We start from the raw sequence: 46,896 nt of genomic DNA, 5'->3' as shown, positions 1-46,896 counted from the left end.
CGGCGTTCGTGATCGGACAGCTCCAGAGGCAACGGCTTCGGACCAGGCATCACCCCACCCTACAACCGCAAGCGAACTAACGACTCAGGACACTACAGCCTCAATGAGGACAACTTCTGCGTGGAGATCGCGCAGTTCCCGGTTGAACGCACCGGTGTCCGCGACTCCAAAGTTCCCTCCGGTCCTGTGCTGCTCATGCCGACCACGCAGTGGACCGCGTTCGTCCAGCACCTCAAGAGCGTCTGACGACGGCGGTCTCAAGCACACAGCCCCACCCTTCTCTCCTACCGCCCCTGGCCCGTCCGCCGCTGTCCTTCGGCCGGTGGAACCGCCACATGCGGAGGCTGCACCGCGGGATGACGAAACGGCGCGCGGGATGGACGACGGGCCCGTTCGAGGTCCTCGGCTTCACGTCCTGCTGGCGTGAGCTGGGAGCGTCGCTTCTGCTCGTCACCAATTTGCTGGACCTGTCCGCGCAGCTGCACGGCGCGTGCGCTCGCGCGGGCCGCTTGGTCGCGTGCGTAGTGCTGATCCTCCTCGATGGCGCGGCGTGCCCGGTCGATCTTCTCGGGCGGTGCTCCTTCCTGGACCAGCCGCTGGACGACGTCGAAGGGCCCGACCGCCGGCGCTGGGGGAGCGCCCGCCAGGCGGCGAGCGGCCTCCTGCGCGCGGGCGAGGCGGGCGGCGCGTTGTGTGATGTCCTGCTCGGTCAGCAGTCGCAGAGGCAGCGGCGTCTCCAGCGTCAGAGGCGCCACATGCTGCGGTTCCGGGGCTGCGGCGCTCACTACAGCGACGCCCTGGGTTCCTTGGCCGCAGCCGCGGCCGGTACGGCCACGCTGGGCGCCGGTGCCATCTGCTGCGGCACGGCCGCCTGCGTGACGCCCGGCGGCAGAGTAACGGCAAGGCGGCCGCCGTGGACGGCGGCGAGGTCAGCCAGGGTCTTCAACGCGGCGATGTCGGCCGGGGCGAAGCGGCCCTGCTGCTCCAGGGCTTTCATGACGACCGCGTTGGCTCCATGCGGTCAGGATCTGCGCATGCGCCTGCTCAGCGGTGTCAGTGGCGTGGACGCGGCCGCCGTCGGCGAGCATCCGCAGGGCCTGCTCGCGAGCCCCGTCGCGCCAGACTTCCAGGGCAAGGGGCTCGGCGGCGTCCTTCTGGCGGCGGTTGGTGTGCAGGACGGTGCCGCGGACCAGCCGGTGGATCTCCTCGAATCCGCCGCCAGGCCCGGTCGCCTGCAGCTGCTGCGGGTCGCCGACACCGATGACCTTCGTGCCCGTGGCGGCCGCGACGGTCAACAGGCGTGCCAGGGAACGGTCGTCGGTCATGACCGCTTCGTCGAGGACCAGGACGTCGACGCCGCGCAGCCCGGCGCCGCTCTCAATGCGCTGCAGCCAGGACGCCACGGTGCCCACGGGGATGCCGGAGCCCTCGAACAGGTTCTGCGCGGCCACGGCGGACAGCGAGGCGCCCGCGTAGGTCATGCCGACGGCGTCCCAGCCGGTGCGACAGGCCTCCATGAGCGAGGTCTTGCCCGACCCGGCGACGCCGACAACGGCGTCCACGCCGTGACCGGCGGTCAGTAGCCGGTCGCCGTAGCGATCGGCCTGGGACCATCCCCGCGGGTGCGGGGAGCAGCCCGGGAACCTGCTGCCCGATCGATTCGAACAGGGACCATCCCCGCGGGTGCGGGGAGCAGGCCGCCCGGATCTCCGCCTTGAGGATCCGGGAGGGACCATCCCCGCGGGTGCGGGGAGCAGAGTTGGGGCACTCATGTCCGGGCATGATGCGAGGGACCATCCCCGCGGGTGCGGGGAGCAGCTGGTGTACGCGTCCCCGGCATCACGGGGACCGGGACCATCCCCGCGGGTGCGGGGAGCAGAGACTGCTGTAAAGAAGGCTTCCCCTAACGGCTCGGTCCGCGATTGATGGTGGGCGTAACTCCGTCTCGGGGACAGCTGATCTGGGGTGTTGCGACGACCGTTGATCGGTCCGGGGTGTGTTGTGATGTGCGGTGCTCGGGGATATTCGCTGGTCGCTGCTTGCTGGTGGTGTTCATACTGCCGCAATGGATCCGGTGACTCTTGAGACCGACCGTCTGGTACTTCGGGCCTTCACATCTGCCGACGTGGATGCGGTGTACGAAGCCTGCCAGGACGAGGACATTCAGTTCTATACGCCGGTGCCGGTGCCGTACCGGCGTGCGGACGCGGAGAAGCGCATCGGCGAGGAACTGCCCGCGGGCTGGGCCACGGACAAGAGCTACACTCTCGGCGCCTTCCGTAGGGATAGTGGCGCCCTTGTCGGCTCGTACTGCCTGTTCATCATCAGTTCGGGCGTCTACGAACTCGGTTACTGGGCGGTCAAGGAACAGCGCGGACGCGGGTACTCGGTGGAGGCCGCTGGGGCCCTGTGCGACTGGGGCTGGGCCACCCTCGACGTCCACCGCATCGAGTGGTGGGCCATGGCCGGGAACACCGGCTCGCGTGCCGTCGCCGAGAAACTCGGCTTCACCGTCGAAGGGACACTGCGCAATCGCGGCATCGCCAACGATGGCAAACCGCACGACTGGTGGGTGGGCGGACTGCTGAGGCCCTGATGCTCGGGCCGGTGCTTCGCCGGCTGCGTTTGCTCTTCTGCAGGGAAGTTCCCAGCTCGGACAGTTCCCGCAGAAGAGCCACACCCATTGATCACCGGCGGGCAGCCGTGACGTGGCAGTGGCCGCACGGGCTCTTCGAGTGTGACCAAGAAGTGGGCCCGTGCGGCCTTGACCCATCCTGCCTTCTGCGGCGTCTCGCGTGCACATCTCGGCGATTTGATCGAAGAGTTGGCCGATCTGTGGCTCGCCCGGTGCGAGTCGGAGCTCCGTGAGCGGCGTGGTGCCGGGCGGCAGCGGGAGGCCGGTGCCGGCCCGAAGCACGACCTGGTCTTCACCGACCGCCTGCTCGTCACCCTGGTCCACCTACGCACCGGGCTCCCGCACGCCGCGCTCGCCGAGCTGTACGGCATCGCCCGCTCCACGATCTCCCGCGCCATCGGGGAGATCCGCCCGTTGCTGGCCGTGCGTGGCTTCGCAGTCCCCGACCACTCCGGCGTGCGACTTCGGACCCTGGCGGACGTGTTCGCTTACGCCGAGGCCGCGGGGATCCGGTTGCGGATCGATGGCGCCGAGACCCAGGTTCGCCGCCCGAAGGCAGGCAGGCCCGGACGGCGGGCCTTCGTCTCCGGCAAGAAGAAGCAGAACACCATCAAGACCACCACCATCAGCGACGGCCAGGGCCGTCTGCTGTGGTCGGGAGCGGACCGCCCGGGCCGCATGCACGACCAGACCGCGATGCGCACCGAGGGTATCGCCGAGCAGTTCCGGCTCAACCCGAAGGTGACGGCCGAGGTCGACGAGGGCTACCGGGGGCTGGCCAACGAGTTCCCCGACCAGATCAGTGCCCCTCCGAAGAAGCCGAAGGGCGACGCGCCGCTCGGCGAGCAGTACGCCTGGCGGGAGATGCGCCGACGGCAGTCCTCGGAGCGGATCTGCGTCGAGCACACCAACGCCGAATTGCGTCAGTGGCGCCCTCTCCAGCGCTACACCGGCTCACGCGAGGACTACGCCGCGACCCACCAGGCGATCGCTTCATTGGTTTCGGACCGTGCGGCTCGCCGACCGACCCGCCGCAAGCCGAGCACCGAGCTCGTGCCCGCCCGGCAGGCCGCCTGCTGATCAACCACCAGCCGACCCGCCAGGCCGGCACGCCCAGACCTCAATCGCGGACCAAGTCGTAAGAGCGCTTCCGTCCGTTCGCCCTGCTGCACGAACACCGGACGGATGCGCCAGGGGGAGATGCCGCCGGCGAGGCCCGGTTCGACCCGGCAGGCTCGATCAGAGTGACCGCCCACGCGCTCCGAACGACTCAGCCGTACCTGGCCGGAGCAGCATCCGGGCGCCACACGTGGCAGAAGGGCATCGTCACAGCCACCGGACCTTCCGCGTCACCCGGGTCACGACCGTCGCGTAGCCGACGCCGACCACCAGGGAGGCGAACAGGGCGGTGAGGGGGAAGTCCTCCTGGAGGTAGGGGTAGACCTGGTAGTGCGTCAGGTAGAGGTACAGCGAGCTGCTCGCCAGAATGCCCGCGAGCGCGTTGATCGGGCCCAGGCTGGGCAGGGCCGGTACCCAGATCAGCAGCGCCAGCCCAACGAGCACGGTGGCCGTACGCAGGGGCTGGTCGTGGAAGAGGCCGGGCACGGTGAGCAGCAACACCCCCGTCAGCAGGGCCCGTTGCCGCACGCTGTCGGCCCGTGCGGCAGCCCACCCCAGCGTGAACAGCCAGAAGACCACACTGGGGCTCAGCTGGGGGCGGGCGGACGCCAGATCCAGCAGGTCGTAGCGGCCGACCAGGCCGACGGCCGTCAGCGCCAGCGGCACGCCGAACGTGTACCGCCGCTCCAGCCGGTCCAGCAGCGGTACGGCCATGAGGGCGGCGAGGACGACGAGGAAGTAGACCAGGGCCTCGACGAACCAGTACGCCCAGTCGAAGCGGTCGTTCCCCTGGGAGAACAGGCTGTTGAGGAGTACGGCGTTGGCCGGGTCGTAGAAGTCGGTCAGGAGCACCGCGCCGGTGATCCACACCATGCTCGGTACGGCGATTCGGGCGATGCTGCGCCACAGGCGCCGTACGCGCTCGCGACGTGCGGCGTCGGTCAGCTGGAAGCGGGCGAAGTTGTAGCCCGCGACGCAGAGGAGGATGTGGGCGAAGCCCTTGATGTCGTAGATCTTGATGTGCGAGCCCATGATGAGGACGATCCCGGCCGCGCGCAGGGCAATGCCGGTCTCCAGGGTGCGGCGGTTCGTCCAGTACTCCCGGGTCGTCCAGGACCGCAGCGTCTTCCGGCGACCCGTGGCCGGCGAGGCTCGCCGTGGCTCCGGTCCGTCCTGTCCGTCCGACCGCTCCGGCAAGGGTGCCGCAAGGGCCCGGAGTTCGCGGATCGTCTTCGTGTGCCAGCCGGTGGGCAGGTGGCCGAGCGCATCCTCCAGGTGCAGCGACATCTCGACGTAGCTCAGTGAGTCGCCGCCCAGGCTGACGAAGCTGCTGTCCTCGGTGACCTCGGCGTCGGCGTGGTCGAGGATCTCCGTGTAGAGACGGAGGAGATCCAGACCGGGGTCGGGTTCCGGCGCGGTCTCGGCCTCGGGGCGCGTCAGTTGCCGTACGGCCTCGTAGTCGGGTTTGCCCGTGGCCAGGCGGGGGAGTCGGTCGAGGATCTGGACCCGTACGGCGCGGGACGGGAGCCCGCACTCCTCGGCGACCAGCCGCCGGATCCGTGCTGCCTGCTGACCGTCGCTCCCGAGCGCGGCCACCGCGAGCGCCTCCCCGTCTCCCGCGCAGTACGCGGTGACGCCGTCGTCCGCCAGCAGGGACTCGACGCGCTGCGGGTCGATTCGCAGCCCGAGGATCTTCGCGAAGCGGCTGCGGCGTCCGACGATCTCGTACAGCCCGTCGGACGCGCGCCGGGCGAGGTCCCCGGTGTGCAGTTCATGCACGGTCCGGCCGAGGGCGAGATCGGCGGGGGTCTCGGCGTATCCGAGCATCACGTTCGGCCCCGAGTAGACCAGTTCACCGATGTCCGAGCCGGTGTCTGGACCGGAGCCCGGGCCGTGGTCGTCGAGCGGCTGCAGCCGGATGGAGCCGCCGGGTATCGGTACACCGACGGCCTCGGGTCGCTCGGCGGCGAGCTGTGGCGGGAGGTAGGCCATACGGGCCGTGGCCTCGGTCTGGCCGTACATGACGAACAGCTGCCATCCCGAACGATGCCCCAGCTCGGCGTAACGGGTCACGTGTTCGGGCGTGAGCCGGCCCCCGGCCTGCGTGACGCGGCGCAGGTGCGGCAGTTCCATCCGTTCGAAGCCGACCCGGTCGAGCAGGTCGAACGTGTACGGCACGCCCGCCAGCGAGGTGCCGCGGGCGGCGCGGAACTCGTCCCAGAAGGCCGTGTCGGACACCGACCGCGCGGTGAGCATCAGCGAGGCGCCGCGGAGCAGGTGGCTGTGGATGACGGACAGGCCGTAGCAGTAGTGCATGGGCAGCGTGGTGGCTGCCCGGTCTGTGTCGTCGATGCCGAGGTACGTGGCGATGGACTCCGCGTTGGCCTGAAGGTTCTCGTGGGAGAGCCGCACCAGCTTCGGCGAGCCGGTCGAGCCGGAGGTGCTCAGCAGTAGGGCGAGGTCCGGGTGGAGGGTGTGGGCGCTGTCGCGGTGCCGTTCGTCGAGGATCCATGTGCCGTCCGCGTCCGGGCGGGCCACGACGTCGGGGGCGTACGCCTCCGAGAGTGAGCGGATCGTGCTCTCGCTGTCGCCGGGGACGAGCAGGACGGGGTGACCGGCGGACAGGGCGGCCAGATGTGTGACGATCGCGTCGGCCCGATTGGCGCCGGCCAGCAGAACCAGTCGCCGTCCGGGCCCGAGGCGCTCGGCGGTGGTGGCCACCCGGTCGGCCAGCTCGCGGTACGTCAGCTCTCCTTCCGGCGTGATGAGCGCGACGCGGTCGCCGTACGCCGCGAGTTCGCGCGCGAACCGCACGCCGCAGGGCCGGGCTGCCGGCACCGGAGGCGAGCCCGGGGCGGCGGGCAGCCGGAGTGAGCCCGTCGCGTGGGGAGCGGGATCGGGGGAGGGGACGGACGAGGGAGCGGGGGACGGGGCCGGGAGGAACCCGGAGGGGTGAAGCACGGGTGTGCCCTTTCCGCGGGCAGCCTCCGCATCAGCACGGAGCCCTTGACGTTTAGGTTAGCTTTACCTTATTCATTGGATGGTCATAATCAAGCCACAGGACGATCACAGAGTCGCTTCGCCCGTCGCACCTGCGGCGGCGCCGGGGCGAGCCCTGCAGGAAGGCACACAACACATGCGACGCCCCTCGGTTCGCCGGACGATCGCGCTGGTCACAGCAGGTCTGCTGCTCCCTGCCCTCGCGGCGTGCGGCTCCGGCGACAAGGACAGCGGCGACCAGAGCGGCAGCTCCTCACTCGTCATCTACTCCGGCCGCAACGAGAAGTTGGTCAAGCCACTTCTGGACAAGTTGGAGAAGGCCGTCGGTGCCGAGGTCGAAGTGCGGTATGGCGACAGCGCTGAGCTCGCCGCGCAGATCCTGGAGGAGGGCGACCGCACCAAGGCCGGGCTGTTCTTCTCCCAGGACGCCGGCGCGCTGGGCGCCCTGTCCAAGGAGGGCGTGCTGCAGAAGCTGCCGTCGGCCACCCTCGACAAGGTCGACGACAAGTACCGGGGCTCCGGCAGTGACTGGGTCGGCCTCTCGGGACGCGTCCGCGTCATCGCGTACAACCCGGACGAGGTCGCCGAGGGTGACGTCCCGGACGGCGTGTTCGACGTGGTCGAGCCGGAGTGGAAGGGCAAGGTCGGCTACGCGCCCACCAACGCCTCCTTCCAGGCCTTCGTCACCGGCATGCGGGTCCTGGAGGGCGACGACGCGACCCGCGAGTGGCTCAAGGGCCTGAAGGCCAACGGCAAGACGTACGCCAACAACCTCGCCACCCTGGACGCCGTTGAATCCGGCGAGGTCTCCCTCGGCCTGGTCAACCACTACTACTGGTACGAGCGGGTCGCCGAAAAGGGCGAGGAAAAGGTCGGCGCCAAGCTCCACTTCCTGCCCGGCGGGGATCCGGGCGCGCTGATCAACGTCGCCGGCGCGGGCATTCTCAAGGACAGCGGGCAGAGCGAGACCGCCCAGAAGGCCGTCGACTTCCTGCTGTCGAAGGAGGCGCAGACCTACTTCGCCGACGAGACCAAGGAGTACCCGCTGGCCGCGGGCGTCACCACCGACGTGAAGGACCTGCCTCCGCTGGAGTCGCTCGAGTCCCCCGACATCGACCTGGGCAAGCTGGAGTCCCTCCAGGAGACGCTGGCCATGCTCCAGGACGTCGGACTGGTCTGACCCGCCGTGCGCACATCGCTGTCCACCTCGCGCCCGGCCGGAGCTTGCGCCCCGGGCGGGCGCGACCGCGGGGCGGACCGGGGCCCGTCGGCCCGCGCACCGCGCAAGCGCGGCAGGACCCGTACGCCACGAACCGCGCGTACGGCCGGCCGGAGGCCCCCTCTGGTCCTGCTCGTCCCTGCCTGCCTGGCCGCCCTCTTCGCCCTGCTGCCCATCGGCTACCTCGCCGTACGTGCCCTGGAACGCGGGCCGGCCTTCGCCTGGGACATCGTCTCCGACGAAGACACTCTGAACCTCCTCGGCCGCAGCCTCGGGCTGACATTCGTGGTCGTGGCGGCCAGCCTGGTGCTGGGCGTCTCGCTGGCCTGGCTGACCGTGCGCACCGCGCTGCCCGGAGCCCGCGCCTGGTCGGTGCTGGCCACGCTGCCGCTGGCGGTGCCCAGCTATGTCGCCGCGTTCGCCTGGCTGTCGGCCGCGCCGGGGCTTGCCGGGTTCGGTGGCGCCGCGCTGGCCCTGACGCTGGTCAGCTTCCCGTACGTCCATCTGCCGGTCGCCGCCGCACTGCGGGGCATCGACCCGGCACAGGAAGAGGCCGCACGCTCCCTCGGGCACGGACCGCTGCGGACGTTCGTCCGGGTCACCCTCCCGCAGCTGCGACCGGCGGCCGCGGGCGGGGCGCTGCTCGTCGCGCTGTACGTGCTCTCCGACTTCGGCGCGGTGTCCCTGATGCGGTACGACACCTTCACCCGCGCCATCCACACCTCCTACCGTGCCTCGTTCGACCGGACACCGGCCGCCGCGCTCAGCGTGGTGCTGGTCGTGATGACGATCGCGCTGGTCGCCGCGGAGGCCCGTACGCGAGGACGCGCCGGGCACGCCAGGACCGGCACGGGCACCGCCCGCCCGGCGATCCCGGTCGCCCTCGGCCGGTGGCGGCCGGTCGCCCTGCTGTGGTGCGGGGCGGTGGCGGCCGTCGCCGTCGTCTTCCCACTGGGCACCCTCGCGTACTGGCTGGCCGTCGGCAGCTCGGCCACCTGGGACCCGGACACGCTCGCGCAGACGGCCTGGACCACGTTCGGGGTCGCGGCGGCGGGCGCGGCTCTCACCACCCTCCTTGCCCTGCCGGTCGGGGTGATCGCCGCCCGGCACCGGGGGCGCGGCTCCCGCCTGTTGGAACAGGCGGCGTACGCGGGGCACGCGCTGCCCGGTATCACGGTCGCACTCGCCCTGGTGTTCTTCGCCGTGCGCTACGCGTACCCGCTGTACCAGCAACTCCCGCTGCTGATCTGCGCGTACGCCGTGCTGTTCCTGCCGGTCGCGGTGGCCGCCACCCGCGCGGCCGTGCTGCAGGCGCCGCCCGTCCTGGAGGAAGTGGCCCGGTCACTCGGGCGACGGCCGTGGCAGGTGCTGCGCGAGATCACCGTGCCGCTGGCCGCGCCCGGCGTGGCCGCCGGGGCCGCGCTCACCTTCGTGGTCTGCATGAAGGAACTCCCCGCGACCCTGCTGCTGCGCCCCACCGGCATGGACACGCTCGCCACCCGGCTGTGGACGGAGACCGGCGCCGGATCCTTCGCCGCCGCCGCCCCCTACGCCGCCACGCTGATCCTGCTGGCCGCAGTCCCCTCGTACCTCCTAGGCAGGCACAGGTCATGAACGAACTGCACGTCGAAGGGCTCACCAAGTCCTACGCGGCCGGGGAACCGATCCTGCGGGGTCTCGAACTCACCGTCCCCGCAGGCGCGTTGGCGGCCGTCCTCGGCCCCTCCGGCTGCGGCAAGACCACCATGCTGCGCATCGTCGCCGGATTCCTGCGCGCCGACGCGGGCACCGTGCGACTCGGAGACCGGCTCCTGACCGGGCCCGGCGTCCACCTGCCGCCGGAGCGGCGCCGGATCGGCATCGTCCCGCAGGAGGGCGCTCTCTTCCCCCACCTGAGCGTGGCCCGCAACGTCGCCTTCGGACTGACCGGCGTCGACCGGGCCGAACGGCGGCGCCGCGCCGAGGAGATGCTGGAGCTGGTCGGCCTCGCCGGATACGGCGGCCGTATGCCGCACGAGCTGTCCGGAGGCCAGCAACAGCGCATCGCCCTGGCCCGAGCGCTCGCGCCCCGCCCCCAACTCGTACTGCTCGACGAGCCGTTCAACGCTCTCGACAGCGCACTGCGGGCGGGAGTGCGATCGGACGTGCGGGCAGCGCTACGGGCGACGGGCGCCACGGCCGTGCTCGTCACCCACGACCAGCAGGAGGCCCTGTCCGCCGCCGACCTCGTCGCCGTCGTTCGGGACGGCCGAGTAGCACAGTGCGCCACCCCGCAGGACCTCTACCAGCACCCCGCCGACCCCTGGATCGCCGACTTCGTCGGCGACGCGGTCCTGCTCCCCGGCACCGTTTCCGACGACGGCACGGCACTGACCGCCCTGGGCGCCGTACCCCTCGCCGCCCCGCCCGACGGCCTGCGCGCCGGCACGGTCCTGCTCCGCCCGGAACAACTCCGCCTCACCGGCGCGGACTCCGACGGCTCGGTCCGGGGCACGGTGACCGACGTCTCGTACTACGGCCACGACGCCATGGTCATCGTGGCCGTCCCGGGCCACGACACCCCTGTCGGCATCCGTGTCGCGGGCGCGGTGTCCGTCGGCCCGGGGGAGGAGGCGGGCATCTGCGTGGTGGGGGAGGCGGGCTTCCACCCGTAGGGGGTGCAGACGCGGGGGTCGGCGGCGGGAGTGGTGAACGCCGACCAGGCGTCGGCAAAGACGGCGAGGGGCTCACGCTGCGTGCGAGCACCTCACCGAGCGGCCGCCCCAACCGCCTGGCCGGCCAGGCCGACGGCTGGTTGCGCAGGCGCCTCTCCGGAGGCGCGGCGGAACGGGGCGCTGCCGCTGCACCGTCCGGCGCGGCCGGAGCAGCGGGAAGGTTCAGCTGGGCGCGGACCCGCTGGGTGTGCGTTTCCGGAGTGCTTGTCCACCGAGCGGAGATGTCCGAGGAAGGACATCGCGTCTGGCGCCTCGGCCGCCTTTCGCCAGAACGGAAGCCCCGCTTCGAACTCCGCCACCAGCCGCGCCTTCGGCTGCTCGGCGCCGCCGGGCAGCTCCAAGGTCCAGCGCGGGCGTCCGCCGGAGACGCGCAAAAACCTACGAGACGGGCTCCCTGCGCCGGTATTGTCCGGATCAGGTGATGGGGGTCGTCTTCCGGTCTCTCGACCTTCAGACCTCTCAGCCCAACCGTCGACGTCGGCCCCGGCGGTACAAACCCATCCGCCAAAGTCGGCTACTCCGGTTGAACTCCCTCGCTCGCCCCGTAGGCCACTTCCCAGACTAGCCCTCTGCGCCCTGAGTGGAAAGGGGTGAATCGTCGGATTTGTCTCGGCGGCCGCCGGAGCCGATCTCGATCATCTGTTCGAGGGTGTCACTACGGGCAACACCGGGGGATCGAGATCGCCGGCCAGGACCGGGCGCCCTGCAGTCGGAGCCGGACTCGAACCGGCACGGGGCGCTCACCTGCGAGGTCAGGACCGGCCGGGCGTACGAGACGAAGCTCGTCCACGATGAGGGCGAGCGGTGGGCTCTGCTCGGCCTTGGAGTGACGACTCCATGAGCCTGTGGCGGCGGATGCGAGGAACGGCATGAGCACCACAGAGCTGTCCTGGTTCAAAAGCAGCGGCAGCTCCGGCGACCACTGCGTCGAGCGACCACCCCCGAGACGATCCACGTCCGGGAACGCCCGGAGCGGTCCTGCGGATCGAGGTGTCCGACCCGCGGGGCGAGCGGCGGCCGCCCGCCCCGGGCACCCTGGCCGCACCCGGCCCGGCAGACGACTCCGGGCGCGGTCTGCTCCTCGTCGAGGCGCCGGCAGACGGGTGGTGCGTACTCGACCGCGTGCGCGTGGGGAAGACGGTCCAGGCCGAATTCGACCTTTAAACCGGTGTCGGGGAGCCGGGTCGTCTCCCTAGACTCGGCTCGCGCGGTGCACACGGCATCGCAGCGCGTATCGACATGTGTCGACGAACGCGCATTGATGAAAGAGGGGAGCTCGATCATGTGTTGTCGCCATGCAGCCGTTGCTCCCCGGTCGCGCTTCGACGTGATCCTGGTGTCTTCGTCCACCCGGTGCCGGCTGCGCGGCCGCCACCGGAAGTCCGTGACGAACGCCTGAAGTCTCCTCCGCCTGCTTGCTTGCCTACCCGGCACCGCGGCCGACGTGTCGCCGCACCGCGTGCCGCGCCGGGGGCCTGCCGCAGGCGCACGACCGAGCTGCCTCGTCTGGGAATTGCGCTGCCCTGCCCACCAACACCCGAAAGGCCATGGGCCGTGCGTACCGACCTTCGACACCGTTCCGCCAGCCAGCTGACCCGCGTCCGAAACCTGGGCATCCTCGCCCACGTCGACGCGGGCAAGACCACCGTCACCGAACGGATGCTGTATCTCACCGGCGCCACCCACAAACGCGGCGAGGTCCATGACGGGACGACCGTCACCGACTTCGACTCCCAGGAGCGCGATCGTGGCATCACCATCTTCGCCGCTGCGGTGAGCTGTGCCTGGGACGGGCACCGGATCAATCTGATCGACACACCCGGCCACGTCGATTTCTCCGACGAGGTGGAGCGGTCACTGCGTGTGCTCGACGGTGCGATCGCCGTGTTCGACGCCGTCGCGGGAGTCGAATCGCAGAGCGAGGCGGTCTGGCGACAGGCCGACCGGCACGCGGTGCCCCGGATCGCGTTCGTCAACAAGCTGGACCGTGCCGGAGCGGACCTCGACTCGGCGGTCTCGTCGATCAGGGAACGTCTGCACACGGTTCCGCTGGTCGTCCAGCTGCCCATCGGGCAGGAGGACGAATTCACCGGAGTGGTGGATCTGCTGCGTATGCGTGCGCTGATCTGGCGGGCCGGCGGCGGCACGTACGAGGAAGGTCCGGTGCCGGAAGCCCTGCGCGAAGAGGCGGAACGACGCCGTCGTCTGCTGGAGGAGACGGTCGCCGAACTGCACCCGATCGCGCTGGAGGAGTTCTGCGAGCGTTCCGCCCTGTCCGCGCAGACCCTGACCGGAGCGCTGCGCGACCTGACTCACAGCGGACAGGGCGTCGTGGTGCTGTCCGGCTCCGCGTACCGCAACTGCGGGATCGAGCCGCTGCTCGAGGCGGTGGTGGCCTACCTGCCCTCGCCGCTGGACGTGCCGCCGGTACGCGGCACCCACGGCGGCGCGGAGCAGGAACGGGAAGCCGACGAGGCCGCGGCGTTCGTGGGGCTGGTGTTCAAGGTGAACTCCACCAGCACCGGGCGGCTGACGTATGTGCGCGTGTACGCGGGAACGATCGAGAAAGGAGATGCCGTGCTGGACGTGGGCGCCCGCCGCTCGGAACGGATCGGCCGCATCCTGCGGGTCCAGGCCGACCGGCATGCGGAGACGGACCGGGCCGTGGCCGGGGACATCGTCGCCGTGGTCGGGCTGAAGGCTGCCCGTTCCGGTGCGACGCTGTGTGCGCCGGCCGCACCGCTGCTGCTCGAACCACCCACGGCGGCGGACCCGGTCGTCTCCGTCGCGGTGGAGGCTCGCAGGCGTCTCGACACCGAACGGCTGGCGTCGGCGCTGGCCCGGCTGGTGGAGGAGGATCCTTCCCTCACGGTACGTACCGATCCCGAGACCGGTCAGACGGTGCTGTCCGGCATGGGCGAGCTGCACCTCGAGGTCGCGGTGGAGAAGATCCGCCGCGCCCAGGGGCTGGACGTCGGCGTCGGCCGGCCGCAGGTGGCGTACCGCGAGACCGTTGCCCGCGGCGTGTCCGGGCTGGTGTACCGGCACGTCAAACAGGACGGCGGCGCCGGTCAGTTCGCCCATGTCGTGCTCGACGTCGAGCCACTGGAGCCGGACGGGGAGGGCTTCGTGTTCCGGTCGACCGTCACCGGTGGGCGGGTGCCGCAGGAGTACATCCGCGCGGTGGAGGCCGGGTGCCGGGACGCCCTCGCCGAGGGCCCCCTCGGCGGCCACCCGGTGACCGGGCTGCGAGTGACCCTGGCCGACGGGGCCACGCACTCCAAGGACTCGTCGGAGATGGCGTTCAGGACGGCGGGCCGGTTCGGGCTCCGGGAGGCACTGCGTGCGGGCGTGATGGCTCTGCTCGAACCGGTGGTCGAGGTCACGGTCACCGTGCCGGACGACGCCGTCGGCGCGGTGCTCGGCGACCTGGCGGCGCGGCGCGGCCGGGTGTCGAGCCAGGCGGCGCGGTCCGGTACGGCGGTGGTCACCGCGACGGTGCCACTGGCCGAGCTGTTCGGCTACGCGTCCCGGCTGCGCAGCCGCACCCAGGGCCGTGGAACCTTCACGACCCGCACCGTCGGCTACGCGCCGGCATCGGTGTCGGGCGGGACGTCGGCGTAGAACCAGGGACGTCGGCGTGGAACCGGCGACGCCGGCGCAGAATCAGGGACGGCCCCGTCTACGGGGGGCGGGGTCGTCCCGTAGGCGACCGGCGCCTGCCGCCGCGAGCCGGATCAGCAGGTGGGCGCGCCCGGGAGCCGGCACAACGAGGTGGTGCGGGCGCTGTCGCCGGTCCACAGGTAGGTGACGGTCACCCAGCCGTTGTCGTCCAGGCCGACGTTGTAGAAGGTGCCGTCGGCGAGATCGATGCCCGCCGGGTTGAGGACCCTGCGGCCGAACTCGTCGCGTCCGCCGTTGTAGCCGTCCTCGTACGCGGCCTGCGCCTCCGGCCTGCCCCGGGGGAGGTCCTTGAAGGTTTGGCGTACGGAGGCGGGGTTCCAGTGGTCGTCGCGGGTGTTCCACGGTCCCACGTCCCACACCGGCGCCGTCTCGCACCGCGCGGGGCCGCAGACCCGCACCGAGTACTCGCCGCTGCCCTTGGGCGACAGCCCGCGGCGGGAGGGCAGGGCGACGAAGTGGTCGTCCGGACGGATCACATGCCCGTTGGCGGTGGTGTGGCCCACCAGGCCCTCACGGGTCGCGTAGACGCGTGCCGTGTAGGGCGCGGCGGCTTCCGTGCCGGGCGTGGCCGTCGCCTCGGAGTACGCGGTGAGGCGCAGGGCCAGCACCGTGGGGTTCGCGCCGCCCGGCCCGCCTTGGAGGACGAGCCGTGCCTGCACGGCGGTGACCGTGCGCGGGAGTTCGGCCGGCGCGCCGGAGGTGGCCTCCCGCCATTCGGTCCAGGGGCCGCTGCCGTCTCGGCCGCGGACGTCGACGGCCACCCACGTCCCCGCAGGCAACTCGGCTTCGACGTCCGCCACGACCCAGTTGACTCCGTGGTCCAGGTGGCGTACCGCCAGTACGGCCGAGGCCTGGGCGCGTCCGGTGTCCGCGGAGGCGGGTCCGAGGGCGTTGTCGCGGATGCGCAGCGTGCCGTCCGGGTGGTGCTGGACGTTGGCGTCGTCGTCGGCGGTGTCGCTGCCGAGGTCCACCTCCCACGTCACACTCAGAGGGCCGTCGGCGGACGACGGCGCAACGGCGGACCCGGGCGAAACGGTCGAGCCGGCGGACGCGGCTCCCGAGCCCAGTGCCAGTGCGGTGAACGCCAGCAGCGACACCGCGCAGGCCGGCCACCGCCGTCTTCCGTCGCTCCGGGTGCGGCTCGTGACGCTTCCTCGGATGCCGCGCATGGCTCGGTTCCCTTCGCCGTGGTGGTGTGGCCGTGGTGGCTCCCTCGCGAGCTTGATCAGGGGCAGGATGACTCGTTACGTCCGCGAGGTCCTTCAGCGCCTCCGGCTCGGCGTGTCCCGCCCGGGTCGCCTCCCCACCACCCCCGTTCCTGAGCCGTCGTGAGCCGCCCGGGAACGCACACGTCCCGGACGGGGCGGCGGTCGGGCCGCGTGGTCGGAGCGGCGCCCGCGAGGGCCGCGGATGATGTCCGCGTACCGGTGGCCGCTGCCCTTGACGGTCCGCCGCCCCGGGGCGGGCCTCCCGCCCGGCGCCCCGCCCCCCACCCCTGTCACCGCTGGTCCGGGCGGCCGGTGAGTGGGACGCTGTGGGGGAAGGTGTCTGCCCGACGAGATGCGGGAGGGCCCGATGGGACGTGACGTCCCGGCGCTCGTCTTCACCCGTGACGATCGCCGCCGGTACCGGGACAAGATGCAGACGTGCCTCGACACGTTCGCGACGATGCTGCGCGAGGCCCGTTTCGAGTCGGAGCGGCCCCAGGTGGGTCTTGAGATCGAACTGAATCTGGTGGACGTCGCCGGGGAGCCGGCGATGAAGAACACCGACGTGCTCGAGGCCATCGCGGACCCCGCCTGGGACAGCGAGCTGGGCCGGTTCAACCTGGAGATCAACATCCCGCCGCGGAGACTCACCGCCGGCGGCCCCGACGCCTGGGAGCAGGAGATCCGGGACGCCCTGAACCACGCCGAGCGGCGGGCCTCCGGAATCGGGGCCCATCTGACCATGATCGGCATTCTGCCGACCTTGCGGCAGCGGGACGTGGGCGAGGCGGCGCTCTCGGAGAACCCGCGCTATCGGCTGCTCAACGAGCAGGTCTTCGCGGCCCGCGGCGAGGACCTGCGGATCGCCGTGGACGGGGTGGAGAGGCTGCGTACCTACGCCGACACGATCACCCCCGAGGCCGCCTGCACCAGTACGCAGTTCCACCTGCAGGTCTCCCCGGGCGAGTTCCCCGCCTACTGGAACGCCGCGCAGGCGATCGCCGGGGTCCAGGTCGCGCTGGCGGCGAATTCGCCGTTCCTCTTCGGCAAGGAGCTGTGGCGCGAGACCCGGATCCCCTTGTTCGAGCAGGCGACCGACACCCGCCCCGAGGAGATCAAGGTGCAGGGGGTCCGGCCGCGGGTGTGGTTCGGCGAGCGGTGGATCACCAGCGTTTTTGATCTCTTCGAGGAGAATGTGCGCTACTTCCCCGCCCTGCTGCCCCTGTGCGACGAGGAGGATCCGCGCGGGACGCTCGATGGCGGGGACACACCGGAGCTGGCCGAACTGACCCTGCACAACGGCACCATCTACCGGTGGAACCGCCCCGTCTACGCCGTCTCCCACGGCCGACCGCATCTGCGCGTCGAGAACCGGGTCCTGCCTGCCGGCCCGACCGTCGCCGACACTCTCGCGAACGGCGCCTTCTACTACGGGCTGACCCGCGCCCTGGTCGACGAGGAGCGGCCGATCTGGTCCCGGATGTCGTTCCAGGCCGCCGAGGACAATCTGCACGCCGCGGCGCGGCACGGCATCGACGCGGACCTGTACTGGCCGGGCATGGGCGAGGTGCCGGTGGCCGAGCTCGTACTGAGGCGTCTGCTGCCCATGGCCCATCGCGGTCTCGAGCTCTCCGGCATGGACGCGGCGTGGCGGGAGCCGCTGCTGGGGATCATCGAGCAGCGCTGCGTCACCGGGCGCAACGGCGCGGTGTGGCAGGCGGAGATGTACCACCACATAGACGCCACGAGCCGCGTCGACCACCACGAGGCGCTTCGGCTGATGACGCAGCAGTACATCGCCTACATGCACCTGAACGCGCCGGCGCACACCTGGCCCGTGGACTGAGTGTTCCCCGCTCGTGCTGTGGGGGACGGAGGCGACCTGCCCGGCAATGCTCCTCTATGTCCGGTATAGAGGTTTTTTCCCGCATTAAGTTTGTAAGTCGAATTGCCATGCATTCCTGTGAGTTGAAGCTCTTTGGGGGTTATGGGGCAACCCTGGAGGTTGCCCCGATCCCTCGTGATGTCGGTCACCTGGTCCGCTCTGTGCGGATACCGCCGCACGGGCCAGTTCCCGTTGCCTGGGCGGAATTTGAGCCTTTTGACGCGGCACTGACAATATGAATTGCCCGTCGGGGGGAGACGTCCGCTTTGTGATGTGGAATTCAGGACTTGTTTCGCCGGGATCCTCTCGCTTAACGTCACCGTCAATCCGGACGGACCGCCGAATCCTGCCGCCGTCCGGTTAAACCGCACCCACTCACGTACGGCAGGAGCGGGGGAACCAGGTAAGCCGCCGATCCGGAATCCCGGAACGGCTCGGGGTGAAGTCGCCATCAGATGCGACCGGGCATCTCCAGCCCGAACCCGACAGCTCACCTCGCAGGCGACGGAGAGGAATTCGCCATGCCCGCAAAGGGTAAGCACCGTCGTCCCAAGTCCCGTTCACTTACCCGCGGATTCGTCGCAGCGGGCACGGGCGGTGCCGCACTCGCCCTCCCCCTCATGGTCACCACCACTGCGCAGGCAGCGCCGGCCGCGCTGCCCGTGGCCGCGGAGAAGGCTGTCGCGCCGGTCACCGTGGCCGCTGCCGCGCAGGTCGCCGCACAGAAGTCCAAGGTCGTCACCTATTCCGTGGTCGCGGGTGACTCCCTTTCCAAGATCGCCACCAAGTATTCCCTGAGCGGCGGCTGGAAGGAGCTCTTCAATGACAACCGGAGAGCCATCGGTCACGATCCGGCACTGATTCACCCCGGTCTCGAGCTCACGATCGGCGCAAAGTCCCCGGCCAAGGAAAAGGCCGCGCCCAAGAAGGCCGACCGGGCCGCCGCGACCGACCGTGCGGACCGCTCGGAGCGGAAGACGGCCCCCGCCGCCAAACCCGCCACCTACGCGAACAACCTCGACGGCTGGATCAAGGAATCGCTGGCCGTCATGGCCCGGCACGGAATTCCGGGAACCTACGAGGGAATTCACCGCAACATCATGCGTGAGTCCTCCGGCAACCCGCGAGCCATCAACAACTGGGACATCAACGCCATCAACGGCACGCCCTCGAAGGGCCTGCTGCAGGTCATCCAGCCGACCTTCGACGCGTACCACGTCCCCGGCACGGCCAACGACCTGTACGACCCGGTCGCCAACATCACGGCCGCGTGCAACTACGCCGCCGACCGCTACGGCTCGATCGACAACGTGAACGGCCCCTACTGACGGGACCGTTGCACGGCCGGCAGGCCGCAACACTTCACCGGGCCGGAGCCCGGGGCGTCCGGCGGCGCCCCCGGTCTCCGGCCCGTTGGCCGTGCCCGGTCCTCAGCCGCGCAGGTTCTGAGTGAGCGTCAGGCACTCCGTGTCGGTGGTCACGGCTGGAGGCCGCAGCGATCTACCAGCCTGTGACCGGTAGTTGACCACCCAAGTTCGACCATGGGATGAGTACGAGGACCGGACGGCCTGAGTACCCGGCCCGATCCGCCGGCACGCCGCCACTGGTCGAATCGGAGCATGCTTCCTGAAGCCCTCCGCCACCCGCGCGTCCACACCGCCACCACCGCCGGTACGGCCCTCGCCGTGACGCTGCTCCCGCTCGCGGTCGGCATCCTGCTGGCCAAGGCGGCGGCCACGGACCCGATGACACCGGTGAACGCGATGATCACCAGCGGCGGCCATCGCGCCCGCGTCACCCGGGCCCAGTGGCGCGGCTGCGGCACAAGCGCCCTCCGCCGCTGCCGCGCGGCCCGCACCGCGGTCCGCGCCCGCCCCAGGCGCGGAGGTCGATAGGTCGACCGCATTGGTCTCGTACAGGTTCGTCGTCCATACTGCCCGCCGTGGAGCAGCAGATAGATCCGAAGACGAAGATCGAAATCGGCGTGGGGACGGATCCGGCGTTCATCCCGGGACTCACGGCGCCAGCGCCTGCCGTCAAGGACGGGGAGGAGGGGAAGAGGAAGGCTGAAGGGGCTGCGCCCGGGGCAGAGGGCGACGCCGCGCCCGAGGACGCCGTGCCCAAGGGCGCCGCGCCCGTAGAGGCAGCCGACGAGGCGGACGCACCCGCCGCGGATCCGGACACCGAGCCCGGCGATGACGCCGAGGGCGACGCCGCGGACGGGCCCGTCTTCGAGGCCCGCGACCGTCGCGGGTCGATCACCGCAGACCGTGCCGGCATCCGCTTCACCCTGGACGACCAGGAGGCGGACTTCCACTGGGACGAGATCGGCGCCGTCGAGGTGAAGCCCGCCCGCTTCGGGCGCCGGTTCGCGGTCACCGTCCATGTGGCGGCCAACCGGTGGTTCAACGCCGACGTCGAAGCGCCCGCCAGGAGCCGTCTGAGTGAGTGGACGGCGGAGCTCGACGCGGTCCTCGACGCCTACTTCGAAGAGTCCTGATCGCCGGCTGACCACGTCTGGGCGGGGCGACACAAGCTCGCCCAGGCGTGGTTTACGCCGTTTTGGGCGTTATGCCGCATAGCTTCGGTTTATGACAAAGCGACAAACGACCGTCCTCGGCTGCACGGCTCTGCTCGTCGTGTCCGGCCTCGGCGCCTCCGCCCCCGCCCATGCCTCCGTCACACACCAGGTGCAGCCCGGCCAGTCGATCCAGGCTGCCGTGAACGCCGCACAGCCCGGCGACACGATCAACATCGCCCCCGGCACGTACAAGGAAAGCGTCCGCATCACCAAACCCCGCCTGATCCTGCAGGGGGCGGGCTCGCGGACGGTGATCAATCCGGCGGCCAAGCCTGCGAAGACCGACTCCTGCGCTGCGGCCGGCAACGGGATCTGCGTCCTCGGCACCAAGGCGCAGCCGGTCGAAGAGGTCACGATCCGCTCGCTGCGGCTCAGCGGGTTCACCAAGAACGGCCTCTGGGCAGCCTGGACCGACCGGCTGACGGTGCGCCACGTCACCTCGGAGGACAACGGGACCTGGGGCATCGCGCAGGAGCGGTCCACCCGGTCGGAACTGCGGGGCAACCTCGTCCGCCGCAACGGCGACGCAGGCATCTTCGTGGCGAACACCGTCAGCGAGGAAGCCGGCGCCACCGACACCATGGGCACGGTCGTCAGCGGCAACCGCATGATCGGCAACCGCATCGGCACGACCGTCCGACGCGTGCGGAACCTGACGCTCCAGGGCAACGAGATCACCCAGAACTGTGCCGGCGTGTTCCTCGTCGGCGACGAGACGGTGCCCCGCGCGGGCGCGCTGACGGTTCGTTTCAACCACATCTACAGGAACAACAAGCACTGCGACGCCACCGCCCGGCTGCCCGAGATCCAGGGCACGGGCATCGTCCTCACCGGCACCGAGGACACCCTGGTCGAAGCGAACCTGGTCCATGACCACGTGGGCTCGGCACCGATGTCCGGCGGCATCGTGCTGTTCAAGAGCATCGTGGGCGCCGCCGGCACCGACAACGTCATCAGGCACAACCTGGTGACGGGCAACAGCAAGGCGGACCTGGCCAACAGGGACACCAAGGGCACCGGAAACGTCTTCGCCGGGAACATGTGCCGGGCCTCCGAGCCCGCGGGCCTGTGCTGACCGATCGGACGGAGCCCACCGGCCCTGCCCCCTCACGAAAGACTGAGACCGCATGACCACTGCAAGCGCAACACCTCAGACCGCCATGCGGCTGAGGGAACTCGTCTTCGGTGCGGCCTGCGCCGCCGCCGTACGCGCGACGGCCCGGCTGGGCGTCGCGGACGCCCTCGGTGACGCACCGGCGACCGCGGAGGAGCTCGCGGCACAACTGAAGGCGAATCCGAGGGCGTTGCGGCGGATGCTGCGCGCGCTGACCTGCTACGGGATCTTCGCCGAGGAGGACGGCAGGTTCGTCCACACCGAGATGTCCCGGCTGCTGCGCGAGGACGACCCGCACAGCCTCAAGTACATCGCCCTGTGGTGCACCGAACCCTGGACCTGGGATGCCTGGCCGCTTCTCGACGATGCGGTCAAGACCGGCCGCAGCGTCTTCGGCGGCCTGTACGGGAAGGAGTTCTTCGACTACCTGCACGAGGACGCCCACGAGTCGGCCCATGTCTTCAACCGGGCCATGACCACCTCCAGCATGCAGTCGGCGCGGGACGTCGCCGAACTGCTCGACCTGGAAGGGGTCAAGACCGTCGCGGACATCGGCGGCGGTCAGGGGCATGTGCTGGCGAGCCTGCTGGAGAAGCACCCCGGGATCACCGGGACACTGCTCGACCTGCCCCGCGTCGTCGCCGCCGCAGATCCCCGGCTGCTCGAGGGCGGCTCGCTCGCCGACCGGGTCAGCATCGTCCCCGGCGACTGCCGGCAGGCCATGCCGGTCGACGCGGACCTGTACATCATCAAGAACATCCTCGAGTGGGATGACGAGAGCACCCGCCGCACCCTCGGCAACGTCGTCGCCGCGGCCCGCCCGGGAGCCCGGGTGGCCGTCATCGAGAACATCGTCGATGACACGCCGTCGATGAAGTTCACCACCTCGATGGACCTGATGTTGCTGCTCAACGTCGGTGGCGCCAAGCACACCCAGGAGAGCATGACCAGCCGGATGACGGACGCCGGCCTGGTCATCGGCGACATCCGTCCCGTCAACGCCTATCTGCACGTCTTCGAGAGCGTGGTCCCGGGCTGAGCCGCCCCTGGCACTGCGCGCAAGCCGTCGGCCCCGCGGGTGATCCGCGGGGCCGACGGCTTGGGTGGTGCCGGACCTCAGGCCCGGTCGTCGCGCTGCCACGTGTAGAACTGCTGCGCCATGGCGTCCTTCGGGCTGCGCCAGGTCTGCGGATCGTACGCGGAGACGAAGGCGGAGAGCCGTTCGCTGACGTCCCGGAACTCCGGGTGCTCCGTCACCTTGGCGATCGCGGGACCGGGAGGCTGGTCCGACTCGATCAGATGGAGGTAGACGTCGCCGAACTGGAACAGGCTGCGCCGTCGGACCCCGACGAGGTGCGGCAGCTCACCTCTGTCGGAGGCCGCGAACACCTCGGCGATGTCGGGGGCGGAGCCCGGTGCCATCCGGGCGACGATCAGGGCTTGATGCATCGGGTGGTGTCCCTTCGGATGCCGTAGGCAGGGGCGTGTCAGACCGCGTTCACCGGGTCGGCGGAGTCGTTCGACGTGCCGCCGAGCCGGGCGCGCTGTTCGATCTTGTTCCGGATGAGGTCCATCTGGATCGGGGAGTTGCGGTTGATGTTGCCGGTCATCCACTCGTCGTCGACGGGGGCGTCCGGCTTCATCGCGAAGTCCTGCGTCCAGCGCATCCGCACACCGCGGGGTGTCTGCTCGTACTCCCAGCGGATGTTCATGTACTGGAAGGGACCCGTCTCGACGCGGCGGGCGGTGACCGTGAGCGCCGCACGGTCGGCGACGCGCTCGGAGACCCAGCTCCAGACGCTGCCGTTCTCGTCTGGGTACATGGTCAGCCGGAACACCGTCCGGTTGCCCTCGCGCTCCATCACCTCCACGGACGCGTACTCGCTGAAGAGCTGCGGCCAGTGGTCGAGGTCGTTGGTCACCTCCCACACGAGGTCGAGGGGCGCGTCGATGACGACTTCGTTCTCGGTGTGTCCGGGCATGTCAGGCTCCTGCCATCAGTGAGTTGTTGACGAGGTCGAGGAACTCGCGCGGGGTCTTGCAGCGGTCCGCGTCGGGCGGCAGCGGCCGGGCGTACCGGTTCTCCAGCTCGCCCACGATGCCCAGCAGCCCCAGCGAGTCGAGGCCGTAGACCTCGAACGGTGTGTCCGGCCGCTGGCCCATCTCGTTCGGGTCGACGGCGATGCCGGCGCCCTTCTTCATCAGGGCGGCCAGTTCGTCGACGGTCAGTTGTGCTGTCATGGCGACGTTCTCCTTCTCACGAGGCGGTGTCGTCGGCGCCGCGCCTCAGCACGAGCGCCGCGTTCGAACCCATCAGTCCTCGGCTCAGCACCAGTGCCGTGCGCAGCTCGGCGGGCCGAGCCGTGCCGGTCACCACGGCCAGGTCGTGGCAGACGTCGAAGACATGAGGGGTGGGCGGGACCACGCCGTGCTCCAGGGCGAGCACCGCGGCGGCCGTGTCGAGCACCGGCGCTCCGCAGTACGACCGCCCGGTCCCGGTCTTGGGCGCCGTCACCGGCACACGTGTGCCGTGCGGCCCGAGTGCGTCGGCGATGGCCAGGGCCTCGGCCCGGTCTGCCTCCGGCAGGCCCAAGGCGTCCGCGAAGACCACGTCGATCTCCTCGGGTGCGCAGCCCGCGGCCTCCAGGGCGCCGCTGATGGCCCGTGCCAGCCCCTCGCGGGACTGCTCCCACCGGGAGGCACCGGTGAACGTCGCCGCGTGTCCGGCGATGGTCGCGCGGATCTGTGCGCCGCGCCGGAGGGCCGCCTGCTCGTCCTCGACGACGAGCATGCCGCCGCCCTCGCCGGGGACGAAGCCGCACGCGTTCGCGGTGAACGGGCGGTAGGCGCGGTCCGGGTCGTCGCAGGTGCTCAGCTCGCGGTAGCCCAGCTGGCACACGATCGAGTACGGGGCCAGCGGCGCCTCTGCCGCGCCGACGACGACGGTGTCGGTGCCCCGTCTGATGGCGCCGGCGGCGTGCGCGAGGGCGTCGAGCCCGCCCGCCTCGTCGCTGGCGACGACGCCGCAGGGGCCCTTGAAGCCGCCGCGGATGGAGATCTGACCGGTGCTCGCCGCGTAGAACCAGGCGATGGACTGGTAGGGGCCGACGTAGGTCGAGCCCTTGCCCCACAGCCGCTGCAGCTCGCGCTGGCCGAATTCGCCGCCGCCGGAGCCGGCGGCGGTGACCACGCCCACGGAGTACGGGTTCTCGCCCGACGTGCCACTGGTCATGCGCGCGTCGGCCAGCGCCATGTCGGCCGCCGCCATCGCGAAGTGGGAGAACCTGTCCGTCTGGACGAGGAAACGCTGCTCGACCATCGTCTCCGGGTCGAAGCCGCGCACCTCACCGGCGATGCGCAGCGGCAGATGGTCGCAGCCCTCGCGGGTGACTCGGTCGAGGACGCTGATGCCCTCGACGGTGGACTTCCAGAACGTCTCCGCGCCCACGCCGTTGGGGGCGACGACACCGATGCCGGTGACGACGGGGCGCCGAGTCTGCCGTGAGCCGGGGCTCATCGTGTCCTCCCGCCTGGTCGGGTGAGCACGACCGCGGACTGGAAGCCGCCGAAGCCGCTTCCGACGGACAGCACACTGCGCAGCTTGAGAGGGCGTGCGGTGCGCGGCACATAGTCCAGGTCGCACTCGGGGTCGGGGGTCTCGTAGTTGGCCGTCGGCGGAACCACCTGCTCGGCCAGGGCCAGTACGCAGGCGACGAGCTCGATGGCTCCGATGGCACCGAGTGAGTGGCCCACCATGGATTTGATGGAGCTCATCGGCACCTTGTACGCGTGGTCCTTGAGCGACCGCTTCACTGCGGCCGTCTCGTGCCGGTCGTTCTGCTGGGTGCCGGAGCCATGGGCGTTGACGTAGTCGATGTCCGTCGGATCGACCTGGGCGTGGTCCATGGCGTCGTCGATCGCGCGGGCCATCTCCATGCCCTCACGGGTGAGGCCGGTCATGTGGTGGGCGTTGCCGAAGGTGGCGTACCCGCCTATCTCGCAGTACACGTGCGCACCACGGGCACGCGCGTGCTCGAGCTCCTCGAGTATGAGCACGGCACCGCCCTCGCCCATGACGAACCCGTCCCGGTTGGCGTCGAAGGGACGCGACGCGTGGGCCGGATCGTCGTTGTTGGGGGAGGTCGCCTTGATCGCGTCGAAGCAGGCCACCGTGATCGGGGATATCGGCGAGTCCGACGCACCGGCGATACAGACGTCGGCCCTGCCCTCCTCGATCGCGTGGAAGGCGTAGCCGATCGCGTCGAGACCGGACGTGCAGCCCGTGGAGACGGTTTGCACGGGACCCTGGACGCCGGCGAGTTCGGCCACTTCGGAGGCGAGAGCGCTGGGGGAGAAGGCGCGGTGGAGATGGGGCGCCGCCTCGCTGTGGTCGACGTCCCAGCGCCGTCCCGTGCTGCTGACCTTCACATAGTCGCGCTCCAGCCGGGTGGTGCCGCCCACCGCGGTGCCCATGGACACCGCGGTCCGCCAGGGGTCCATCGCGCCCGCCTCGAGGCCGGCGTCCGCCATGGCCTCACGCGCGGCCACGAGGGCGAACTGCACGTACCGGTCGGCGCGTTGGGCGTCCGCCGCACCGAGGCCGTGGGCCGCAGGATCGAAGTCGACCTCGGCGGCTATGCGCGAGCGGAAACCTGTCGGGTCGAACAACGTGATGCCGCGGGTCGCGGTCCGTCCACTCGCCAGCAGGTCCCAGAATGCGCGGGTGCCCACACCTCCGGGTGCGACGATGCCGACGCCGGTCACCGCCACACGCCGGGTCACGACACCGACCCCGTTCGTTCCGGCGGGCGGTGCGCTGCGGTGCCTTCCGCCGCGGGGGTCTCCTCCGTGTCGACGTGACCGAGCTCCGGCCGCGGGGCGAGGGGTCCGAGGTGGAAGACCATGCGGGCTTCGGTGCTGCCCACGTTGCGGAAGCGGTGCCGCACGTACGGGGGGATGAGCAGTCCCTGGTCCGGCCGGATGGCGAACGGCTCGCCGTCGAGGTCGACTTCGAGCTCGCCGGCGACGACGTACACGAACTCCTCGGAGTACGGGTGGTAGTGCTCGCCGATGCGGTCACCGGGTTCGACGATCGCCAGGCCCATGAATCCGCTCGTGGCGCCCACGGCGGTGGGGGTGAGCATGGCGCGCAGATCACCTCCGCGCCTGCGGTTGGGCTCGGTCTCGCTCAGGTCGACGATGCGATGGGGTGTGGTCATGACTGGTTCCTCCACAGGACCTTGCGGCGTGCGGACTTCGGGGTGACGCACGGCAGCCGGCGGCCGGGTGCGGTCAGAGGGCACGGCGGTCGGTGATCAGGCGCATCTGCGCGTTCTCGAGGAGACGGAGCATCGTCTTCTCGTCGGGGCTCGAGCTGTCGATGCCGAGCGCCTCGGTGTCGAGCAGCTTCGTCAGCACGGCGGGCTTGCGGGGGCCGAGAGCGCCCACGGCCGCCGGCGGGTCGGAGTCGAGGGGGCCGCGTGCGTCGACGAGGCGTACGACGATGTCGTCGCGCTGGAAGACGGTGCTGCTGTCGATGTGGGACCCCGGGAGGTCGGCGGCCACCTCGTCCTGACCGGCCAGCAGGCGGGCGAGGGCCATCCCGCATCCCGGCTTGGCCGGGTAGAGGATCGCGTGCCGTTCCACGTCTTCGGCCGGGGTGCCCGCAGGTGCCAGGTGGTGGACCGCGGGCAGTGCGGCGCGGGTGAAGAACAGCCGGGCCGACTGCGGGTCGTCGAGGTCCCTGTCCTGTACCAGGTACGGGTTGATGGCCTCCTCCACCGCCCTGATCTCGGGCTGACGTGCCACGTGACGCAGCGCCGCGAGCAGGTCGCCCTGCACCTCGAGGGTCCGCACGACGCGGTTGCCGTGCATGAACAGGGTGGTGCGGCGCAGCCGGGTGGTGTCGTCGACCTGGGCCTGCGGAGAGGTGTAGCCGGAGAGGATCTCCGCCACGGTCCTTTCGCTGCCGGACTTGACGGTGAAGGTGAGGGCGTGGCGTACGACGCCGTCGCCGACCCGGGGGAAGGGCTGCAGGCCCCCGACGGCCTTGCGGGTGGCGGTCGCGGAGGCGTGCACGCCGTTGGTCTCGCGCAGAATGCTGAAGCGCAGTGACCGCGTGTCGCGCACGCAGTCGTGCAGCGGCCGCACGGTCTCTACGTGTTCTTCGCTGTTCACCCAGGCGAGGAATGGCGGTGCGCTCTCCCATTCGCTGGTGATGAGCCATTGCGACGGGTTCTCGATCGACTGGCACAGCTGGTCGCTGAGATGACCCGGGACGGCCGCGACCTGGTTGCGCATGTGCTCGTACGCCGTGAGAAAGCGCTGCTGGGCGCCGTCCTGAAGATCAAGCAGCAGTACGACCCGGAGCCGGGAGCCGTCGAATGCGGACTGAGACACTCGTTCGGACAGCATTGTCATGTTCCACGCATCTCCTTGTCACTGAGGCCGCCTGTGGCATGGAGCCGGCCCTCGGAGGTTCCGAGCGGGAGACCCGGCGCATACGGACGGCAATCCACCCTTTGACGCGATGTGGTGGTCCGGCTTCGATCCTGTGTCGGTAACACGGGTGGCGCGAGATGTGTGCACCAGGTGGGTGAAGGGGCGAGCCGATGCCCTCCCGCGCGGGCAGAAAAGGCGGGCATGGAGACGCCAATTCCCTACCGGCGGTTGGAGCTGGAGCACTGATGCAAGAGAACGCAGAACAACACCGCGTACCGGTCCTCATCGTGGGCGGTTCCCTGGTGGGCCTGTCCGCATCACTTTTCCTCGGCCGCCTCGGCGTCCGGCACATGCTGGTCGAGAAGCACGCGGACACCTCGAGGCATCCGCGCGGACGCGGCAACAACCTGCGCACGATGGAGGTCTTCCGCGCGGCCGGCGTCGAGGAGCAGATCCGCGAGGCGGCGTCGCTGCTCGCCGACAACCACGGCATCCTGCAGACTCCCGAGCTCGCCGACCCCGACGCCGGTGAGTGGCTGGTCCGGCAGATCGACGAGAAGGGCCCGCCGACCGGGCGCATCAGCCCCTCGGCGTGGTGCGTGTGCAGCCAGAACGACCTCGAGCCGGTGCTGCTGAAGGCCGCCCGCGGAAACGGCGGAGATCTGCGGTTCTCCACCGAACTGCTCTCCTTCGAGCAGGACACGGACGGCGTCACCGCCGTCGTCCGGGACCGCCGGACCGGCCTCGACAGAACCGTCCGCGCGGACTACCTCATCGCGGCCGACGGGCCCCGCAGCCCCGTCCGCGAGCTGCTGGGCATCGGACAGACCGGCCCCGGCGACCTGTTCCACAACGTGAGCATCACCTTCCGCTCCACCGGCCTCGCCGACGTCGTCGGCGACCGCCGCTTCGTCGTCTGCTACCTCACCGGGCCCGACGCGGAGGGCGCACTGCTCCCGGTGGACAACGCGGAGCACTGGGTCTTCCACGCGCCCTGGCAGCCCGACCGCGGCGAAACGCTCGAGGACTTCACCGACGAGCGCTGCGTCGACACCATCCGCGCCGCGGCCGGAGCACCCCACATCGATGTCGAGATCACCGGCAAGGCGCCGTGGCATGCCGCGGAACGCGTCGCGCAGCGGTACACGCACGGCAGGGTCTTCCTCGCGGGCGACTCCGCGCACGAGATGTCGCCGACCGGGGCGTTCGGCTCCAACACCGGCATCCAGGACGCGCACAACCTCGCCTGGAAGCTCGCGGCCGTGCTCGACGGCTCGGCCGCCCCCGCCCTGCTCGACTCCTACGAGGCGGAACGCCTGCCGGTCGCCCGCGCGACCAGCGCCCGCGCCTCGGCCCGGTCCGTGGAGCACAGCCACCCGGGGTACGCGCCGGCTCCCGGCATGACAGGCGGCCCCAAGGGCGGCCTGCTGCCCGTCGCCCTGGGCTACCGCTACCCGCGTGGCGCCGTCCTCGGTACCGACCCCGACCTGCCCGTCATCCCGGCGAAGATGGACCTCACGGCCGCACCCGGCAGCCGCGCACCGCACATGTGGCTGCAGCATCCGGGCGTGGGACGCCGACTCTCCACGCTGGACCTGTACGAGCGGTCCTTCGTCGTGCTGACCGGTGCCGGCGGCAAGGACTGGTACACGGCCGCCGAACTGGTCGCCGCCCGGCTGTCCATCACCATCGACGCCTACCGGATCGGCGAGGGCCCGGAGGCCGATCTGGTCCCGGAGACCAACGCGGACTGGGCCGAGACCCACGGCACGACCCCGCAGGGCGCGGTCCTGGTCCGCCCGGACGGGTTCGTCGCATGGCGTTCCCCCGGCGCGGACCCCGACCCGGAGGCCGCGCTGTTCAATGCCTTGGCATCACTGCTGCACCGCAGCGCCTGACCCCTTGCCTGACCGTCCGCGGGCGTCGCCGTCGGTCCGCCCCTCGCCGGCGCCCGCGGCCCTCGCCGGGGCCTTCGGGCCGCGCGCCGAGCGGCAATCCCGGCGTCGGCGGGCGGACTTACGACACACTGATGGCCGCAAGGTTCGACAGCGTGGTCGAACCGGCCGCACGGAATGATCCGGTCGGAGATGAACGGCGAGCGGATGCCCGCCCGTACTGCTCCCCGGCGGCGACACCCGCAAGCCGTCGCCGCCGAACGGCCGTCGTTCCACGCCAAGGCAGGAAGGGACATGCTGTGACACTGTCATCCCCGAAGGACCGACTTGCTTCGCTCCGTGCCGACCTCGAGCAGCGCAATCCCGCGCAGCCCGAGTTCCACCAGGCGGCACGCGAGGTGCTGGACACGCTGGCGCCCGTGTTCGCCGCGCGTCCCGAGTACGCGCAGGCGGGCATCGTCGAGCGCCTCTGCGAGCCCGAGCGGCAGATCATCTTCCGGGTGCCCTGGCAGGACGATCGCGGCGCGGTCCACGTCAACCGGGGGTTCCGGGTCGAGTTCAACAGCGCCCTGGGACCGTACAAGGGCGGACTGCGCTTCCACCCGTCGGTGAACCTGGGCGTCGTGAAGTTCCTCGGCTTCGAGCAGATCTTCAAGAACGCCCTCACCGGGCTCTCCATCGGCGGCGGCAAGGGCGGCAGTGACTTCGACCCGCGCGGCCGGTCGGACGCGGAAGTCATGCGTTTCTGCCAGTCGTTCATGACGGAACTGCACCGGCACATCGGCGAGCACACCGATGTGCCCGCGGGCGACATCGGCGTCGGCGCCCGTGAGATCGGCTATATGTTCGGCCAGTACCGCCGCATCACCAATCGCTGGGAGGCCGGCGTCCTCACCGGCAAGGGACTGGGCTGGGGCGGTTCCGCGATCCGTACCCAGGCCACCGGCTACGGCAGCGTGCTGTTCACGGCCGAGATGCTGAACATGCGCGGCGAGGAGCTCGAGGGGCAGGCGGCCGTCGTCTCCGGCTCCGGCAATGTCGCCGTCTACACCATCGAGAAGCTCATCCGCAGCGGTGCCCACCCGCTCACCTGCTCCGACTCCGCCGGCTATGTCGTCGACGAGAAGGGGATCGACCTCGAACTGCTCAAGCAGGTCAAGGAAGTCGAGCGCGCCCGGGTCGAGGAGTACGCGGACCGCCGCGGCGGCTCCGCCCGCTATGTGCCCGGCGGGCGGGTCTGGGAGGTGCCCGCCGACCTCGCCTTCCCGTCCGCGACCCAGAACGAGCTCGGCGAACAGGACGCCCTCACCCTCGTGCGCAACGGGGTCAAGGCCGTCGCCGAGGGCGCCAACATGCCCACCACTCCCGAAGCGGTCCGCGTCCTCCAGCAAGCCGGTGTCGCTTTCGGCCCCGGCAAGGCGGCCAACGCGGGCGGAGTCGCCGTCAGCGCCCTCGAGATGCGCCAGAACGCGGCCCGCGACAGCTGGACCGTGGACCGGGTCGAGGCCGAACTCGCCGGCATCATGCGGGACATCCACCGCATCTGCCACGAGACCGCGGACCGCTACGGGGCGCCCGGCGACTATGTGACGGGCGCCAACATCGCCGGTTTCGAGCGGGTCGCGGACGCGATGCACGCGCAGGGGCTGGTCTGAGGGAGGACGGATCCCGCCGTCAAGGTGTTCAGGGCGCGAAGAGCACCTTGACGGCTCCGTCCCGCTTCTTCTGGAACATCTCGTACGCCTCCGGGGCCTTCTCCAGCGGCACACGGTGGGTGGCGAACTGCTCGACGCCGAGCGGATCGCCGTCCGTGACGAGCGGCAGCAGATCCCCCGTCCACCGCCAGACATTGGCCTGCCCCATCCGCATCTGCACCTGCTTGTCGAACATGGTCAGCATCGGCATGGGATCGGCCATCCCGCCGTAGACGCCCGAGAGCGAGATGGTGCCCCCGCGGCGTACGAGATCGATCGCCAGATGGAGGGCGGAGAGGCTGTCGACGCCGACGCGCTTCATCATCCTGGCGGCGACGCGGTCGGGCAGCAGGGTGGCCATCTGCTGGGCGCCCTTGGCCACGGGCGCGCCGTGGGCCTCCATGCCGACCGCGTCGATCACGGAGTCGGGACCGCGGCCGTCGGTGAGGTCGCGGACCGCGTCCACGATCTTGTCGCCGTACTCTTCCAGGTCCAGGGTCCGCACGCCATGTGCCTTGGCCCGCTCGAGCCGTTCGGTCACCAGGTCGATGCCGATGACCAGTCCAGCGCCGCGGTGGGCCGCGATACGGGTGCACATGTCGCCGATCGGCCCGAGGCCGAGCACCGCCACGGCGCCGCCGGGCGGCACGGACGCGTACTCCACCGCCTGCCAGGCGGTGGGCAGGACGTCGGAGAGGTAGACGAACCGGTCGTCCGGCGGGCCCTCGGGGACGCTGATCGGCAGGGTGTTCCCGAACGGCACCCGGAGGTACTCCGCCTGGCCGCCGGGCACCTGGCCGTACAGCTTGGTGTACCCGAACAGCGAGGCGCCGGAGCCGTGTTCGCGGACCTGGGTGGTCTCGCACTGGGAGTGCAGGCCCTGCGCGCACATGAAGCAGGTGCCGCAGGAGACGTTGAAGGGAACGACGACACGGTCGCCGGGGCGTACCCGGGTGACCTCGGAGCCCACCTCCTCCACGATGCCCATGGGTTCGTGCCCGAGGATGTCGCCCGGGTCGATGAACGGCCCGAAGAGTTCGTACAGATGCAGGTCCGAGCCGCAGAGCCCGGTCGTCGTCACCTTGATGACGACATCGGTGGGCTCGCGGACCTGCGGGTCGGGGACCGTGTCCACGCGCACATCGCGTTTGCCGTGCCAGGTCAGTGCTTTCATCACGCCTCCTCGTCCGCGTCGCCCGGCCGGTCTCCCGATCCGGGTTCGGCCATGCCACGGTGGGCCGCGGCCTTGAGCCTGTCGGGCAGCACCTTGTTGGCGAGCCCCTGCACCAAGCCGATGCCACTGGACGCGCCGGTGACAACGGCCAGGGGTTTGATGTCGGTCATGCAGCGCCGAGTACCCCGGCTCCGGCCTTTCACCGGACGACGGCCCGGCACCCGGGAAAGGCCGCCCGTCACCTGCGAAAAGGCCGCACGTCACGCTTCGTGCCTCACCCGAATGCAGTACGTGAACGCGGCCCGGCGGCCGATCGCACCGGACGCTGGTCGAGGGCCGGAGACCGGCCGCAGGGGGCCAGGGGCCCCACGCCGGGGCATCGCCCCGGCCCGCGGGGGACGGCAGGACGGCCGACGCACGGCACGTACGGAGGAGAACGAATGAACGCCGCCTTCTCACGCACTGACGCCGCCTTCTCACGTACTTGGGAACACGCCGTCGTCACTGGTGGAGCGGGCTCCGTGGGCTCGCACCCGTGCCCCGCACCGCTCGACGCCGGCGCGGCCGTCACCTGCGTCGACGACCTGAGCACAGTCCGGCCGGAGAGCATGTCCGCACCGCGCGACCGCCCCGGCTTCACTTCGTCGAACGGCCGAAAACGGCCGACGGACGATTTCGCGGTGCGCTGCCCCCCATCACGCTCGCCCTCGACAAGCTCGAGTGGGAGCCCCGCGTGAGCGCGGAGGAAGGCCTGCGGCGCACCACCGCCTGGTTCCGCGAGCAACGCGACGACCAGCGCGACGACCGGCGCGACCAGGGCGATCCGATCGGCTCCTGACCGGTCGTGATCCGTGCCCGGCCGTGATGCCCGCCCGGCCGGCGCCCGCCCCCGCTGCCCGGCTTCCCCGGCCCGCCGAAAGGGACTGACATGCGCATTCTCGGAATCAACGCTCTCTTCCACGACCCGGCCGCCGCCCTCGTCATCGACGGCCGGACCGTCGCCGCAGCCGAGGAGGAACGGTTCTCACGGCGCAAGCACGGCAAGCGCCCGCTGCCCTTCTCCGCGTGGGAACTCCCCGAGCAGGCCGCCGCCTGGTGCCTGAAGCGGGCCGGACTGCGGCCCCAGGATCTCGACGCCGTGGCGTACTCCTTCGACCCCTCCCTCGCCAAACCCACCGCCACCATGGGCCTCGACGACCCCTGGGACCATCTGCGGCTCGCCTACGCGCGGGAGGCACCCGGCTTCCTGCAGAGCGCGCTCCCCGGACTCGACGCGGACATCGTTCGCTTCGTGCCGCACCACATGGCGCACGCCGCCTCCGGCGCCTTCGCCGCACCCGACGCGGACGGGTCCTCCGTCCTGGTCCTCGACGCCCGCGGCGAGCGCACCTCGCACCTCGCGGCGCGCCGTGTCCACGACCGGCTGGAGGCGCTGCACGCGCAGGAGCTGCCGCACTCGCTGGGAATCGTCTACGAGGAGTGCACCGAGCACCTGGGATTCCTGCGCTCCTCCGACGAGTTCAAGGTGATGGCGCTCGCCTCCCACGGCACGCCCCGCATGCTGGGCGAACTGCGCCAGCACGTGTACCCCACCGGCGACGGCGGCTTCCGCGCCACCGGCGTGCCCTGGCACGAACTCTGCGCCCCGCGCGGCCCCGAGGAGGCGTGGACGCAGGAACACGCCGACGTGGCCGCGAGCGTCCAGGCGGTCCTCGAGGAGACCATGCTCGACCTCGTGCGCCGGCTGCACGGCCAGACCCACGACAGCCTGCTCACCCTCGCGGGCGGCATCGCTCTCAACTGCGTCGCCAACTCCCGTATCGCCCGCGAAGGTCCGTTCTCCCGCGTCTGGGTCCAGCCCGCCGCCGGTGACGCCGGCACCGCGCTCGGCAGCGCCCTGCTGCTGGCGGCGGGCCAGGGCGACGACCCGGAGCCGATGAGCGGCGCCGACCTCGGACGCGACTGGTCCGACGCGGAGCTCGGCGCATGGCTGAAGACGGCCGCCGTGCCGTTCGACCGCCCTGCCGACATCGCCGCGACCGTGGCCGAGGCCCTCGCCGGCAACGCGATCGTCGCCTGGTTCCAGGGGCGTTCCGAGTACGGGCCGAGGGCACTGGGCCACCGCTCGCTGCTCGCCCACCCCGGTCACGCGGGCAATCTGGAACGGCTCAACGACATCAAGGGCTGTGAGCAGTTCCGGCCGGTCGCGCCGATGGTGCTCGCCGAACGGGCACCGGAGATCTTCGACGGCCCGATGCCGAGCCCGTACATGCTCTTCGTCCACGATGTGGCCCCCGCCTGGCGCGAGCGCATCCCGGCCGTCGTCCATGTCGACGGGACCGCCCGCATCCAGACCGTCGAACGCTCGAGGGAACCCCTGGTCGCCCGCATGCTGGCCGAGTTCGAGCGGCTCACGGGGCTGCCGGTCGTGGTCAACACCAGCCTGAACACGGCCGGAAGGCCCATGGCCGACGATCCGCGGGACGCCCTCGAGTGCTTCGGTTCCTCGCCCGTCGACCTGCTGGCCATCGGTCCGTACGCCGTCCGGCGCGGCGACTTCTTCCGCCGCTTCGACAGCACGGACGACGCGGACGCCGCGGGAACGGGGGCCGCCGGAATGGGAGCCGTGGGAATGGGAGCCGCGCGATGACCGCCACCGGATTCGAGGGCCTGCGCTACGCCGTGGTGGTACCGACCGCCGGCCGGGCCGGCCTGACCGTCTGCCTGCGGGCCCTGGCCGCCGCGACCGGGCCCGGGCCGGTACGGGTCGTCCTCGTCGACGACCGCCGCGGTGCCCCCCGCACCCCGCTCCCGGTCGAGATCCCGGCCAAGCTGCGGCCCATCACCTCCGTGGTGCCCGGCCGTGCCCGGGGGCCGGCCGCGGCCCGCAACACCGGCCTGCGTGTGGCCGGTCCCGTCCCCTGGGTCGTCTTCCTCGACGACGACGTCGTGCCCGGCCCCACCTGGTGCGAGGACCTGGCCCGCGACCTCGCGGCGGCCGACGCACGGACCGCCGGGGTCACCGCACGCATCGCCGTACCGCTGCCGGCCGACCGCGCGCCCACCGACTGGGAACGCAACACCGCCACTCTCGCCGCCGCCCGCTGGATCGCCGCCGACATGGCCTACCGGCGCGAAGTCCTGGACGCGGTCGGAGGCTTCGACGAACGTTTCCCGCGCGCCTTCAGAGAGGACGCCGACCTCGCCCTGCGCGTCCAGGCAGCGGGCTGGGCACTGGCGGCGGGCACCCGCACCACCACCCATCCGGTCCGCCCGGCCGGCCGCTGGGTCTCCCTGCGCGTCCAGGCGGGCAACGCCGACGACGTGCTCATGAACCGGCTGCACGGCCGGGACTGGCGGCACAGGGCGGACGCGCCACGGGGGCGTCTGCCCCGCCACCTCGCGGTGACCGCCGCGGCGGCGGCCGCGATCTCCTGCGCCGCTGTGGCAAGGCCCGCCGCGGCCACGGTCTGCGCCGCGCTCTGGTTGGCCGGGACCGCCGAATTCGCCTGGGCCAGGATCGCTCCGGGCCCCAGGACCCGCGACGAGATCGTCTCGATGGCGCTCACCAGCGCGCTCATCCCGCCGGTGGCGGCATGGCACTGGCTGGGCGCGCAGCTGCGGCACCGGCGCACCCCGCCGCTGTCCCCGCCCGCCCCGGCCGCGCCACCGCGCACCGGCGGAGCGCCGGTCCCGGCGCGGGTGCTGCCATGACCGGCTCCCTCATGGCCCGTGCGGTCGGGGAACGGGAGCGCCGCGGCGGACCGTGGCTGTTCCAGGGTCCGGTCGTCCCGCGGGCCACCGTGCCGTCGCCGGACGCCGCGGGCCTGCCCGACGTGGTCCTCTTCGACCGCGACGGCACTCTCGTCGCAGACGAACGGCGGCCCGGCGCGCGTCGTGCCGATGCCGTCGGTGCCGGAGGCCCTCGACGCGGTCCGCGCGCTCGGGACACCCGTGGGCGTCGTCCGCAACCAGCCGGGCGTGGCCCGCAGCCACTTGACGTCTTGTCAGGTGGCGGCGGGGCGCTACAGGACTTCCTGGCGTCGGCCGCCCGACGGTGTCCCGAAGGGCCGGAAGCTGTCGCGGAGGACGGCGCACGCGCCCGCCGAGCGGCGCTCCAGCGCTACGAGCTCAAACGCTTCCCGGACGACTGGGAGCGCCTGATGACGGAGGTGCGCGCATGACGTACGGCGATACTCACCGCGATCCCATCCGCACGGATGCACTGTCGATCGCGCTCGTCTCCGAGCACGGCAGTCCGCTCGCCGCACTCGGCGGGGCGGACGCGGGCGGCCAGAATGTCCACGTCGCCCGGCTGGCGGGCGCCCTCGCCGACCGTGGCCATCAGGTCACCGTCTACACCCGGCGCGACGCGCGCGATCTGCCGGACCGGGTACAACTCCGCGCCGGTGTCGCCGTCCGCCATGTCCCCGCGGGCCCGCCCGAGGAGATACCGAAGGACGAACTCCTGCCCCACATGCTGGGTTTCGGCCGGCACCTGGCACGCGAGTGGCAGGCCCATCCGCCCGATCTGGTGCACTCGCACTTCTGGATGTCCGGTCTCGCCGCGCTCCATGCCGTACGGGAAACCCGGCTGCCGCTGGTGCACACGTTCCACGCCCTCGGCACCGTGAAGCGCAGGAACCTGAGGCACACGGACACGAGCCCGCCGGCCCGCATCTCCTGTGAGAAAGAGGTGGGCGTCGGCTGCGACCGGATCGTGGCCACCAGCCGCAACGAAGTCGCGGAACTGGCCGCCATGGGGATCTCCTCCGACAAGGTCGGCGTCGTGCCCTGCGGAGTCGACACCGACGAGTTCACGCCACACGGGCCCGTCGCGGAACGCGGCGCACACCCGCACCGGCTGATCCAGCTCGGGCGGCTGGTGCCACGCAAGGGCGCGGCCGTGTCGATCACGGCACTGACGCGGCTGCCCGGCGTCGAGCTGCTCGTCGTCGGGGGCCCGCCGCCGCACCGGATCGACGACGACCACGAGATCCGCCGGCTGCGCGACCTCGCCCACGGTCTGGGCGTGGCCGACCGGGTCCGCTTCACCGGTGGTGTGGCGGGGGAGGACGTGGCACCGCTGCTGCGCAGCGCGGACGTGGTGCTGTGTCCCGGCGACTACGAACCCTTCGGCATTGTCGCGCTGGAGGCCATGGCCTGCGGCAGACCGGTCGTCGCCACTGCCGTAGGCGGCCAGCTCGACACCGTCGCCGACCCGGGCACCGGACGGCTGGTGCCGCCCCGCGACCCGGACGCCCTCGCCCGGGCCGTGGCCGGACTGCTTGCCGACCCGGCGACGCGGGACGCCTGCGGAGCGGCCGGCCGGTGTCGGGTGCTGAGCCGGTTCGGCTGGGCGCGGGTCGCCGGGGCCACGGAAGCCGAGTACCTCGGCGTCCTGGCCGCCGGGCCGGCTCTCGTCCGGGTCACCGGCGGGAACCGGGCGGCGGGGGTGACCTGAGCGCCGCCCCTCCTTGGGCGTGTTTCGAAAGTCCCGCCTGGCCCACGACGCCTGGCACGCACACTCGCTGCGTTGTCGGAGTCATCCGAGTACGTCCAGTACGAGGATGATCCTCCGCCTTGCGATTGCACGCACCAGACGCCGCGGGCCCCGCCCTGCGGGCTGACGGCGCCACTTTCGAATCACGCCCTTGCCCGAGGACCGCAGCACCGGTGTTCGAAGTGCCCGGCGTTCGAAGGGCCCGACGTTCGGAGGGGGAGTGGTTGATCACCCGCGACACGGTGCCGCGCCCGACGCCGGCACGCGCGGCCACCTGCTCGAGTGCGGGCCGGCCGAAGCGGCCCGCTGCTGCCGACGGACCTCCGGTGAAGGGGTCGCCGGTCCCTTCGATGCAACTCTTACCGGTGGGCCGCCCGCGAGCACGCGGCACGCAGCCCCGGCAGATCGATGAACTCGGTGTGGGTGCCCGCGGACGCGCAGGCGAAGGCGCCCGACACCGAGCCCGCGAGTACACACTCCTCCACGGTGCGTCCCTCGGACAGCGCGTGCAGGAAGGCGGTGACGAACGCGTCCCCCGCGCCGTTGCTGTCGACGACCGGACGCTCGGGCCGCACCGCCGGGAAGTGGCGCGCCTTGTTCTCTCCGCGTACCAGCACATGGCAGCCCGCTGCGCCGTCCGTCGCCACGACGAGCCGTGCGCGGCCCTCGTCGAGGATCGAGTGCAGGACCTCGTCGAGCCGGCCGTGAACGGCGGCGACGCTCAGGAAGACGTAGTCGGAGGCGAGGGCGTAGTCGCGGTGGTGGGGATTGCGGCCGTCCCAGTCGTGCAGGTCGGTGGAGCTGGTGATCCCGAGCCGGTGGATGTCGCCGTACATGTCGCGGTTGTGGCCCACGATCGACATATGGACGTGCCGGGCGCGCTCCAAGAAGGGGAGGTAGAAGGCGCGGGGCAGCCGGAGGTCCGCCGGGTGGCGGCCGTCGTAGAAGGAGAAGCGGCGGCCCTGCGGGTCGACGAGATTGATTCCGCGCGGCGTGCCGTGCGGGCTGTGGACATGGCTGAAGTCCAGGCCCCGCTCCGCGTACGCGGCGAGCACGGTCCGGCCTTGGACGTCGTCGCCCAGGAAGTCGACGAACTTGGTGGCGAGCCCGAGAGCGTGGCAGCCCAGCGCCACCCGGTTGCCGGTGTGCCCCACATAGTCGTGCACCGGGGGCACGAACACCGAATCGCCGGGCGGCACTTCGAGCGCGTCGACGCGCACGACCGTGTCCACGCCGGTGCCGCCGACGACCAGCATGTCGTACGAAGGGTCACTCACCGTCGGCCCGTCCCCGGCCCGTGGTCCGTCCGGCCGCAGAGGCGGTCGAACCGCGGACCACCAGCTCCGGCATGAAGACGAACTCGCTGTGCGGGGCGGGTGTGCCCCCTATCTCCTCCAGCAGCGCACGCACCGATGCCTGCCCCATCGCCTGCACCGGCTGGCGGATGGTCGTCAGCGGCGGATCGGTGAACGCTATGAGCGGCGAGTCGTCGAAGCCGACCACCGAGATGTCCTTCGGGACGTGCAGCCCCTGCTGCCGGGCGGCCCGGATGGCGCCGAGGGCCATCATGTCGCTGGCGCACGCGATCGCGGTGCAGCCCTTGGCGATCAGCGCGGCCGCGGCGGCCTGGCCGCCCTCCAGGGTGTAGAGGGAGTGCTGGATCAGCTCCTGCGACTGTTCGGGCGAGAGTCCGAGCCGCTCCTCCATGGCCTGCTGGAAGCCCTCGATCTTGCGCAGGACCGGGACGAACCGCCTGGGGCCGAGCGCGAGGCCGATCCGGGTGTGCCCGAGCGAGGCGAGGTGGGTCACGGCCAGCTGCATCGCGGCCCGGTCGTCGGGGGAGACGAAGGGGGCCTGGACCTTGGGGGAGAAGCCGTTGACCAGGACGTAGGGGACGCCCTTGGCGCGCAGCTGGTCGTAGCGCTCGGTGTCGGCCGTGGTGTCGGCGTGCAGCCCGGAGACGAAGATGATGCCGGAGACGCCCCGGTCCACCAGCATTTCGGTGAGTTCGTCCTCGGTGGACCCGCCGGGGGTCTGGGTGGCGAGCACCGGGGTGTAGCCCTGGCGCGTCAGTGCCTGGCCGATGACCTGGGCGAGGGCGGGGAAGATCGGGTTGTCCAGCTCCGGGGTTATCAGTCCCACGAGTCCCGCGCTGCGTTGCCGCAGTCGGACCGGTCGTTCGTAGCCGAGTACGTCGAGGGCGGCAAGGACTGACTCGCGGGTGGCCGCGGCCACACCGGGCTTGCCGTTGAGCACGCGGCTGACTGTGGCTTCACTGACCCCCGCCTGGGCTGCGATGTCGGCGAGCCGCGCGGTCATGGGAGTGGACTGTACCGGGCGTGCGTCGGATTGCCCACCAGGTGCCCGAATCGACGGGTTCATCGCGTCATGTGCGGACGAGTGGCTCCGGAACGTCGAGAGAGGGCCGGCGCGGGAGGCCGAGGGGTCGTCGGGAGAAGGGGGCGCGACCGTCGAAAAGAAGGCCGGCGCCCCATGAGGCGCGTCACATCGCTGCAAGGGCTTGCGGAGCCCTTGCGGCAGCCCTCGATACAGGCCCACCCTGGGGACCGTGTGCCGGCGGGGGGATGTCAAGCGATCCTTCGGCAACTCTCAGGACACACGGATGTAACGATCACCCGTCCTTGCAGAAATTTGCCGCAAGGTCTTTCCGATGGTTTTCAGCCCTGTTACGTTCCTGGCAACCCGGCACCGCGAGGGAGCGGACGGCGGGAGGCAGGTCTTCGCCTCCGCCCTTCCGGGATCAGTTGAAGGAGTTCACATGCGGCGTGGCATAGCGGCCATCGCTCTGGTCTCGGCACTGGCCGTGTCGGCGACGGCGTGCGGTGGGAACGACAGCGGCGATACCGGCAAGAAGAGCTCGGGTGAGCTCAGCGGCACGGTCACCTGGTGGGACACCTCCACGGTCGGCAGTGAGGACAAGGTCTTCAAGAAGATCGCCGAGGACTTCACCAAGCTGCACCCGAAGGTCACCGTCAAGTACGTCAACGTGCCGTTCGGTGAGGCCCAGAACAAGTTCAAGAACGCCGCGCAGTCCGGCTCCGGCGCCCCCGACGTCATCCGCTCCGAGGTCGCCTGGACCCCGGAGTTCGCCGACCTCGGCTACCTCGCGCCGCTGGACGGCACCGCGGCGCTGAAGGACGAGGACGACTTCCTCAAGCAGGCCGCGGCCTCCACCGAGTACAACGGCAAGACCTACGCCGTTCCGCAGGTCATCGACTCCATGGGCATCTTCTACAACAAGAAGATCTTCAAGGAGGCCGGCGTCGAGGTCCCCAAGACCATCGACGAGCTGAAGACCGTCTCGGCCACGATCAAGGACAAGACCGGCAAGACCGGCCTCTACCTCCGCGGTGACGACGCCTACTGGTTCCTCTCCTTCCTCTACGGCGAGGGCGGCGACCTGGTCGACGCCGAGAACAAGAAGATCACCGTCGGCGACGAGGCCGGCGTCAAGGCCATGAAGACCGTCAAGGACCTGGTCGACTCCAAGGCCGCGATCACCGACGCGACCAACGGCTGGGACAACATGCAGGCCGCCTTCAAGGACGGCAAGGTCGCCATGATCATCAACGGCCCCTGGGCCGTCGCCGACACCTACACGGGCAAGGAGTTCGCCGACAAGGCGAACCTGGGCATCGCCCCGGTCCCGGCGGGCTCGGCCGGTCAGGGCGCCCCGCAGGGCGGCCACAACCTCGCCGTCTACGCGGGCTCCAAGAACCTGGAGGCCTCGTACGCCTTCACCGAGTACATGACCTCCGCCGAGAACCAGGCCAAGGTCGCCAACGAGCTGAGCCTGCTCCCGACCCGCAACTCGGTCTACTCGCAGCCCGGCGTTGCGAGCAACGAGATCGTGAACTTCTTCCGCCCGGTCGTCGACAAGGCCGTCGAGCGCCCGTGGATCCCGGAGACCGGCAGCCTCTTCGCCCCGCTGGTGACCGAGTACACCAAGGTCCTCACCGGCCAGACCACCCCGGAAAAGGGAGCGAAGGCCACGGCCGACGAGTACCGCAAGCTCCTCAAGGACTGGAAGTAACAGGAAGGTTGGCCGGCTGATGGCTGTGGACACCAGCAGCCAGTCGGTGGCGAAGGCCGCGGGCGATGTCGCCCGCGGCCCGAGCCGCGGTACTGGCAAGCGCGAGGGCAGGCTCCGGCGCTCCCTCTCCACGCACTGGTACGCGTGGGCGATGGTCGCTCCGGTGACGGTCGTGATCTCTGTGATCATCGGATACCCGCTGGTCCGAGGTATCTACCTGTCCCTGACGGATGCCACGGAGCGCAACGTCGCGCGGACCATCGGCGTCAACGAGATCCCCGCGACCTACGAGTTCGTGGGACTGGACAACTACAAGGAGGCGTTGTCCGGCGGGCAGTTCTTCGACACCCTGGGCTGGACGCTGGTGTGGACGGTGGCCTGCGTCTCGATCACCTTCGGCCTCGGCATGGCGCTGGCCAACATCCTCAACCGCAGGATCGCCGGCCGTTCCTTCTACCGGATGCTGCTGATCCTGCCGTGGGCGGTGCCCGGCTTCGTGTCCGTGTTCGCCTGGCGCTTCCTCTACGACGAGCGCCGCGGACTGCTCAACAGCATCCTCGCGGGCGGCGGCATCGACGCGGTGCCGTGGCTCAACGACCCCATGATGGCCAAGGTCGCGGTCATCGCCGTGAACGTGTGGCTCGGTGTGCCGTTCATGATGGTCGCCCTGCTCGGCGGGCTGCAGTCGATCCCCGGCGAGCTCTACGAGGCCGCCGAGATGGACGGTGCCACCGCCTGGCAGCGGTTCCGCAACATCACGCTCCCCGGCCTGCGTTCGGTCAGCACCACCGTGGTCCTGCTGAGCACGATCTGGACCTTCAACATGTTCCCGGTGATCTTCCTGCTCACCCGGGGCGGACCGGGCGAGGCGACCCAGATCCTGGTGACGCAGGCGTACAAGTTCTCCTTCGAGATCAGCCCGCGTGACTTCGCCCAGTCGTCCACCTGGGGCGTACTGATCCTGGTCATCCTGATGGTCTTCGCCGCGATCTACCGGCGAGTCCTCCGCAAGCAGGGAGAAGTCTGGTGACCACCGCCGTGACCCCCACGTCCAGCAGCCGGACCAAGGTCCGCCCCCGTGGCGCGCGTTCGCCGCTCGCCTCCGCCGCGCTGCACGCCACCTTGATCGTCGCCTCCGTGATCGCCGTCTTCCCGGTGCTGTGGGTGTTCCTGACCTCCCTCAAGCCTGCCAAATACGCCAACACGACGGACTTCGTCAAGGAGACGACGCTCGCGAACTACACGAACCTGCTGGAGAACACCGAGTTCCTCACCTGGTTCGGCAACTCGCTGCTGATCGCCGGCCTCACCACCCTGCTCGGCGTCTTCGTCGCCGCCACCACGGGCTACGCGGTCAGCCGTTTCCGCTTCCCCGGCAAGCGCGGCCTGATGTGGACCCTGCTGATCACGCAGATGTTCCCGGTCGCCGTCCTCATCGTGCCGATCTACAACATCATGTCCGCCATCGGGCTGCTGAACAACGCGTTCGGCCTGGTCATCACCTATCTGACCATCGCCGTCCCGTTCTGTGCGTGGATGATGAAGGGTTTCTTCGACACCATCCCGATGGAGATCGACGAGTCGGGGCAGGTGGACGGACTCACCCCGTTCGGCACCTTCTGGCGGCTGATCCTGCCGCTGGCCAAGCCCGGCATCGCGGTCACCGCGTTCTACTCGTTCATCACCGCCTGGGGCGAGGTCGCCTACGCCTCCGCCTTCATGATCGGAGATGAGAACCTGACCCTCGCCGGCGGACTGCAGAAGTTCGTCAACCAGTACGGCGCCCAGTGGGGCCCGATGACCGCGGCCTCCGTGCTCATCGCCATTCCCGCGGGGCTCGTCTTCCTCTTCGCCCAGCGGCATCTGGTGACCGGCATGTCCGCCGGCGCCGTCAAGGGCTGACAAGCCGTATGAAGCGGCGGCGCCGGTCCGTGCCCGACCCCCGGCCCGGCGCCGCACCCCACCCCATCACCTCCAGGGATGACATGACCCAGCACCTCGCTGCCCCCGCCGCCCCCACCACCGGCACGCACACGGGCTGGTGGCGTGACGCGGTGATCTACCAGGTGTACCCGCGCAGCTTCGCCGACGGCAACGGCGATGGCATGGGAGATCTGGAAGGCATCCGCGGCCGGCTGCCGTATCTGCGGGACCTCGGTGTCGACGCCGTCTGGCTGAGCCCGTTCTACGCGTCCCCGCAGGCCGACGCCGGCTACGACGTGGCCGACTACCGCGCCATCGACCCCATGTTCGGCTCGCTGCTCGACGCCGACGCGCTGATCCGCGACGCGCACGAGCTCGGCCTGCGCATCATCGTGGACCTCGTGCCCAACCACTCCTCCGACCGGCACGAGTGGTTCCAGCGCGCCCTGCGCGAGGGCCCGGGCTCGCCGCTGAGGGAGCGCTACCATTTCCGCCCCGGCAAGGGCGCGAACGGTGAACTGCCCCCCAACGACTGGGAGTCCATCTTCGGCGGGCCGGCCTGGACCCGTGCCGCCGACGGAGAGTGGTACCTCCACCTGTTCGCTCCTGAGCAGCCCGACTTCAACTGGGAGCACCCCGCCGTACGGGACGAGTTCCGCTCGATCCTGCGGTTCTGGCTCGACATGGGCGTCGACGGCTTCCGCGTCGACGTCGCCCACGGCCTCATCAAGGCCCCGGGCCTGCCCGACCTCGGCGAGCACGACCAGCTGAAGCTGCTCGGAAACGATGTCATGCCGTTCTTCGACCAGGACGGCGTCCACGACGTCTACCGCTCCTGGCGCAAGGTCCTCGAGGAGTACGGCGAGGACCGCGTCCTCGTCGCGGAGGCCTGGACGCCCACCGTCGAGCGCACCGCCAACTACGTCCGGCCCGACGAGATGCACCAGGCCTTCAACTTCCAGTACCTCGGCACCCACTGGGACGCCGAGGAGCTGCGCAAGGTCATCGACGACTCGCTCGCCGCCATGCGCCCCGTGGGCGCGCCCACCACCTGGGTGCTCTCCAACCACGACGTCACCCGGCACGCCACCCGCTTCGCCAACCCGGCGGGCCTCGGCACGCAGCTGCGCCAGGCCGGCGACCGCGCGCTCGGCCTGCGCCGCGCCCGTGCGGCCACCCTGCTGATGCTGGCGCTGCCCGGCTCCGCGTACGTCTACCAGGGCGAGGAGCTCGGCCTGCCCGACGTCACCGACCTGCCCGACGAGGTCCGCCAGGACCCGTCGTTCTGGCGGGCCAGCGGCCAGGACGGCTTCCGCGACGGCTGCCGGGTGCCGATCCCGTGGACCGTCGAGGGCTCCTCGTACGGCTTCGGCGACGGCGGCAGCTGGCTGCCGCAGCCCGACAGCTGGGGTGCGCTGAGCGTCGAGGCGCAGACCGGCGACCCGGGTTCCACGCTCGAGCTGTACCGCACCGCACTCGCCGTCCGCCGTGAGCACGCCGGGCTCGGCGCCGGTGACGCGGTCGAGTGGGTGGACGCCCCCGAGGGTGTGCTCGCGTTCCGCCGCGACGGGTTCCTGTGCACCGCCAACACGACCGGCGACACGGTCCGTATCCCGCTGCCCGGCCGCACCCTGCTCGCCAACGACACGGTGATGATCGTGGACGACATGGCAGAGGTGCCCGCCGACACCACCGTCTGGTGGACGGTGTGACGGTTCCCCTGCCTCGGGGCGGCGACGGATCCGCCGCCCCGAGGCTCGCCGACCTGGCCCTCCAGGCCCAGGTCAGCGAAGCCACGGTCAGCCGGGTGCTCAACGGCAAGGCCGGCGTCGCGGCCGGCACCCGGCACAAGGTGCTGGCCGCACTCGACGTGCTCGGCTACGAGCGTCCGATGCGGCTGCGCCAGCGCAGCGCCGGGCTCGTCGGCCTGATCATCCCCGAGCTGACGAACCCGATCTTCCCGGCGTTCGCCCAGGTCATCGAGCAGGTGCTGGCGGGGCACGGCTACACGCCCGTGCTGTGCACCCAGATGCCGGGCGGTTCCACGGAGGACGAGCTCGTCGAGCAGCTCGAGGAGCGCGGCGTCACGGGCGTGGTGTTCCTCTCCGGGCTGCACGCCGACACGACGGCCGACCCGTCCCGCTATCTCAAACTGGCGGGCCGGGGCGTCCCGTTCGTCCTCATCAACGGCTACAACGAGGCCGTCCAGGCGCCGTTCGTCTCTCCGGACGACCGGTCCGCGGCACGCATGGCCGTGCGGCACCTCGCCGACCTGGGCCACGAGCGCATCGGTCTGGCCATCGGGCCGACCCGCTACGTGCCCTCGCTGCGCAAGGCGGAGGGCTTCACCGAGGCGCTCCAGTCGATGCTGGGCCTGTCGGCGGACGACGCCGGGAGCCTCATCCAGCGCACGCTCTTCTCCGTCGAGGGCGGCCAGGCCGCGGCCGGCCTGCTGCTCGACCAGGGGTGCACCGGGATCGTCTGCGGCAGCGACCTGATGGCGCTCGGCGCGATCAGGGCGGTACGGGCACGCGGACTCGACGTGCCCGGCGACGTGTCGGTGGTCGGCTTCGACGACTCGCCCCTCATCGCGTTCACCGACCCGCCGCTCACGACGGTGCGGCAGCCGGTGCAGGCGATGGCGACGGCGGCGGTGGACGCGTTGGTCGAGGAGATCGACGGCAACCCGGTGCAGAGGACGGAGTTCGTCTTCCAGCCGGAGCTCGTGGTGCGCGGCTCGACGGGTGCGCCGCGGCGCTGAGACGCCACCGGCGCGCTGCGAACGCGCCGGCGCAGCGAGCCGGCCCCTGGGCTCACGGCGCAGGGGCCGGCGCGCCGGCGGTGGCCGGAGCCGGACGGTCGGTCGGGGAGGGGACGGTCGCGGTCGGCGTGCCGTCGCGGCGGGTGAAAGCGACGGCGCCGTGCGGCTGTTCGGGAAGCCCGGGACCTGCCCCTGACAGGGGCTCGGCGGGTTCTGTCGGTGGCCCCGGCCTCCTGCTCCTCGGCCTCGGCCGGTGAGTCGGAACGGCGGTCCCGATGCCCGAGACTCAGTG

General features: G+C 70.9%; 40 protein-coding genes, 1 pseudogene, 1 CRISPR repeat array and 1 riboswitch. Of the genes and pseudogenes, 24 read left to right on the top strand and 17 right to left on the bottom strand.

The genetic code is table 11. The features are described 5' to 3' along the window. The first annotated feature begins 48 nt into the window (after positions 1-48). Positions 49-246 carry a DUF397 domain-containing protein gene (locus tag ACZ4SA_RS24575; protein ID WP_468278225.1) on the top strand — a complete coding sequence of 66 codons (198 nt, stop codon included), beginning with the start codon at positions 49-51 and terminating at the stop codon, positions 244-246. Between the two features lie 38 nt (positions 247-284). Here ACZ4SA_RS24575 and ACZ4SA_RS24570 read toward each other — a convergent pair whose 3' ends face one another. Genes ACZ4SA_RS24570 through ACZ4SA_RS24560 form a run of 3 tightly spaced genes read right to left on the bottom strand, consistent with a single transcriptional unit; the run spans position 285 to position 1,580 of the window. Further along, a complete protein-coding gene (locus tag ACZ4SA_RS24570) occupies positions 285-785 on the bottom strand; it encodes a hypothetical protein (protein WP_468278210.1) in 501 nt (166 codons plus the stop codon). After that, positions 785-946, bottom strand: a complete 162-nt coding sequence (locus ACZ4SA_RS24565) for a hypothetical protein (protein WP_468278207.1) — start codon at positions 944-946, stop codon at positions 785-787. The genes ACZ4SA_RS24570 and ACZ4SA_RS24565 overlap by 1 nt, the downstream gene beginning before the upstream one ends. Beyond that, positions 930-1,580: an AAA family ATPase gene (locus tag ACZ4SA_RS24560; protein WP_468278222.1), complete on the bottom strand. Its 651-nt coding sequence runs from the start codon at positions 1,578-1,580 to the stop codon at positions 930-932. Before ACZ4SA_RS24560 ends, ACZ4SA_RS24565 begins: the two co-directional genes overlap by 17 nt. Positions 1,581-1,606: 26 nt before the next feature. Beyond that, positions 1,607-1,879: a CRISPR direct-repeat array (repeat unit 29 nt; unit sequence GGGACCATCCCCGCGGGTGCGGGGAGCAG). A gap of 186 nt (positions 1,880-2,065) precedes the next feature. Between ACZ4SA_RS24560 and ACZ4SA_RS24555 the strand changes: the two genes are divergently transcribed. Continuing rightward, a complete protein-coding gene (locus ACZ4SA_RS24555; protein WP_468278204.1) occupies positions 2,066-2,596 on the top strand; it encodes a GNAT family N-acetyltransferase in 531 nt (176 codons plus the stop codon). Between the two features lie 141 nt (positions 2,597-2,737). Then, positions 2,738-3,715 carry a transposase gene (locus tag ACZ4SA_RS24550; protein WP_468278201.1) on the top strand — a complete coding sequence of 326 codons (978 nt, stop codon included), beginning with the start codon at positions 2,738-2,740 and terminating at the stop codon, positions 3,713-3,715. Between the two features lie 246 nt (positions 3,716-3,961). Here ACZ4SA_RS24550 and ACZ4SA_RS24545 read toward each other — a convergent pair whose 3' ends face one another. Further along, positions 3,962-6,568 carry an AMP-binding protein gene (locus ACZ4SA_RS24545; RefSeq protein ID WP_468278198.1) on the bottom strand — a complete coding sequence of 869 codons (2,607 nt, stop codon included), beginning with the start codon at positions 6,566-6,568 and terminating at the stop codon, positions 3,962-3,964. A 322-nt stretch (positions 6,569-6,890) separates the two neighbouring features. Between ACZ4SA_RS24545 and ACZ4SA_RS24540 the strand changes: the two genes are divergently transcribed. The 4 genes from ACZ4SA_RS24540 (at position 6,891) to fusA (ending at position 14,311) form a co-directional block, all read left to right on the top strand. Further along, entirely contained in the window at positions 6,891-7,934 is a 1,044-nt protein-coding gene (locus ACZ4SA_RS24540; RefSeq protein WP_468278195.1) for an iron ABC transporter substrate-binding protein, read from the top strand. A 6-nt stretch (positions 7,935-7,940) separates the two neighbouring features. Continuing rightward, entirely contained in the window at positions 7,941-9,587 is a 1,647-nt protein-coding gene (locus ACZ4SA_RS24535) for an ABC transporter permease (RefSeq protein WP_468278192.1), read from the top strand. Continuing rightward, positions 9,584-10,627 (top strand): ABC transporter ATP-binding protein, encoded by a 1,044-nt coding sequence (locus ACZ4SA_RS24530; RefSeq protein WP_468278189.1) that lies wholly within the window; start codon positions 9,584-9,586, stop codon positions 10,625-10,627. Before ACZ4SA_RS24535 ends, ACZ4SA_RS24530 begins: the two co-directional genes overlap by 4 nt. A 1,614-nt stretch (positions 10,628-12,241) precedes the next feature. Continuing rightward, positions 12,242-14,311, top strand: coding sequence for an elongation factor G (gene fusA / locus ACZ4SA_RS24525; RefSeq protein ID WP_468278186.1), 2,070 nt, complete (start codon positions 12,242-12,244; stop codon positions 14,309-14,311). Positions 14,312-14,424: 113 nt separating this feature from the next. On the opposite strand, the gene ACZ4SA_RS24520 is transcribed toward fusA, so the two are convergent. Next, on the bottom strand, positions 14,425-15,540 hold the full coding sequence (locus ACZ4SA_RS24520; RefSeq protein WP_468278184.1) for a hypothetical protein: 1,116 nt from the start codon (positions 15,538-15,540) through the stop codon (positions 14,425-14,427). 406 nt (positions 15,541-15,946) lie between these two features. Between ACZ4SA_RS24520 and ACZ4SA_RS24515 the strand changes: the two genes are divergently transcribed. The 6 genes from ACZ4SA_RS24515 (at position 15,947) to ACZ4SA_RS24490 (ending at position 22,198) form a co-directional block, all read left to right on the top strand. Then, entirely contained in the window at positions 15,947-17,425 is a 1,479-nt protein-coding gene (locus tag ACZ4SA_RS24515; RefSeq protein WP_468278181.1) for a glutamate-cysteine ligase family protein, read from the top strand. 397 nt (positions 17,426-17,822) lie between these two features. Continuing rightward, positions 17,823-17,983, top strand: a riboswitch (cyclic di-AMP (ydaO/yuaA leader). Positions 17,984-17,985: 2 nt separating this feature from the next. Then, on the top strand, positions 17,986-18,792 hold the full coding sequence (locus tag ACZ4SA_RS24510; RefSeq protein ID WP_468278178.1) for a LysM peptidoglycan-binding domain-containing protein: 807 nt from the start codon (positions 17,986-17,988) through the stop codon (positions 18,790-18,792). Positions 18,793-19,083: 291 nt separating this feature from the next. Continuing rightward, positions 19,084-19,359: a hypothetical protein gene (locus ACZ4SA_RS24505; RefSeq protein WP_468278175.1), complete on the top strand. Its 276-nt coding sequence runs from the start codon at positions 19,084-19,086 to the stop codon at positions 19,357-19,359. A 47-nt stretch (positions 19,360-19,406) separates the two neighbouring features. Beyond that, on the top strand, positions 19,407-19,964 hold the full coding sequence (locus tag ACZ4SA_RS24500; protein WP_468278173.1) for a hypothetical protein: 558 nt from the start codon (positions 19,407-19,409) through the stop codon (positions 19,962-19,964). Positions 19,965-20,055: 91 nt separating this feature from the next. Continuing rightward, positions 20,056-21,120 (top strand): right-handed parallel beta-helix repeat-containing protein, encoded by a 1,065-nt coding sequence (locus ACZ4SA_RS24495; protein WP_468278171.1) that lies wholly within the window; start codon positions 20,056-20,058, stop codon positions 21,118-21,120. 52 nt (positions 21,121-21,172) lie between these two features. Next, positions 21,173-22,198: a methyltransferase gene (locus tag ACZ4SA_RS24490; protein ID WP_468278169.1), complete on the top strand. Its 1,026-nt coding sequence runs from the start codon at positions 21,173-21,175 to the stop codon at positions 22,196-22,198. Between the two features lie 77 nt (positions 22,199-22,275). On the opposite strand, the gene ACZ4SA_RS24485 is transcribed toward ACZ4SA_RS24490, so the two are convergent. The 7 genes from ACZ4SA_RS24485 to ACZ4SA_RS24455 form a co-directional block, all read right to left on the bottom strand. Then, entirely contained in the window at positions 22,276-22,608 is a 333-nt protein-coding gene (locus ACZ4SA_RS24485) for a TcmI family type II polyketide cyclase (protein ID WP_468278166.1), read from the bottom strand. Between the two features lie 38 nt (positions 22,609-22,646). Next, on the bottom strand, positions 22,647-23,141 hold the full coding sequence (locus tag ACZ4SA_RS24480; RefSeq protein ID WP_468278164.1) for an SRPBCC family protein: 495 nt from the start codon (positions 23,139-23,141) through the stop codon (positions 22,647-22,649). Position 23,142: 1 nt separating this feature from the next. Next, the gene (locus ACZ4SA_RS24475) at positions 23,143-23,400 is read right to left on the bottom strand and encodes an acyl carrier protein (RefSeq protein ID WP_356638108.1); all 258 of its coding nucleotides are present in this window, start codon (positions 23,398-23,400) and stop codon (positions 23,143-23,145) included. A gap of 16 nt (positions 23,401-23,416) precedes the next feature. Then, positions 23,417-24,676 carry a ketosynthase chain-length factor gene (locus ACZ4SA_RS24470; protein WP_468278162.1) on the bottom strand — a complete coding sequence of 420 codons (1,260 nt, stop codon included), beginning with the start codon at positions 24,674-24,676 and terminating at the stop codon, positions 23,417-23,419. After that, a complete protein-coding gene (locus ACZ4SA_RS24465; RefSeq protein WP_468278160.1) occupies positions 24,673-25,941 on the bottom strand; it encodes a beta-ketoacyl-[acyl-carrier-protein] synthase family protein in 1,269 nt (422 codons plus the stop codon). Before ACZ4SA_RS24465 ends, ACZ4SA_RS24470 begins: the two co-directional genes overlap by 4 nt. Further along, on the bottom strand, positions 25,938-26,378 hold the full coding sequence (locus tag ACZ4SA_RS24460) for a cupin domain-containing protein (protein WP_468278158.1): 441 nt from the start codon (positions 26,376-26,378) through the stop codon (positions 25,938-25,940). Before ACZ4SA_RS24460 ends, ACZ4SA_RS24465 begins: the two co-directional genes overlap by 4 nt. Before the next feature lie 73 nt (positions 26,379-26,451). Then, entirely contained in the window at positions 26,452-27,579 is a 1,128-nt protein-coding gene (locus tag ACZ4SA_RS24455) for a SchA/CurD-like domain-containing protein (RefSeq protein WP_468278156.1), read from the bottom strand. 266 nt (positions 27,580-27,845) lie between these two features. Between ACZ4SA_RS24455 and ACZ4SA_RS24450 the strand changes: the two genes are divergently transcribed. Then, entirely contained in the window at positions 27,846-29,498 is a 1,653-nt protein-coding gene (locus tag ACZ4SA_RS24450) for an FAD-dependent oxidoreductase (protein ID WP_468278154.1), read from the top strand. Between the two features lie 302 nt (positions 29,499-29,800). Next, positions 29,801-31,150, top strand: a complete 1,350-nt coding sequence (gdhA, locus tag ACZ4SA_RS24445) for an NADP-specific glutamate dehydrogenase (protein ID WP_468278220.1) — start codon at positions 29,801-29,803, stop codon at positions 31,148-31,150. A 28-nt stretch (positions 31,151-31,178) separates the two neighbouring features. Here gdhA and ACZ4SA_RS24440 read toward each other — a convergent pair whose 3' ends face one another. Both ACZ4SA_RS24440 and ACZ4SA_RS24435 read right to left on the bottom strand, forming a co-directional pair. Beyond that, on the bottom strand, positions 31,179-32,363 hold the full coding sequence (locus tag ACZ4SA_RS24440) for a zinc-dependent alcohol dehydrogenase (protein ID WP_468278151.1): 1,185 nt from the start codon (positions 32,361-32,363) through the stop codon (positions 31,179-31,181). After that, entirely contained in the window at positions 32,363-32,533 is a 171-nt protein-coding gene (locus tag ACZ4SA_RS24435; RefSeq protein WP_468278149.1) for a hypothetical protein, read from the bottom strand. The genes ACZ4SA_RS24440 and ACZ4SA_RS24435 overlap by 1 nt, the downstream gene beginning before the upstream one ends. Positions 32,534-33,291: 758 nt before the next feature. Here ACZ4SA_RS24435 and ACZ4SA_RS24430 point away from each other — a divergent pair. Genes ACZ4SA_RS24430 through ACZ4SA_RS24415 form a run of 4 tightly spaced genes read left to right on the top strand, consistent with a single transcriptional unit; the run spans position 33,292 to position 37,827 of the window. Beyond that, positions 33,292-35,013 (top strand): carbamoyltransferase family protein, encoded by a 1,722-nt coding sequence (locus ACZ4SA_RS24430; protein WP_468278147.1) that lies wholly within the window; start codon positions 33,292-33,294, stop codon positions 35,011-35,013. After that, positions 35,010-36,077, top strand: coding sequence for a glycosyltransferase family 2 protein (locus tag ACZ4SA_RS24425; RefSeq protein ID WP_468278144.1), 1,068 nt, complete (start codon positions 35,010-35,012; stop codon positions 36,075-36,077). The genes ACZ4SA_RS24430 and ACZ4SA_RS24425 overlap by 4 nt, the downstream gene beginning before the upstream one ends. Continuing rightward, a complete protein-coding gene (locus tag ACZ4SA_RS24420) occupies positions 36,074-36,547 on the top strand; it encodes a hypothetical protein (RefSeq protein WP_468278141.1) in 474 nt (157 codons plus the stop codon). The genes ACZ4SA_RS24425 and ACZ4SA_RS24420 overlap by 4 nt, the downstream gene beginning before the upstream one ends. Then, positions 36,544-37,827, top strand: a complete 1,284-nt coding sequence (locus ACZ4SA_RS24415) for a glycosyltransferase (protein ID WP_468278139.1) — start codon at positions 36,544-36,546, stop codon at positions 37,825-37,827. Before ACZ4SA_RS24420 ends, ACZ4SA_RS24415 begins: the two co-directional genes overlap by 4 nt. A gap of 253 nt (positions 37,828-38,080) precedes the next feature. Here the strand turns inward: ACZ4SA_RS24415 and ACZ4SA_RS24410 are convergent. From ACZ4SA_RS24410 to ACZ4SA_RS24400, 3 genes and pseudogenes are all read right to left on the bottom strand, one after another. Next, positions 38,081-38,218: pseudogene (locus ACZ4SA_RS24410) on the bottom strand (LacI family DNA-binding transcriptional regulator); the annotation flags it as partial. Between the two features lie 7 nt (positions 38,219-38,225). After that, positions 38,226-39,122 (bottom strand): carbohydrate kinase family protein, encoded by an 897-nt coding sequence (locus tag ACZ4SA_RS24405; RefSeq protein ID WP_468278218.1) that lies wholly within the window; start codon positions 39,120-39,122, stop codon positions 38,226-38,228. Positions 39,123-39,135: 13 nt separating this feature from the next. Next, positions 39,136-40,185 carry a LacI family DNA-binding transcriptional regulator gene (locus tag ACZ4SA_RS24400; protein ID WP_468278137.1) on the bottom strand — a complete coding sequence of 350 codons (1,050 nt, stop codon included), beginning with the start codon at positions 40,183-40,185 and terminating at the stop codon, positions 39,136-39,138. Positions 40,186-40,645: 460 nt separating this feature from the next. Between ACZ4SA_RS24400 and ACZ4SA_RS24395 the strand changes: the two genes are divergently transcribed. The 5 genes from ACZ4SA_RS24395 (at position 40,646) to ACZ4SA_RS24375 (ending at position 46,604) form a co-directional block, all read left to right on the top strand. Further along, positions 40,646-41,920, top strand: coding sequence for an extracellular solute-binding protein (locus tag ACZ4SA_RS24395; RefSeq protein WP_468278134.1), 1,275 nt, complete (start codon positions 40,646-40,648; stop codon positions 41,918-41,920). A gap of 19 nt (positions 41,921-41,939) precedes the next feature. Continuing rightward, positions 41,940-42,950 (top strand): carbohydrate ABC transporter permease, encoded by a 1,011-nt coding sequence (locus ACZ4SA_RS24390; protein ID WP_356894896.1) that lies wholly within the window; start codon positions 41,940-41,942, stop codon positions 42,948-42,950. Further along, on the top strand, positions 42,944-43,822 hold the full coding sequence (locus tag ACZ4SA_RS24385) for a sugar ABC transporter permease (protein WP_468278216.1): 879 nt from the start codon (positions 42,944-42,946) through the stop codon (positions 43,820-43,822). Before ACZ4SA_RS24390 ends, ACZ4SA_RS24385 begins: the two co-directional genes overlap by 7 nt. An 83-nt stretch (positions 43,823-43,905) precedes the next feature. Then, positions 43,906-45,555: a glycoside hydrolase family 13 protein gene (locus tag ACZ4SA_RS24380; protein WP_468278132.1), complete on the top strand. Its 1,650-nt coding sequence runs from the start codon at positions 43,906-43,908 to the stop codon at positions 45,553-45,555. After that, the gene (locus tag ACZ4SA_RS24375) at positions 45,543-46,604 is read left to right on the top strand and encodes a LacI family DNA-binding transcriptional regulator (RefSeq protein WP_468278129.1); all 1,062 of its coding nucleotides are present in this window, start codon (positions 45,543-45,545) and stop codon (positions 46,602-46,604) included. The genes ACZ4SA_RS24380 and ACZ4SA_RS24375 overlap by 13 nt, the downstream gene beginning before the upstream one ends. Positions 46,605-46,896 lie beyond the last annotated feature (292 nt).

The organism is Streptomyces sp. NPDC027962 (assembly GCF_055566095.1).
This window is presented reverse-complemented; position numbering and strand designations above follow the sequence as displayed.

Excerpts from the sequence above, each read along its gene's own strand:
- ACZ4SA_RS24390 (WP_356894896.1), top strand. The coding sequence starts at position 41,940 with ATGGCTGTGGACACCAGCAGCCAGTCGGTGGCGAAGGCCGCGGGCGAT.
- ACZ4SA_RS24485 (WP_468278166.1), bottom strand. The coding sequence starts at position 22,608 with ATGCATCAAGCCCTGATCGTCGCCCGGATGGCACCGGGCTCCGCCCCC.
- ACZ4SA_RS24405 (WP_468278218.1), bottom strand. The coding sequence starts at position 39,122 with ATGCTGGTCGTCGGCGGCACCGGCGTGGACACGGTCGTGCGCGTCGAC.
- ACZ4SA_RS24400 (WP_468278137.1), bottom strand. The coding sequence starts at position 40,185 with ATGACCGCGCGGCTCGCCGACATCGCAGCCCAGGCGGGGGTCAGTGAA.
- ACZ4SA_RS24555 (WP_468278204.1), top strand. The coding sequence starts at position 2,066 with ATGGATCCGGTGACTCTTGAGACCGACCGTCTGGTACTTCGGGCCTTC.
- ACZ4SA_RS24430 (WP_468278147.1), top strand. The coding sequence starts at position 33,292 with ATGCGCATTCTCGGAATCAACGCTCTCTTCCACGACCCGGCCGCCGCC.
- ACZ4SA_RS24425 (WP_468278144.1), top strand. The coding sequence starts at position 35,010 with ATGACCGCCACCGGATTCGAGGGCCTGCGCTACGCCGTGGTGGTACCG.
- ACZ4SA_RS24470 (WP_468278162.1), bottom strand. The coding sequence starts at position 24,676 with ATGAGCCCCGGCTCACGGCAGACTCGGCGCCCCGTCGTCACCGGCATC.
- ACZ4SA_RS24380 (WP_468278132.1), top strand. The coding sequence starts at position 43,906 with ATGACCCAGCACCTCGCTGCCCCCGCCGCCCCCACCACCGGCACGCAC.
- ACZ4SA_RS24490 (WP_468278169.1), top strand. The coding sequence starts at position 21,173 with ATGACCACTGCAAGCGCAACACCTCAGACCGCCATGCGGCTGAGGGAA.
- ACZ4SA_RS24420 (WP_468278141.1), top strand. The coding sequence starts at position 36,074 with ATGACCGGCTCCCTCATGGCCCGTGCGGTCGGGGAACGGGAGCGCCGC.
- ACZ4SA_RS24510 (WP_468278178.1), top strand. The coding sequence starts at position 17,986 with ATGCCCGCAAAGGGTAAGCACCGTCGTCCCAAGTCCCGTTCACTTACC.
- ACZ4SA_RS24505 (WP_468278175.1), top strand. The coding sequence starts at position 19,084 with ATGCTTCCTGAAGCCCTCCGCCACCCGCGCGTCCACACCGCCACCACC.
- ACZ4SA_RS24495 (WP_468278171.1), top strand. The coding sequence starts at position 20,056 with ATGACAAAGCGACAAACGACCGTCCTCGGCTGCACGGCTCTGCTCGTC.
- ACZ4SA_RS24435 (WP_468278149.1), bottom strand. The coding sequence starts at position 32,533 with ATGACCGACATCAAACCCCTGGCCGTTGTCACCGGCGCGTCCAGTGGC.
- ACZ4SA_RS24455 (WP_468278156.1), bottom strand. The coding sequence starts at position 27,579 with ATGACAATGCTGTCCGAACGAGTGTCTCAGTCCGCATTCGACGGCTCC.
- ACZ4SA_RS24475 (WP_356638108.1), bottom strand. The coding sequence starts at position 23,400 with ATGACAGCACAACTGACCGTCGACGAACTGGCCGCCCTGATGAAGAAG.
- ACZ4SA_RS24515 (WP_468278181.1), top strand. The coding sequence starts at position 15,947 with ATGGGACGTGACGTCCCGGCGCTCGTCTTCACCCGTGACGATCGCCGC.
- ACZ4SA_RS24520 (WP_468278184.1), bottom strand. The coding sequence starts at position 15,540 with ATGCGCGGCATCCGAGGAAGCGTCACGAGCCGCACCCGGAGCGACGGA.
- ACZ4SA_RS24480 (WP_468278164.1), bottom strand. The coding sequence starts at position 23,141 with ATGCCCGGACACACCGAGAACGAAGTCGTCATCGACGCGCCCCTCGAC.
- ACZ4SA_RS24460 (WP_468278158.1), bottom strand. The coding sequence starts at position 26,378 with ATGACCACACCCCATCGCATCGTCGACCTGAGCGAGACCGAGCCCAAC.
- ACZ4SA_RS24440 (WP_468278151.1), bottom strand. The coding sequence starts at position 32,363 with ATGAAAGCACTGACCTGGCACGGCAAACGCGATGTGCGCGTGGACACG.
- ACZ4SA_RS24395 (WP_468278134.1), top strand. The coding sequence starts at position 40,646 with ATGCGGCGTGGCATAGCGGCCATCGCTCTGGTCTCGGCACTGGCCGTG.
- ACZ4SA_RS24530 (WP_468278189.1), top strand. The coding sequence starts at position 9,584 with ATGAACGAACTGCACGTCGAAGGGCTCACCAAGTCCTACGCGGCCGGG.
- ACZ4SA_RS24540 (WP_468278195.1), top strand. The coding sequence starts at position 6,891 with ATGCGACGCCCCTCGGTTCGCCGGACGATCGCGCTGGTCACAGCAGGT.
- ACZ4SA_RS24415 (WP_468278139.1), top strand. The coding sequence starts at position 36,544 with ATGACGTACGGCGATACTCACCGCGATCCCATCCGCACGGATGCACTG.
- ACZ4SA_RS24450 (WP_468278154.1), top strand. The coding sequence starts at position 27,846 with ATGCAAGAGAACGCAGAACAACACCGCGTACCGGTCCTCATCGTGGGC.